The following is a 57,671-nucleotide window of genomic DNA, read 5'->3' on the forward strand; positions in this document are numbered from 1 at the left end:
AAGACAGAAAAGATCTATCTTACTCGCCCCAAAACAGCTGACTCGCTTTACACAGCGATTGAAGAATACATAGAGTTTTACAACCACAACAGATTTCAGAAAAAACTAAATAACCGTCCCCCGGTTGAGTACCGGGAAACGGCCGTTGCATAATCTGACTTTTTTTCACTGTCTACTTGACGGGGGTAAGACCACTTCTGGGCGGTATTTGTTTTGTTTCTGCATGTAAGGACGACTGCAGGAACAGGATCAAAATTCTCTGATTAATTTCTTTATTTTATATTAATGGCATCTGAATCTTATCTTTATTTCTATCTAGTAATCTATCTTTTGTGAGAGGAGATGGATTGCATTATGACACCACGAAGTAACTTTGATCTTCGACATGAAACAAGATCGATGAGGTCGAAAAGAAAGAGATTCATCATTCTGGTTTCAACTATTCTAATCGTTTTGGCTACAGCTTTTTTCTGGATATCTCAATCTAGAACGACATTTTCATCTGAAGAGATAATCGAACCACCGAATAAAGCCCCCGTGGATACGAGTAAAAAAGAAGATCGTGATGTGGAAACAAAAGGGAAAGTCGTTTATTTAACGTTTGACGACGGTCCAAGTAAATTAACAACTGAATTTCTAGACTTATTGAAAGAGCATGACATCAAGGCAACTTTTTTTATGCAAGGAAGTCAATTGAAGCGTACGCAATTCCAAAGTGATGTGAGACGAGCGGTACAAGAAGGACATTATGTTGGGGCGCACAGCATGACGCATCAATATAAAAAACTATATCAAGAAAAACAATTTGTCCCTGAAATGCATGAAACACTGTCTCTTATCCATGACATTACAGGTGAAAAACCTCATTTGGTAAGACCACCGTATGGATCGGTACCAGGCTTAGCTGGTAAACAAATCCGAGATCAAATCGCAGAAGCTGGGATCAAATTATGGGATTGGACGATTGATTCAAATGATTGGAGGCTTAAGGATCAGCCTAATGAAATTGTCGAAAACATCAAGAGAGGCACAAAATCGAATCTAGAAGTCGTACTCATGCATGAGAAACCTCAAACATTAGAGGCGCTTCCGGACATAATCAACTTTTATAAGCAGGAAGGGTACAAATTCGCTGTATATGATGAGTCTGAGCATATCCAAATGAATTTTCTGAAGGATGATCGACTGTAGATGAAAGAGATAGAAGAGAGGAACTGTTGATGAGAAAGAAAAGGAATACCATATTGTTAGGAGTATTATTCTTTATAATCTATATAACTTATGTTATGGGGACTAACTATATTAGCAATGCTGATGATAGTTTAAGTAGCAAGAATGAAAATACGACCAAACCAGGTTTCAAAATCGTGATTGATCCTGGACATGGGGGACAAGATCCCGGGGCGAAAGGTACTAGCGGTCAATATGAAAAAGACTTTACGTTGCAGCTAGCACGAAAGGTGAAAGAACTTGCAGAGAAAGAAACACAGTTACAGATATATTTGACAAGAACCGATGATCGCACGATTTCTTCGATTGATAGAGAAAGACCTAAATTTGCTAATCATCTTGGCGCGGATTTATTTATATCGATTCATGGAAACACGTATACAGACCCGAGTATTTTCGGAACAGAAACATTCTATTATCGAGAGGAATCCCTTCCTTTTGCGACGATTATGCATAAAAATCTATTGCAAGCGACCGGATCAAAGGATCGGGGTGTGAAAAAGGAAGCCTTTTTCGTTGTGAAAGAAACAGAGATGCCTGCAGTTTTGTTGGAGGTAGGTTATTTAACAAATCCAAATGAAGAGCAAAAAATGTGGAAGGATGATTATCAATATCGCGTGGCCGCATCCATTATCGAAGGTATTAAAGAATATCTTAATATGAGTAAATAGTGCAAGTTAATGTATTATAAATGATCACTTTCCTGGGAATAGATAATGCGGATACCTAATTGGATTAGATTGGAGATATTAGCAGGATGAAATTCCTTCATTTAACGTACGAACTTGTGTTAGGTTTTTTTCTTCTTTTTATTATTGTTAAGATCGTCGGTCGAAAGATCATTACCCAAGTTACTCCTTTCACTTTTATCACGGCCATCGTAATTGGAGAAATACTGGGGAATGCATTATATGAACCTAGAGTTGGGGTTATGGAAATTATCTATTCCATGTTCTTGTGGGGATTTTTACTCCTCATTGTTGAATATATTGGGCAGAAATCTTTATGGTTTCGTGGTTTGGTTGAAAGTAAACCAGCTGTTCTCATTAAAGATGGGATATTGGATCGGCATGAGATGAAAAAAAATCGGATGAATTTAAATCAATTACAAAGCTTGCTTCGGCAGAGCGAAACCTTCTCGATTAGGGAGGTCGCATATTGCTATTTAGAACCGAATGTTTCGATCAGCATACTTAAGAAAGCGAAATATCAAAAAACAACATTGGAGGATTTCAATCTTACCGGTAAATCGGTTAATGTCCCTGTAACTCTTATTCGTGATGGTGAAGTATTGTGGGATGAGGTCAAAGACTTAGGTTTTAATGAATTATGGTTAAAGGAGCAGCTTTTATCACAACGTGTTTCAAAATACGAAGATGTTCTAATAGCCGAGTGGTTGGCGGGGGATGGGCTTTTCATTCAGACCTAATCTCCATCTCTTCAACCTCATGCTTATCACTCAACTTAAAAAATCTCGATTCGTTTGCGAATCGAGATTCATTTATCTACAATTAAAACCCTTTAAATTGCGGTTCTTCATTCTCCACCGAATTATCCACCTAAAACAGACAAATACTAGTTGTCGTAACTGATACGGAGTGGAGGATATTATGAAAATTAAGAAAAAGCTTTTATTACTAATGATGATTGTCACGATTGTTCTCGCATGCTTACCCATTGCTGTGCAAGCATCGATAGCTAAAATCAAGCCAGAACCTAAACCAAGGACTGAATTATTAACCCAAATTAGAGAGGAAGCCCCAAAACGATTTATTCCTCCTATAAACGCACGATTGGATCATGTATGGTACGCGATTCCCGGTTATAACGGACTTGAAGTCGATGTAGAGAAGACCTATGACTTAGCCCAACATCATTCCAATGCACCTATACGGTACGTATACAGAGAAGTCGTCCCGGCGATCAATCTTCATGATTTGGGGCCAAATCCGATTTATCGCGGGAATCCTAAGAAACGGATGGCTTCATTAATGATAAATGTAGCATGGGGAGATGAGTTCATTCCCAACATATTAGACATATTAGAAAAAGAACAAGTTCGTGCTACCTTTTTCTTTGATGGCTCATGGTTGAGTAAGCATATTGATACGGCAAAAATAATCGCTGGAAAGGGACACGAGTTGTCTAATCATGCTTATTCACATAAGAATATGAGTCAACTCAGTAAGGCGCAAGCATTAAAAGAAATTGAGAAGACAGAGGACTTGTTAAGAAATCAACTTGGTATAAACAACAAGTTATTTGCACCCCCATCAGGAGACTATTCGAAGGAAACAGTTAAAATTGCAGATGGTTTACATTTAAAAACGATATTATGGACGGTCGATACAGTGGATTGGAGACACCCTAGTCCTGATGCAATTATTAGTAAAATAGCTAAACACGTTGAATCAGGTTCTTTAATTTTAATGCACCCGACGAATTCATCAAGCAGAGCATTAAAAGGAATGATTCAAGAAATTAAACGAAAAGGGCTAATCCTTAATACAGTCAGTGAGGTAATATCGACCCAAAGAACTCCGGATGCCAGTCCTTTAATTTTGGGTGAGCCTGTCATAAGAAATCCAGTCTAAAATGTACAAAAAGTAGTCAAATTCCTAGAAGGGAACTTGGCTACTTTTTTTTGTTTTGCTACTCTAATAATCCAAGTTCTTCGTAAACCTTCATCGAAATAACCCCGTCTTGGAATAATTTATGATCCCGCTGAAATTGTTTTATGGCTATGGTTGTATCCGAGCGAAACTTTCCATTACAAACACCTCGAAAATATCCAGCACTTTTTAGACGAGATTGGACCAGTTGTACGTCACCACCTACGTCTCCTTCTGCCAATACCCTCGGATCATGATTACTGTCACCCAGAACATGCCCATAAATCGTTACTTTGGTTCCAACGGGGACCATCTCAAATAATTCAATGACATCGTTGTTGCGCATACGAATACAACCGTGACTCAGATGCTGTCCGATGGAGGAGGGCCTGTTGGTTCCATGAATGCCGTAAATACCCCAAGGTACGTTTATTCCGAGCCAGCGGGGTCCAAAAGAAGGGCCCCAGTCCTTTCCTTTATAAATAACCTGGTATTCTCCAACAGGCGAAGGCGTTAATGGATTTCCGACAGCTACGGTATATGTTTTGATGATTTGCCCTTGCGCCCGTACGATCAGCTTGTGCCGTTGAGGATATACTTCAATGGAAAAGAATCCTTGGTCAGCGACAATCGGCAACGAAGGATCTGCATATGCCTGATGGTGATTCATTCCGCCTGCGATCAGAATCATCACAACCATGAAAACGAAAATGGGTCTAGCCATTAATGATCACCAAAAAAACATAAGCCGGCGCGATTTCCTGGGGTTGTCCAGCCCCTGTTTGATTTCGTTCCTCTTCGTTCAATGCAGTTAGTGTAGGATCATTTAGCATGCAAGTAACTCCTTTGATTTCTGATGGAATGGTAAATTTGTGATATCCAGGAAATAAATAATATCAAATGAAGTTTGCTCAGAAAGAGGTCATGTTATGTATTGAAATGGCTGGTCTATAGAACGGGTTCAAGCAAAGCTAATGGAGTTATAAAAAAAGACGGGAACCAAGTAAAGGGTATCCCGTCTTTCACGTGCAAGAATTAGCGCGCATTCAGCGTTCTTTTTCCTTTCATTTTACGATTTGCATTCCTGTAGTCACTTGGTTGATGTTTAATTCTATTTTTTTTGTGTTTCACGTTTTTTACCATGGCTTTAGGTCCCATGAAAGAGCTAAACAATTGAAATGTAGGAACCATTTGCTTGTACAATCCATACGCTTGTTGGAGCTGTCCCACAATTGTCATAAATCCATCCATTCCACCTATTCGTTCAAAGGTTGAGAGTGGTTGACTAGAAATTGGTTGAGATGGGGATTCATCATCCGGATTTAGGGGAAAATCACTATCAGAAGCTGGATATCTTTTGGAGATATCATTTTTTCCCATCAATGATCACCTTTCTTACCTAGAATAATATTCAAAATGTAATATGCTAGTATATTCCGGCAATTTCTCAACGGTATAGTTACATAACTAATGTATATTTGACAAATCGTAGTATTTTATTAGTTCCCATAAGAAACCAAACGACCGTTCCCCGGAAGATTACCGAGGTTGTTCGTTGGAATAATGTCGGTTTCAATGGTTAAAATAACTAAAATTGGAATTCGGCAGGGTGGAATAACATGAAGGACGTGTTAAGTAAATTCTTTTCGAACAATCGGACAGAAGAAAAACCACAAATGAAAATAAGTGTGTATACTTCTTTAGATCAAAATATGGAATATATTAAAAATCAGCTTTTTCATGCAAGTGACTTGAAGTGGCGAAGCATTAGCTTTAATCAATCTAAGGGTCTCATTGTTTTCCTAGAATCCTTGTCGGATCTACAGAAAATTCAACAAGAGATCATCAAGCCTTTAGAGGGAAAAAGTCAAGGAAACGTGGATGAAGTCGTGACTTCTGTGGGGATCACGAAACACTCGGATCTGAGCGAGGTGCCACAAGCCTTAATTCAAGGGAATTGTGTATTGTTATTTGAAGGTTCTACAGAAGTTTTTATTATCGATGTAGCTGCAGTGAATATACGAAATATTTCGGAGCCAGCGAACGAAGGGATTATTCGCGGCGCGCATGATGGTTTTATAGAGCACCTCATGACGAATCTTTATCTGGTTCGAAAGCGCGTCGAGAATCCGAATCTGGTCGTTCGTTATTATCAGAGCGGAAAGGCAACCAAAACAAAATTAGCTCTGCTCTATATGCAGAATCTGGCGAATCCGGATCTGATCAAAGAAGTAGATCAAAGAATCAATTCCATTTCGTTGGATATGACACTCTCTCCAGGATTCATTGCCGAAATGATGGAAGATAACCCTTCTTCCATATTTCCGCAAATCTTACTTACAGAAAGACCGGATCGGACGGCAGCTCATCTCATGGAAGGGCGTGTCGTTATTTTAGCAGATGGAGACCCGTCTGCGCTGATTTTACCGGTGACTTTCTTTGCCTTTTATCAAAGCCCTGACGATTATCATAGCAGGTGGATTGCCGGATCGTTTGTTCGTCTGATTCGTTTGGTGTCCTTTATCATCGCATCACTTATACCTGCTTTATATATAGCGATTATTGGCTTCCACCCTGAAATTCTTCCCGAAAATTTGATTTTTTCCGTGAAGAGCAGTATAGACAGGGTTCCGTTTCCGCCTATCGTGGAGGCTCTTATTATGCAGATTACCTTAGAAGTACTGCGAGAAGCAGGGGTTCGTCTGCCGAGCCGGGTAGGTCAAACCATCGGTATTGTTGGCGGTTTGGTCATTGGCGAATCAGTCGTACGTGCAGGATTGATATCCTATCCCATGGTTATCGTCGTCGCCTTAACGGCTATTTCCTCTTTTGTCGCACCATCTAATGAGATAAGTATAGCAACACGCCTTCTGGGCTTTCCGCTCATGATCCTGGCTGCTTTGTTTGGTTTGATCGGGATTACATTCGGCATGTTATTCATCTTGATTCACTTATGTAAATTAGAGTGCTGTGGTACAGCCTATTTTGCACCTGTCATGCCTCTTCGAATGAAAGATATGAAGGATACATTTGTGCGTTTTCCGATCTGGAGTCTGAATCAACGCCCTCATGATCCGCATCCCCAAAAGTATGTTCAAGAAAGAAATTCAAGAGGGTGGAAACAGGATGATCCCGGAAAAGAGTAGAATTACGCAAGGACAGCTCATGTTTTTTATCGTACAGTCTCAAGTCGGGGTCGGTATTTTAACGCTTCCTCATAAAATGCAAGAAAGCGCTAAGGGAGGAGGGTGGATTTCTGTCCTCATCGCAGGATTGGCCGTACAAGTTATTATTTTGATTCTATGGGCTCTTTGCAGACGATTTCCTTCCGATACGATATACGGTTTCTTGCCGAAGATTACCGGGAAGCTTCTTGGGAATATACTTTGCTTTCTTTATATTGGCTATTTTCTGTTTTCCGCAGGAACGGTTCTAGCCAAGTTTGCCGATGTCGTGGGAAGGTGGGTGCTGCTATCAACGCCTAGATGGGCATTATTGATTCTCGCCCTTCTCACTTGTATGTACTTGGCTAAAGAAAACCTTCGGGTGATTGCCAGGCTGTTCGTTATCTCTTCATTAACGATCATTGTAATGGTGGCATTATCCTTATGCGGTTATGCCAATGCGAACTTCAGTTATATTTTTCCTATATCCGAAGCGGGATGGGGGAATATCATCAAATCTGCGAATGAGGCATTATTTCCTTTAGTCGGGTATGAAGCTATATTGGTGCTTTATCCTTTCGTTGAAGGGAAGAGCGGCGGCAAATTAAAGGCAGCTTCTTTAGGTAATATGATGATTACACTTTTTTACACCTTTGAGGTGTTTACCAGTTTAGTCATTTTCAGCCCGGCGGTCATGCCGGCGGTTTCAGAACCTCTCCTCTACATGCTGAAAGGTTTTTCTTTTCAGATCATCCAACGGATCGACTTGATCTTTTTGTCGGTATGGATCTTTGTCGTTAGCACCGCCATGGTATCTTGGATATATATGGCAACCGTTGGGTTGGGTCACTTCTTCCACCGTGGCGAACATAAAAAGGCCGTTCCTTATGCCATATGCATACTCTTTATTCTGGCTATGATTGCGCAAGAACCATCCGTCACTGACTTCTACGATCAAGCAATTAAGATTTCTCATTATACATTTGTGGTTGGACTTCCTTTAATCCTACTTTGTTTTGCGTATTTTATGAGAAAAAGGGGGACGTAAGTCAGATGAAAAGGATCTGCTTTTTATGTTTGGTTATGTCTCTCCTCCTATTTATAGCTGGTTGCTGGGATCAAGATCTATTAAAAGATGCTCGTCTGCTCTATGGAGGGGGGTTTGATTTCGCACCGAAAGGTAAGCTTCGAGTCACCTTTGTCATTCAGGATGTGCCAGCAGGCGAACAACAGAGTCCTAAAAACGATATTATATCTGCAGAGGGCGATACACCAATGGATGCCCGCGAACATGCAGATGATCAGATATCACGGCATCTTCGTTCTTATAAAAACCGATTTGTTCTCATTGGAGAAGAACTGGCCAAACAAGATATTTATCCAGTCCTCGAAGTGTTCTACCGTGATCCGAAGAGTGCCTTAAACGCTAGAATCGGAGTGGCCCAAGGGACAGCGGAAGATATACTTTCCCTTAAGAAAGTAGGGAATGTCTTGATCGCAGAAGAAATTGATGAATTAATCAAGAGCAAAGAAGAGACGACAACCGTTCCCAAGGTGACACTTGAAAAGATCTACCCTGTGATGTTGGACCCCGGGGAAGATTTTGTTCTTCCTTACCTGATGGAACAAGGGGCTCGTGTAGATGTTTCTCGTATTGCCATGTTTCATAACAATAAGTTAACAGGCACACTGAGTCCTGAAGAATCATCAATGTACTTATTATTGAAAAACAGCAAGGGGAAAGAGGCGAGATTCACCCAAAATATGAGCAGTATTGGGGAAATGAGCACTACAGAGGACAACCCTCAAAGAAGGTATGACTTTCTGACCTTTAATGTAGACAAGTTAAAGCGAAAAATGAAATTAAAGGTTCAATCGGGCAATCAAATTACGGTTCATCTGAATTTAAAATTAAAGGTGAGTGTAATTGAGTATCCGAAAGATCGCTTAGAAAAGAAACAAGTGGTCGCAGAATTAAACAAGCGTCTTTCGAAAAAGATGACTGATCTGGCTCAAAAAACACTTGAGCACATGCAAAAAGCCCGCTGCGACGGGTTAGGTATCGGCAGACAACTGATGGCTTTCCATCCACGCGTCTGGAAACAACAGAAAGAAGAATGGGGCAGCAACTATCAAAAAGTGAAATTTGCCCCAGTGATACAAGTGGAAATTACGAAGCAAGGGATTATTAATTGACATAACCAGAAAATATAAGATGAGGTGATTAAAGTCCGAGACCTTAACCACCTCATCTTTGTTACTTTTTCCACGCGCTTGAAATGGCATGCACTTTTGCGCTTTCACCCAAGGCTGATACATGATAGATGTCCTCGATTGTTCGAAGCACATGATAATGATTAATGGATTCCGAATACTTACCAGATTTAACCATAGGTCCAACAAATATCGTCGGAATCCGGTTAGCTTTGGAGAAATCATCCTCATCCCACGTCACGATGAGGAGGCTCCGATGCGTCTTAGCCCATGCGACATAGGAGCTCAGGTTTTCTTTTAACCACTGATCCGCTTGTTGAATGGTTCCGTCGTGCATATCATTCTGATGGTTCGGGATGACGAAAGAAACCGTTGGCAGCTTGCTAAAATCTGTCGGAAATGCGGTGAAAGGCTGATTCAAACTCGCAGGAACATTCTTAAATTGGACCCACGGATTATGCTTACGCGCATAGCCACCTGAAGAACAACCGGTGTATCCAGCTCTTGGCATATCTTCCGAGTACCCTTTGAAGGTAAGTTTCTTCTGAATCAGCTTACTTGCTAAATTTCCGGTTGAAAAAGACTTTCCGCACCGATCATCCTTGATCCCTTGGGTTGAGCCCGAGAAAAGTGCCAAATAATTTGGTTGACTCGGATGCGTATTTCCATGCGAATTGGTGAATAATGCCCCATTATTGATCAGTTGGTTAAAATAAGGTGCTTTCTTACTCCCCACAATTTGGTTATAAGAGTGATTCTCTTCGACGACCACCACGATATGATCGATCGTTGGCATATGGGTATTCGCCGGAATTACTGCTGCTGCTTGTGCACTTGATTCGTTAACCAAGAGAACAATTAACGTACATGCGAATGATAGAGATAGCATTTTTTTTAATATTTTTACGTCGAATTTCAAGCGTTCCACCTCACGATGTTGTATGTTGACTATGTATCCCCAAGCTATATACTCGGATACCTTCAGTATAGAGGGGTAATATTAATATTAGATGAGAAAATACGGTAACATGATCAATACATATAAATCGCCACCAATTTGAATGAATCAAGCCTTGATTAAAGACGAGAAACAAGATGAAGCGGTAACCCCACTTTAGGGTTCCGCTTCTTTTGTTAGACTAGGTTCTACGTTCAAAAACCAGAACATTTCGTCCGGATATTACAAGACGGAATCCGTGCGTCAAAAGACAACGTTCTGCAAAAAACACACGACGACCGATCACTAAGAATCGTTTACACGGTCTAGCACTACCGATTATACGGATGACTGTAATAATTCTGCGTCCAGTTACTAAGTTTCGTCTAAATTGAATCGTTACCACATCTGTTCTTCTCAAGCGAGCCATATCAATCACCTCGCTTTCCTATAAGTTACTATAGTAAATGCGATATCCATTAAAATGGTAACTGATAGAATGCATTTCACAGCAAATTTTCATTTTGGCTTACTATACTCAGATCAGTGCCGAGTACAAGTCTTATGCTTATAGAAGGTTGTCGGCTTATCACGGTGCGCATCGTACAAATTTGAGAGGGAGGATTAATCATGGATCAATCGATATCCCAAATCAACAAGATTCCTCAATTAACACTGTTGTTCTGGATTATGAAAATCGCTGCAACAACGTTAGGGGAAACTGGAAGTGATTTAGTTACAATCCCTGGGTCAGATGATAATTATTTGATACCGTTTTTATTTTTTATCGGTGTATTTGTTGTCTTTTTAACCATTCAATTATTCGTAAAGAAATATGTACCTGTAGTTTATTGGGTTGTCATTACAGCAACAAGTCTAGCGGGTACAGCTTTTTCTGACTATATGGACCGTTCATTAGGTTTAGGGTATATGAAAGGCTCTGCTATATTACTCAGCTTACTGATTATCATTTTTGTATTTTGGTATTTCACGGAGCCATCCTTAAACGTCAAACATATAGCTACAAAACGAGTTGAGGTACTTTATTGGATTGCTATTTTAGTGTCTAATACACTAGGTACAGCGGCAGGAGATTTCTTATCGCATAAGGCTGAAGGCGTTGGAAAATTAGCCGGTGGAGGAAGTTTCCTAGAAGAAGGATTAGGACTTACGATTGCACAAGGAGCCATGATAACAGGTGGTCTAATTTTATTAGTTCTTTTAGCGTATTGGTTTAGTAATATTAATCGTGTCGTTCTATTCTGGTTAGCATTCATATTGACGCGTCCTTTTGGAGCGACATTTGGTGATTACTTGATTAAGCCGCATGAAAAAGGTGGACTAGGTTTAGAGAATGGCACTGTGATCGCCTCTGCCATTTTACTAGGTATCCTTGTAGTCTGTATTATTATTCAGTACGCAGCACAGAAAAAAACGGGTAACGCATCTGACCTCATGGATAAAGATTTAGCTTCTTAATGACAAGTCCAACAAGAAAGTAAAAAGCGAAATACGTATATTAAAGGTCAACTTCACAAAAAACCGGTTTCCCCGTTCACTATGGGAATCCGGCTTTTTTTATCAGTATAGAGTAGGAATTGGATAACAGGATACTGCGTCAACAAATCTTGGGTCAATGCCATAAAACATCCAGAATGCCCCATTCCATCGATAACCTGAAACTTCACCATACTCAACGCGAGTTGGGTAAAACCAAAAGCGCTCTCCATTATTTAGCCAGACATAAGTGTATTGATATAAGCAGTCGACCATATAAGATACAGCAGGTTTTTCTGGGATGAACGTAGGGGGAGGAGACTGTGGCAGTGCGGTTGATCCTTGAGATCCCGGCGGTGGCATAAATGCCATTTGACTTCACTCCTTATCAATGGGGTATTCGTCTATCCTGCATATATATGTGGGTAAAGAACTAATTGACTGTACAGATGCCTAATCCGTGGAGGTACTGTGCACACTACAATATAGGAGAGGGTATACCATCAAGAGGAGTCACAATATGAAGAAGATTGGTTGCTTATGGTTATTTTTGTTCTTGTATACGATCCAGACACAAATGGTAGAGGTGTCAGCAAGTACAGTAAACACCGATCCAATAGATCCTTCGATACTGAACTCACTTCGCCATGGTGGATATGTCCTTTATGTTAGACATGGAGAAGCTACAATAGGAGTGGACCAACCGCATATCATATACGGAGATTGCGTAACTCAACGAAATCTTTCGGAGGAAGGCAGGAAACAATCTGTGTCGTTCGGGGCTGCTCTTCGAAGATTACATATTCCCGTTCACTATCCAGTTACAGCAAGTCCTTTTTGTCGAACAAGAGAAACAGCAGAACTGGCTTTTGGGAAACAGAATATTCAAATTGGCCCGTACTGGATTAAAATTTATCAACTAGGTGCTCACGTATCGCCTGCTGACCAGGCTAATACTTTAACAGAACTGACAGCTGAGTTAGAGAAGGTACCGGTATCTGGGACGAATACCGTAATTGTGGCACACGGATTTCCTCAAGGAATAGGGTTGGGTGAAATTCCGTATTTAGGCACCGTTGTCGTGAAACCAAAGGGGCGAGGGAACGGATACGATATTGTAGATCGAATTTCATTAGAAGAGTTTACGGGTTCACCTTAGAAGAAACACCTGTTGCTAAACTGTCTCTTTATTTCTTCACTATTTTTCATTTTTGTCTCATCCCAGTGCTTTCGATTGAAACCTTCACGTCAACGTTCCCAAGTTTAATTGAATCGCTTGGTTTGATGTTTTGTCGATAACAACCATGTTTTATATTGTAAATGTCGACACCTTGCTTGTTTGCTGCATCGAACGTCACGAGAACACTACACCTACCTTTATAGAATATGGATAGTATAGGTATTTATTTGAAATTTTACTTAAAACACCCAGAAGGCAGTTTCGACAAGTCAGAATTCTTATCAGGATCAAAAGAAAACAGTCGGCTGAAATCAGCCGACTGTTGTTCTCGCTTATTTATTTGCTTCGTTTAAGGTGCTAAGCGAATCGTTAAGTGCAGATTTGCACTTGCTGGCATCAGGGTTTCCTGAACGAGCTGTCGCTAATACCACATCAATCGTTCCATCAATTTGTACCCATGTTTTGCTATCTATTTTCCGAAGCTTAGGCTCTGCTGTGTCCCATTGATGTTCCAAATTGTCTGCGCCTTTTTTGGCCGAAGCAAAGTCATTTGAGTTTACATCGTTTAGCATATCACTTTCGATTTTAACGAAGTCTGTTAATTGTCCAGCTAATTTATTTTGTGAAGAATCGGGTTGCGATTTTCCAACCGATGTATTAGTTTGTGAAGAATCGGTTTGCGCTGCTGATTTATTTGCTCCGTTAAAGGTACTAAGTGAATCGTTAAGTGCAGATTTACATTGGCTAGCATCAGGGTTTCCTGAACGAACAGCTGCTAATACCACGTCAATCGTTCCATCAATTTGGACCCATGTGTTGCTATCAATTTTCCGAAGCTTAGGCTCAGCTGTATCCCATTGATGTTCCAAATTGTCAGCGCCTTTTTTGGCCGAAGCAAAGTCATTTGCGTTTACATTGTTTAGCATATCACTTTCAATTTTAATGAAATCAGTTAATTGTCCTGCTAATGTAGCTTGTGTAGAATCGGTTTGCGATGCAATATTATTGCTTAACCCAACATAACCGCCTATACCAGCAACTAAGAAAATACACAGTACCACAATGGTTTGCACCAAAACATTTTTCTTGCTTCCAGTTGCTTGGTTTGTTTCTGCTGGTTCATTTTTTGCCCTTGTATCAAATTCTGTAGCAGCAAGAAAAACGATGATCGCTAAAATAGCTGTAAGAAAAATGACACTCGTAACGGTTGTCCCCAAACCTAACCCACCATTATTTGTTGGTTGAGATAGGTAATCTCCTAATGATGCTCCGAGTGGACGAGTAAGAATATAAGCAATCCAAAACGCTAATATCCCATCAAGTTTCAGGAATTTCCATGCCAAGTATACACAAGCAATTATAATAATGACTGTAGTTCCTGTGAGAAGATAACCAAGACCGAGTTGTTCGGAGAATAAATCGCCGACTGCTGTTCCAAGTGCAAATGTGAAAAGAATGGTAAGCCAATAGAAAACTTCTCTTTTTCTTGTATAAATCGAGTGGATCGAGAGTGTTTTTTCACTAAGATACCAAAAAAGAAAAGTTAATCCTAGCAGCACGGAGAAAACGATTGTACTCGTCTCAAGAGGTATCCCGATATTGTCTGTCAGATTATCCGTTACCAACGTCCCAAATACGCTAATAAGCACCACCGTTAGCCAATAAATGCTTGGAACATATTTCGTTGCTCTGAATTGAAAGAACAATACAATGAAAAACGCTACTCCCATGATGATTGTCGTGAGCGATAAACCAAATCCGAGACTGAAATTTATGAAGTCAGCAAATGTTTCACCGACCGTTGTGCATAAAATCTTAATAATCCAAAAGAAAATAGTAACTTCAGGTACCTTGCTAAGAATAATTTTTAATTTATTTTCGTTCACTTCCATACATAACTTCCTTCCTTTGTAGTGGTTTCCCACAACTTTTTTTAATTATTCCCAAATCAATAAAAAATATCTGTTTTTAAAACACGTTAAGTGAGAGTAAATCAACATTAATATAGTAAGATTAAAATATAATGAGAAGGATACTGCATAAATTAGAATGTAAGGGCAACTGTCTTAGGCAGTTGTCTATTTCTAATGAAAATTCACGTTTGATGCTTTTTGTTGATTTAATAAGATTTTAATAATTGGTTCACAAGATTTTCAGTTTTAGTGCCTATGATTGATCTTGTAAGTCAAAAATCTTATTTTGCAGGAGGTAGAACATGAAGAAGAAATGGTTAATGCTAGGCGGCACTCTAGGTATTAGTAGCGTCATGATGATTACAACAGGAGTAAGTGCATTTGCGAGTACATCGGGGTATGACGCGTATAAATCTGCACTGAAGAACACAAGAACGATTCAGAATGTAGCAGTGCAAGCATCCGCTTCTTTGCAGGATAATGGCAATGTTCTTGCAAGCGCGGCAGGTAACTTCAAGATCAGCCTAGACAAACAAGCAGCGAGCGGTAGTGCAAATGTAAAGGCGAATGGTGCAACACAATCTGTTAACTTCTTTAAGCAGAAAGATCAGACCGTACTTAAAACGAGTAGCAATGACACGTATTATGTCCAACAAGAACGTGACAAAGGAAAAAACAAGAACGAAGCAAAAGAAACGCTAGATCCGCAAATTTCGCAACAAGTTGAGACGGTTATTGATGCGCTAGTAGGGAACTTGAAGGATTATGTCGCTGTAGATGCGAAGACAGATGGTTCCAAGGAGATTACGGCTCAACTTGATAATTCACAGCTTCCAACGGTTGTGAACGCGATCGCACCGATTGTGATTAAACAGGCATCCAATCATGAGCGAGATGGGGAGAAGAAAGACAACAACGATGCGAAACAACTTCCATTTAATCGCGATGTACTTCAAGGTTCAACACCTCAATTGACGCAAGATATTAAGATTGAGAATGTTTCCTTCAAAGCGAATATTAACGCTGCTAACTATATTGAGCATCAAGAAGCTGACATCACGGTGTCCGGTAAAGATGCTAGCGGCACAGCGCATAAAGTGACTGTACACCTGCAGGCGAACCTTTCGGGTTATAACACAACAACACCAGATACGATTGATCTATCTGGTAAAAAGGTTCAACAAATGGATAACCGTCATCATGGTAAATTTCACGATGACAATGAATAAATGAAGTAACGAGATTGGATCAGCAGCAGGTAGGCTTCTACTCAGCGCCTATCTGCTGCATCACCATATGAAGGAGGAATCATCCAAATGGAACCGATATTAGAGACGCATCAACTTACGAAAGTGTATCGTAACAGTAGAGGGATTCGAGATATCAGTCTGCAGCTACATGCCGGTGATGTGTATGGATTACTTGGGCCGAATGGGGCAGGCAAGACAACATTCTTGAAGCTCATTACAGGTTTGATCCGTGCGGATCAAGGGAAGATTACACTCTTTAATGGAGACCTAATCGATCAATTTGAAGAGGGTATGCAGCATGTTGGCTGTATGATTGAATCAGCAGATTTTCATGATTTTATAACGGCATCGCAATATTTGAAGTTGGTTGGTCGATTCTATCCTAATATTACGGATCAACGAATTACGGAGGTGTTAGAGGTTGTAGGCTTGATCCAAGTTCGCAAAGATAAAACCAAAAATTATTCGACCGGCATGAAGCAGAAATTAGCGCTTGCTGCGGCTATATTGCCGAATCCGAAGTTTGTTATTTTGGATGAACCTACGAATGGTCTGGACATTGAAGGCACGGTCATGTTTCGTCGGCTTATTAAACGGTTGTCTGAAGAGCATGGAACGACATTCCTTATCTCTAGTCATATGATCCACGAACTGGAGCAACTATGTAATCGAGTGGGGATCATCGTGGAGGGGCAATTGATTCAGGAAGGGTATGTATCTCACTTGCTTGCGAGTGGGCAATCGCTGGAACAATTCTATATTCATGAATTAGAATGCAGGAAAGGGGGGAAGGAAAGTGCATAAATGGAGAGCAGGATTTATCAATGAGCTCTGGTTGCTCTTATACCGTAAGAAAATGATAGCATTCTTCGCATTCTCAGTCATTCTTCCGATTCTGCTAGCCGTGTCGCTTCACGCATTACAGCCTATATTGGGACTTGTAGCGGTTAGCCAATCCTTTCCGATTCAGATGTTAAGTATTTATACGGTGGTATGGATTCCCCTCTTCATCTTAACCATGACGGCAGATCTATTCCCAAGTGAAGTGGCTACACGAACCTTGAAGCTTGCTTTCTTACGGCCTAATACGAGATTTCAAGTGTTCTGTGCGAAGGTTGCAGCACTCGCTGTGGGGATTGGTGCGTTACTTGTATTACTAGGCGTGGTTACGTTGATTTGTAATGTATTTGCAGGTACTGCCCTTAGTTTCGCAGAGGGAATGGGCGTATTTAAGGCCTATGTTGCTGCTTTCGTTGCGATGGTCGCGCTATCTGCAGTCTTTGTTTTTGTATCTCAATTTTTCAAAAGTGCGAGTGGGTTTATGGTGTCAGCTATTGTACTCTATGTGGCACTTAAAATTTCACCATTTCTATGGAGTGCCATGTCTACATTCTCACCTGCTTCCTATACCGACTGGCATATGCTATGGATCAGCCATACCGTCGCTGTAAGTAAGTTATGGTCTACTTCACTTTATTTGTTATCCAGCTGTGTGTTGTTTTTTACACTAGGTTACTATATATTTGATCGAAAAGAAGTGTAAACGGGGAATCTACCGATGTCGATTCGTATTAAGTTATTGCTCTCGTATGCAGCCATGCTAATTATTCCATTGGTTATCACATTCTTCACAGCTATACTCTTGACTGTCGTATTTCGTGGTGATCTTCAGACCATCCGTGAGCAATATGGAGCAGGTGCCCATCGCATGTTCGAAGATCAACATGTGGAAGGCATATTGAAGGAGATGAAACGATCTGTTGAGAAGAATCCTTCCATTCTGTTCGACTCGAGTTACTTGTCTGATCTGGATCAAGAGCTGCTACGGAATAAATCCAATTTGATTGTACGTAAAGATCAACGCATTATCTATTCATCACCTTCATTACAACAGACGGATATCCTGAATCATTTGCCAGCATTTGAAGATTCAGGACATTTGGAGAGAGGTGAGGCAGAACACGTTGGGAAGCAGTTAATTTCGTTCGGCCACTTTGATTTTAGATTCGCTGACAAAACACCCGGCAGTGTCATTGTAATGACAACCTTGAATCCTTTGGTGAATTTCGCTCAGAAATTTTTCCCGATTCTCTTTATCACCAGTATCATTATTCTGATTCTGACGAATACCTTACTGACGTATTTCGTATCTAGAAGTATCGTACGACCTCTTAAGAAGTTGAAGAATGCCATGAAACGTATTGAAGCAGGCGATTTGGAATTTCAAGTTGAACCGACGAGCAGGGATGAGATCGGAGAGCTCAGTGTTGCTTTCGAACAAATGCGAAATCAGCTGCAGCTTTCAATTCATACGCAAATCCAATATGAAGAGAATCGGAAAGAGCTCATCTCGAACATTTCCCATGATCTTCGAACCCCTTTAACTGCAATCAGAGGGTATATTGATGGTCTGGGAGACGGAATTGCAGATACACCGATGAAAAGACAGAAATATATCGATATCATATCTTCCAAAGCAGAAGAGATGGACCACTTGATCGATGAGCTATTCTTATATTCCAAACTGGATTTGAACCGATTACCATTTCAATTTGAAATCGTTGATTTTCACGCATTTTTATTAGATTTATCGGAAGAACTCGAATTTGATCTCGGCAAACAAGGTGTCCATTATTCATCGAATATTACATTAGCACCGGAGACGTATGTGTTGATCGATCGAGACAAATTGAAGCGGGTATTCGCGAATATTATTGATAATGGATTAAAATATATGGACAAACCGGAGAAGACGATTCATTTACAGGCTTATCTGACAAAAGACGACGTTGTTATTCAGATGACGGATAATGGGCAGGGAATAGAACCGGACGCACTGCCGCATGTATTCGAACGGTTTTACCGTGCGGATCTGTCTCGGAATAGTAACTCGGGGGGAAGCGGGCTTGGCCTCGCGATTACCAAACAAATTATGGATGGTCATGATGGCACGATTCAAGCAAATAGTACGGTTGGTGAGAGTACGTGTATTACATTGACCTTACCACGCCGAAATCATAAAGTTGGTGACCAACAATGAAACAAATTCTAATTGTAGAAGACGAGAAAATCATTGCGGAGCTGGAAAGAGATTATTTAGAGGCGAATGGTTTTACCGTAGATATCGCGACGGATGGCGAGTCGGGGTTAAAGCTAGGGATGAGCGGGGAGTACGATTTAATTATTTTGGATTTGATGCTTCCACGAATCAATGGTTTTGATGTCTGTAGACAAATACGCGAGAAGCATAATGTACCTATTCTCATGGTTACTGCGAAGAAAGAAGATATCGACGTGATTCGGGGTTTAGGTCTTGGAGCAGATGACTATATTACCAAGCCATTTAAACCCGGTGAATTGGTTGCACGTGTGAAAGCTCATTTAGCTAGGTACGAGCGACTGATTGGCAGCAAGGAAAAAAAAGAAGAGATCAGGATTCACGGCCTTTTGATTGATTATGGGTCACGAAGAGTTTTCGTTCATGATCAAGAGGTGATCCTTACGACGAAGGAGTTCGATTTACTATATTTTCTAGCCGTAAATCCCAACCGTGTATTCAGCAAGGATCAATTGTTCGAGAAATTATGGGGAATGGATGCGCTAGGTGATTCACAGACAGTAACTGTCCATATCCGGAAACTAAGAGAGAAGATTGAGATAGATGCATCCAAATCCCAATACATCGAGACGTTATGGGGCGCAGGGTATCGATTTCGATTATAAGGAGAATAGGCGAGAAGAGTTAGGCACGGCTGCACTAAGCAGCGTAAGCAAGTGCTTAACTTTTCTCGCCATTTACATGTTGGATACTTGTTTATTTCCCTCTAAAGGCTCCTGGCGTCATGCCTTCTCGGGATCGGAACCTATTTGTAAAATGACTGACATCCGAGAAACCGCAGTATTCAGCTATTTTGGCGATCGAATAAGTAGTAGAGGATAATAGCTCCTTCGCGTGATCCAGTCTGAGATGAATTAAAAACTGATGCGGGGGAACGCCGTAACGCTCACGAAAAACGGTTCTAAATCGAGATGGGGAAAGGTTTGTGCGCTTAGCCAAGTCTTGTATACACAGGGTTTCGGCAAGATGAACCGAAAAATAAGACGGAATCCAATCCAGATCATGAGGATGGCTCGAACCAAGGTTGGCAGGATTAGAGTGGTCTTGAATGATGAGATGGAGCAGCTGGGTGGCAATTGCTTGTGTCTTTAGCTTGGATAAAGGATTCGGTTCAAGCCAGCTTCCTATCATTTCCATGAACAAATTGCGATAAAGATACGGCTTGCGGGGCTCTAGCAGAACAGGGATGGATAAACCTTCGAAGTCATTAAGTCTAGGCTGCATGAGATGCTGAAAGGCATGTACATCGATCTGTCCAGGTTTTGTTGGAAAGCTTTTGTCTCTGTCAGCATGGAAGAATAAGTCCATATGAGCAAATGGTGTTTCATTATCAGAAATGGCTTTCAAATCATGCACGGTGCCGGGTTGTAGCAGACAGAATTGTCCTTCTTGAAGCTGATATGTTGTTCCATCGGCGACGATCGTTAGTTCTCCTTTTTGTATATAGATAAACAAATAATCGAGAAGTTTCCGGAAAGGAGAATAATAGGCGTTACGTACCGCGAAATCGCTCTCTCTTATGTAAGGGACAATGGGATGGGTATAAGAAAATGAAAACAGATTCATAATATTCACCTTTAAGAGGTTGTTCAAAAAGTCATCATTTGATCACGAAGTCATTCAAGAAGCATAATCGACATCGAATCTTGCGTTCACCTTCGAAGTCCGGTACTCATTTAGGTTTCGCCTAAACTCCGTTCCTCCTTCTTCAGGTTCTCGCAACCTTCTCGGTGCTGAAATGCCAACTTTTTGAACACGCACTATAAATTTAGTCGTTTTATACAAGTAACGCGATTATGGCATACAAAGACCAAACTGTCAAAATCTCATACAATTAGCTATGTAAAGCATGATGAATTGATAAAGGAGAGAGCGGAATGAGCATAACAAACAACCTGCCTAATTTGGACGAGGCATATCATCTACCAGAAGAGCAAATCCTTCATTATCAGCGCGATGGGCATACAATTGTAAGAGGACTGGCGAAACACGATGAAGTTTCCATCTATCGCGAGATCATCAGTGAGATGGTACAAGAACATAACTACCATACAAAACCGGTGCATGAAAGGGACACGTATGGCAAAGCCTTTATACAGATCGAAAACCTATGGACAATGAGCGATTCCGTTAAAAAATTTGTTATGGCGCGTCGTTTTGCAAAAGTAGCCGCTGATCTGATGGGAGTACCGTCAGTAAGAATTTATCATGATCAAGCATTATTCAAAGAGCCTGGGGGCGGACATACGCCATGGCATCAGGATCAAGTTTATTGGCCATTGGATACCGACAAAACAATAACCTTATGGATGCCTCTTGTCCCCGTTTCGGAGGAAGTCGGATCTATGACCTTTGCTTCCGCTTCCCATCTCAATGGCTATATCACGAAGCAGGGGATTTCTGATGAGTCACATCGCACCTTGAAGGACTACATTGAGGGTAAAGGGTTAGAACAAGTAAGATACGGCGCTATGGCAGCTGGAGACGCTACTTTTCACGCTGGTTGGACCCTCCACAGCGCTCCCGGTAACCCAACGGATCGCATGCGCGAAGTGATGACGATCATCTATATTGCGGATGGAACGCCTATTGCTGAACCGGATAGCAATTCACGAAGAAGTGACTTAGCAAGGTGGTTTCCAGGACTTAAACCGGGGGACGTCGCCGCAAGCCCGCTTAATCCTATTGTCTATCCGTAGTACGCTATATTTGTGTTTTACGGCTCCCAGAATGGGCATGTATGCAAGAGGTGTCTATAGGGAGCCGGAAGAACACGTGTTTTCTCAAAAGTTTACATATGAGGATCAAGAAAACTTATTAATAAAGCGGGTATTTCTGCCGAAGGTCTTCCCGATGGAGAACATTGGAATCCTCACGGATATAATGACATACATAAGATCGGCGCCAGCGTTCTTTGCTCCTGTTCTTGTTCGAAGAGTGTATCAGCAATTCACTGAAAAAGAGAATATCACCTTTCTCCATGATCACTGGAATTTGTTGGCTCGTATCTATACCCTCAGTCTCCTCCGTCCACGATTCATGCTCCTCCAAGTTTTTGACGGCGCCGTGCGGCAGTAAGCCAAGCTTGTGGGTGCCCGGAATGACCCATAAACATCCGTTCTCTTCATCAACCAAATCCTCCATCGCGGTCCATGCGGCAATCATCGTCATCGGATCGTTCTTAATGTAGTAATAATCCTGATGCGATGCCTGTCCGGGAGCTCCTGGCTCTTTATAGAAATACATGCTTTGAACACATACGGCCTCTTTGCCCATCAATTGAGCCAGACCGCCGCGGATTACTGGAAGCTTCATCAATTGACGAGAGAAACTATCATGCTTGTGGGGATTGAACAGCCGCACAGCATATTTCTTGCTTTCTTCGCATGCCGCCCATTCCGGCATTGGTGACTGGTTACGGATATCATAGATGTGTCCATTAAAGGCATCTGCTAAATCACTGGAACATCCTCGCTTGAGTAATATATATCCATTTTCTCTGAAAAAATCGATTTGTTCCTCATTGAACGGCTGTAATAGCGGAGGCTTTATTATACTCATTTCGAATTCTCCTTTTCTTCGTGAGCGTTGTTTTGCTATTCAGCTTACCTTGTATTCGTACGTGCAACAATGCCTCAAATTTGCAATATTGTATCTGAAATTGATATGTTTATCTAATGAGACAATAGTGGAGATGAATGGAGGTTTGTAAGTATGATGCCGGAATCTTTGTCACTTCCGTTCGAATCTTTACGAAATGCGTATGCAGGATCCATTGTATATCCGCCCGGCGGTCGCTATGGGCCCCGAATTCAGCAGGATCTTCAGCTCGTTCTGTTATACACAGGAGAGATGACTGTTACCATTGACGGGCGCCCCCTACATGTACAACCTGGTCATGTCGTGCTCCTGAAGCCGGGTCACGAGGAATTGTTTGCGTTCTCGAAAACCGAAGAAACCTGGCACCGTTGGATCTCTGTGCATGTCTCATCGCTATCGGAAGAGATGAGGAATAAGCTGTATCAGCTCCCGGAACTGCTTCCGCTCACGGAAGAGATGAACAAGCTGACCGATCTTATGCTCAGTATGCTGCGGCATGTGCCTCCTAATGATACAACGATCCTCAGTCTAGGACTCGCAGCGATATACCTTTATCCGACTGAAACGAGACGACTCCTTCTGCAGCGGGAGAAACATCCAGCCCTTTATACCGCGCTGACATGGATCAATGAGCATTATTCAGACGAAATTACGCTACATGATTTGGCCAGTCAAGCAGGTGTTTCGTCGGAGCATTTGATTCGGTTGTTTAAACAGCATGAACATACGACTCCGATGCAATTCGTATGGGCCTATCGAGCGAACCGGGCAGTGGAGCTGCTCACGAATACTGGATTAACCGTCTCCGAGATTGCCGAGCGTTGCGGTTTTAAAACTTCGAATCATTTTGCCCGATTGATCAAGCAATACAAAGGACGAACCGCTTCGGAAATCCGGCAAGTTTCTTGGAGCGGGCTGCCTCAATTAACAAAGCGTGAACCTAACGGTTAAGGATTCCATGAGACGAATATGACAGTGGGAAAATTACAAGATGGAGCGATTGAGCGCGTCGAATCTGCATTGACTATGACATTAATGTCAGGGTGTACAATGTAGATATTGAATGAAAAGGATGGTGAACCAAATGGAACATCAAGGTCATATCGTACTTGGTATATCCGGAAGTCTGCGCAAGCAGTCCTCCAATACTTTGTTGCTCTCGTCCATCGGGGGAATGATGCCAGCCGGTATAGAGTTTCGTACGTATCATGGGCTTGCGGCTTTACCGCATTTCAGTCCAGACTTAGATGGTGACGAAGCCGAATCGCATGAAGCTGTGCGCGAATGGCGGGAGGAATTGCGAGCAGCAGATGCAGTTGTGATCTGTACACCGGAATATGCTCGAGGTGTCCCAGGTTCGCTCAAGAATGCGCTGGACTGGGTCGTATCTTCGGGAGAATTCATAGACATGCCGACGGCGATCATAAGCGCGTCTCCTCATCCGGATGGCGGTGCAACGGCACAACAATCGCTGATTATGACTCTAAAGATGATGAGCGCCTCTATCCCGGACGAAGCAACGCTAGCCGTTCCTTTCGTCAGTAAGATGTTCGGGCCGAATGGTAGTGTGACGGACAATAAGAACAAGTCATCAATTCTCACCTTGGTTCAGGCGCTGACGCAGGCCATTTCGGATAAATAATGACAGGACACATGAAACGAAATTATCCTCTAAAGAAGGAAAAAATAGGGAATTGGCGAATTCAATTCAATCAAGACTATTTTTAGGGGGATTATTATGGAGAAAGGAAGAATTATGGGGATTGCATATAACATAATTCCTGTTAAGGATGTCAAAAAATCAGGGGAATGGTTTGTAAGACATTTTGGTTTTAATATTAGAAATGATAGAGGTAATAATTTAAGTTTATTCAGGGAAAACCGTCCGATAATGGTTTTAATTGAATCCGATAATGACTCAAGAGCGGTATTTGAAGTAAATGGGCGAACGAGATGGGTTATAACATTCTTTACGGATGACATTGAATTATTACATAAGAAATTAGCTTCCGAAGGTGTTGCTGTTAGAGATATCAGCGATGAAGGTATTTACGGTAAGTTTTTTGTCTTTGAGGACTTAGATGGAAACTTGTTTGATGTATGGGAAAATAAAGATTGCGAGTTAATCTTTTAAAAGGTAATTTTAAGCTAACGGGATAACGATAGTTCAATAAATAAGGGCTGCTCCTTGGCAGCCCTTTGTTCCGCTAACGGTAGATTAGTATATCTCAGTCAGTGGAGTCGGGAGAAATCACTTCCCATTTTCCAAAAATATCAATAGCAAAGGAGCAAATAATGAATAAACATGTATCGGGATTTCAACAAAATGTAGCATCTGCTGGTAAGAAGGTTACCTGGCTAGAACTATTTTATGATCTACTTTTTGTAGCGGCAGTTTCTAAAGCAAGTCATGTCTTGTTACATGTCGAAAATGGCTCAATTCCAATAGAGTTCTTAATGAAATTCGTCCTAATATTTGTTCCGATCTGGTGGGCTTGGGTAGGGCAATCGCTGTTTGTAAATCGGTATGGACAAGATATCTTATCGCACCGAATATTTCTGATTCTACAATTATTTTTTGTATTAATAATGACGGCGAGCCTATCGGTTGATTTTGATCAATACTATGTTTCATTCTTAATAGGCTATGTGGGTCTAAGAGCTATGACGGCCATTCAATATCTTGCGGTACATAAAAAAGAAGAAGCACATAGAAAGAGCACTGCCCGTTATTTAGGGAGTCGCTTTTGGATTGGTTTGGTGATATCTTCTTTATCACTATTCTTTGACTCGTGGATTCGTTATGCAGTGTTGTACGCGGGAATTGCTGTAGACATATTTCTCCCAATAATTGGTCGGCAATACTTGGTGAAAAGCCCAATAAATACTCACCATCTATTAGAACGCTTCTCATTGTTTACACTCATTCTTCTTGGCGAATCAGTAATCAGTATACTAGCCGTATTGCAGTCTAGCCATTGGATGTGGCAATCTATTTTATTTGCGTCATTAACTTTTATATTAATTATTGCGATGTGGTGGCAATATTTTGACAACGTCGAGAAGAAAGTCAACAAAACAATTGAGACTGCAGGGCAAACTATTATTTATGGTCATTTATTCATTTTTTTATCGATGTGTATGATCGCGGCTTCGATTCAATTGTTATTTCTGAACCAATTGAATTATTCATTTATGTTATTTTTTATTTTTGGATCTGTATTGCTCTACTTTTTTTCAACCTCGTTGGTTTTTCATAAATTTCGACATATCCATCAAAGATTAGGGATATCACACTTAGCGTTCTTATTAGGGCTACTAGGAGTCTTTTTTACAGTGGATTTGATATTCCTTCTTCCCAATTACATAATCATTGGAGAAGTGATGGTGTTCTTTGTTGTATATGCTAAATTAACGACGTGACCTTAATGCTCTGGGAGAAAGAACCTTCCGAGATCATTCGCCAGCACTATGCATTTGAAACATCTATTGAGAATATGAAGTGCATTGTTCCTTGGCTTAAAGACAGAGGACTTAAAGTCCGCAACTTTTTGGACGATGGTACTGAAAATCCGTTTGTATTCGGTTGGATGCCCGCCGTTTCCATATATTTTTCTGATCCAGACGGACATTCATTAGAGTTTATATCCATGTTGCCTGATGAACCTCAGCCTGAATTGGGCGTAGTCGCATGGCAAGAATGGGAAAAGAGCCACGGAAGAAGCATAAAGATACAGAAGTGATTGAAATGAAGTAATGAGGTGTTGAGAACTTTGAAAGGCCAAGAACATATCCGATTTTTGAAGTCGCCAAATTGGCGGCTTTTATGTTTTAAGGAATAGTTTATGAATCTTTCTAACTATTTTGTAATGATAATCAAACCGTTTACAGTCTTCTTTCGTTTCCTTTTATAGTAGCGGTAAAAATCATGTATCAAATGGAGGAAGAATTATGAAGAAGGTCGTGTTCCTATCAGCTCTACTGCTCTCTATCATTACTACTGCCGGAGTGTCAGCCTATGCAAAAGTGGACAATAAGCCGGCGTCCCAGACGACACCAATTTCTAGCAAAAGTGATCATGTCATCCGGGTGTACGGACCTGGCGGGCCACTTGAACCGATCAAGGAAGCTGCTGAACATTTTTCAGCTAAAACAGGGATCAAGGTGGAAGTAACAGCCGGACCAGAGGGCAAATGGATCGGCCAGGCAAAGAAAGATGCAGATATTATTTTCGGTGGCTCTGAGTATATGCTGCAGGACTTCATCTTTAACCACCCTGAAATGATCGACACGAAATCACGAACGGAGCTTTACACACGTGCTGCAGGAATCTTGGTGAGGAAAGGAAATCCAAAGAAGATTGAAAGCCTGGAGGATTTAACGAAGAATGGAGTAAAAATACTCGATGTGAATGGGGCTGGCCAGCTTGGCCTGTGGGAAGACCTGGCAGGCAGAAAAGGACTGATCGGAGGCATTTCCCAAAATATTAACCTTTCTGTAAAATCAAGTAGCGAAGCCATAGAACAATGGAAATCGAATTCCAGCTTGGACGCCTGGATTACTTATGAATCGTGGCATTACCGGCTCCAAGATGTGACCGACCTGGTCGAACTGCCCGAAGTAGAAAAGCTCTATCGTGGAACACCGATCTCCCTGACGAAAATCACCGATCAGAAAAAAGAGGCACAGCAATTTATTGATTATTTAAGAACGGAAGAATCTCACCAAATCTTTCAAAAATGGGGCTGGAAGTAAGGACGAGCCTTAAATTATATTAACGCGGTGACTTATTAACCTAAATAGATTTAAAGAAGGCTGTCGACTTTAGCAACAGCCTATGGCGCAGCTTATGGCTGCGCTTTTTCGTTTTTAACCTATTAATTACGAAAAACATTCCGATTTTTCACTAAGGTTTAAATAGTTCACTTTACTGAAATTCATCAGCCATGATATGAATCATATTGCATACGGATTATGACATCAAAATTTAAAATTCAAGAATGGAGGGTGAATGACATTAGAAAGCAGTTGATTAACCGAAGATTTACTGTCCTGGTAGTTGTTTCTGCACTGATTTTTTCGCTTTGTGCACCTTTTCTCCAAAGAACTGCAAACGCTTCTTCTTACACGGCCATCGTAAACCCGGACAAGCAGTATCAGACCTGGGAAGGCTGGGGCACGTCATTAGCTTGGTTTGCGAACCGGATCGGAGGCGCATCGGATGCAACACGCAACTGGTATGCAGATCAATTATTTGATGTGAACCAAGGTTTAGGCTTTAATATTGTTCGTTACAATATCGGTGGCGGCGAAAATCCACAGCATCATTTTTTGGAACTTCGTGCAGCCGTGCCAGGATTTAAGGCAAGCTCTACGGCGGACTATGACTGGAGCAGCGATGCCAATCAACGTTGGATGCTGCAAGCCGCCAAAGCAAGAAATACTCCTCAGCATTTTATCGCCGAAGCCTTTGCAAACTCGCCTCCTTGGTGGATGACGAATAGCGGCAGTGTTACAGGTCCAGTATTACCTTTGACGGATAACCTGAAAGGTGATATGTTCGATGATTTCGCGGATTATTTGACTACTGTCGTTCAACATTTTAAGGACAATGAAGGGATTACATTCAGAACACTTTCTCCGATCAACGAACCGGACGGGCTCTGGGTGTACAGCAACCGTCAAGAGGGAGCCTTCTACTCGCAGTACAGCAGAGGAACGATTATCCAACACGTACATGATGCATTAGTACAAAAAGGTCTGCCAACAACCCAAAGCTCCGCGGATTCGAACGCCGTTTTTCTAGCGAGAGACACGATCAATGCCTATACAGATATAACGAAGTCTATGATAAGTCAGTATAATGTCCATACGTATTACGGGAATGATACAGAACGAAAACAAGTTTTCTATGCCGCGGGTAACAAACCGATTTGGATGTCTGAGCACGGCGATGGCGAAGCGAACGGGATCGAAATGTCGAGATCCATCGTATCGGACATCAAGTACATGAAAAACTCCGCTTGGGTTTATTGGCAAGCCGTAGAGGAAAATGCCGCTCCTGGGTGGGGGATGATTGAAACCGATCTAAACGACGCAAATAACAATGCTTTTACACCAAATGTTAAACAAAAGTTTTGGTCCATGGCTCAATGGAGCAAGTTCATTCGTCCAGGGTATAGAATCATCGATATCGAAGATGGCGATTCCGTTGCGGCATATGATGCAGCTTCACAAAAACTAGTCATCATTACGGTTAACGATCGCAGCTCGTCCAACAATGTTACTTATGATCTGACTAAATTCGGTGATATTACCGGGGGAGTAACAGCGTATCGCACCGTAGCTCCATCCAACGGTGTAACGCCAGAAAATTTTGCAAATATCAATGTGGTAATGAACAACAGGTCGTTCCAGAATACAGTGCCTGCTTATTCCGTAACTACTTATGTAGTTGATGGTGTAACCCTTAAGAATCACATGTCCAGTGCGGCAATTGATACATCTGCGTACTACAAAATTGTGAATAAAAATTCTGGAAAAGTACTGGATGTCAAAGGTGCCTATCTTGACGATAGTACGAGTGTCATTCAATACGCAGATAACGGCGGAGCCAATCAGCAATGGCAATTTGTAGATATGGGCAGAGGCATTTATAAAATCAAAAACCGGAATAGCGTTAAAATGCTAGAAATTCAAGGTGAATCGACGTCAGACGGAGCACAGGCTGTCCAGTACCACGATACGGAATGGCGGGGTGTCAATCAAGAATGGAAGCTCATTGACGCAGGTGGAGGTTACTACTCCATTGTGAATATCAATAGCGATAAAGTACTTGATGTTAAAGGTGAATCTACTTCCGATTCAGCCTCAATTATCCAATACACCGGGCGTGGTTCATCTAATCAGCTCTGGAAATTGGTGAAAGTGAATTAAAAAAGCAAAGGCTTATTCCAACTTGAACCATGAGGAGGAATGAGCTTTTTTGCATGCTCAAATTCAGCTAGATATGTTTATGATTATCATGGGTAACCAGACAATGAATGTCGTCCCTTCATTCTCCTTGGATGACACTTCAATTGAGCCGCCATGTTCTACGATGATCCATTTGGCAATGGAGAGCCCAAGTCCGTATCCCGGAGTCTTCCCTCGGGAAATATCCGCTCTGTAGAAGCGCTCATAAATCCTGGAGAGCTCATCCGAATTCATGCCTATTCCCGTATCCGAAATGCGGATTCCAACATTGCCATCCTTTTGAAGGCTACTTATTTCGACGCATCCAGACGACGTGTATTTGAAGGCATTATCGATCAGAATAAGCAATAGTTGTTGCAAATAATCTGAATCTCCATGGATTTGAACAGGTATGAGATCATCTATATTCTCAACTCGCCAATCAACCGTCCGGGGGAGCAAATTCGCCTTCCGAACGATTTCGGTAACAACGGAATAGATAGATAGAGTTTTTTTGTCCATGACAATACCAGAGTCGCCTCTAGCCAGGGTCAATAAATCGTTAATAAGTCGGGTCATACGTTCGGCTTCTGAGTTCATATCGTAAATTGCCTCCAGAGACAAGTCCATATGATGCGGCTCTAAATGATGATTCGGATTTGAGGCAATGGTGCTCCAAAGCTTCTGTAATAAGTCACCGTTACCCCGGATCGTAGTAAGCGGCGTACGAAGCTCATGTGATGCATCGGCTACGAACCGACGCTGTACGTCGTAGGCTTCGTTTAAATCCTGATAAGCCTTCTGCAGTCGGACAAGCATGCTATTAAGCGTATCGGTTAGAAGTCCAATTTCATCGTTAGGCACATCTCTTGGGATCCTCTTTTTCAGATCGTCCCCGCTCTCAATCCGCTTGGAGGCATGGATGACATTGTGTAAAGGTATCAGCGCTCGTTTGGTTACTAATAAGCCCAATAGAAAGGCGATGGCCAGCACCGTGATCGATGATAACACCAAAATACACTGCAGATTCTGGAGAATTTTAGCTTCTTTTCCTGTATAGATTCCAACCTGTAGAAGTCCAACTAAGCTGTGGTCATCGAGTAATATTGGAATGTTGAGGAGAGTGAATGGATCTCCATTTATACGGATTTTGCTGTAATTTTCTTTAAGGTCTAATCTTGGTTCTGGATACTGAAGCCTAATGCCTGCTTCTACGAGGTTTCTGGAGTAGCGGACTTGCTGATTGATATAATCTACGACTTGGATGATGACTTGATTGTTAGCAATGCTCGGGGAGATACTGATGTGAAGGTTATTCCAGAAATCTAACGATGGGGCGATATGAATACCCATCGCGGTATTATTTATGGTAGATTCAATGTCCTGATTTGTTTTATATCTGACGTAGCTGTAAAGTGCTGTGCTAAAAATAATTAGAATCAATGTGATGAGACACATATACCAAAGCGTAATTCGCAACCGGATCGTCAAAAAATCTCCTCCTAAATTACGGTAAACAGAATATCCTGATTTTGGTATATATTCCTTAAAGTAATATGAAATTATATTAAAAAGAAACTAAATTTGGGGCAGGATAACGTAAAAAATGGAAAATGAAATTGGCTGAATAGCAAAGTCGAAGTCTTAAAATCAATGGTGTCTTCATCGAAGAGTTAGTTGAAATGAAATAGCGAGTATGATAAGATTACGCTAATTCTGATGATTGGAGTTGATGAGGATAATGTAGAATTTCTTGCTGAAGTTTAAAGAATAAAACAAGTTCTTTTTGCGTTGTTTTTATTCTTTATTGGCAAGAAAGTTACCTTATTCTTTTCACTCTAAAAATATATCCTTATCTGACTCTGCGTAGGGTTGGATTTGCCTTATTTTTTGAGCTGCAAGAAAGGTTAACTTTCTTGCAGCTCTTTTTTTATTTGAGAACAAAGGAGGCTTCTGAAATGGCATTGATCAAGGTAACGAATATGACGTTTGCCTATGACGGCAGCTACGACAACATTTTTGAGGATGTAAGCTTACAGATCGATACCAACTGGAAATTGGGCTTTACGGGGAGGAACGGCCGGGGTAAAACGACGTTTCTGAATCTGCTGCTCGGCAAGTACGAATATAGCGGAACGATTTCCTCTAACGTTCGTTTCGAGTACTTCCCGTACCATGTCGAACACAAGGAGAAACTTACATTCGAGGTAATCGACGACATCTTTCCGGACTATGAGCACTGGCAACTCATGCGCGAGTTTTCGTTGCTGAAGTTGTCAGAAGATGTGTTGTACCGACCGTTCGACTCGTTGTCCAACGGCGAACAGACGAAGGTGATGCTGGCAGTCCTGTTCTTGAAGGAAAACAGCTTTTTGCTTATCGACGAGCCGACCAATCATCTGGATCTGCATGCTCGAAAGCTGGTAAGTGATTATTTGAATGGCAAGAGCGGTTTTATATTGGTGTCACACGATCGGGCGTTTCTCGACAATTGTGTGGACCACATTATTTCGATCAATAAGACCAATATCGAAATCCAGAAAGGAAATTTTTCAGACTGGTGGGAGATGAAACAACGACAGGACAATTTCGAACTAGCTGAGAACGATAAGCTGAGGAATGATATTAAGCGGCTGTCCGAAGCGGCTAAGCGAACGAGCAACTGGTCGCATGAAGTAGAAAAAACGAAAAACGGCACCCGTAACTCCGGCTCCAAGGTCGACAAAGGGTACATCGGTCATAAGGCCGCCAAAATGATGAAGCGGTCCAAGTCGATCGAGCAAAGACAGCAATCCGCGATCGAGGATAGATCCCAGCTTCTGAAAAACGTCGATAGCTCGGAAAGTCTGAAAATCTCGCAAATGACTTATCATAAACACCAATTGGTCGAGCTTGACCGCGTTTCAATTCATTATGGCGACAAGAACGTTTGCCGCGACATCAGCTTTACGGTTGAGCAAGGGGACCGCATCGTGCTCTCCGGTCCGAACGGCTCAGGTAAATCCAGTTTGCTCAAACTGATCTGCGGCGAGGAGATACCTAATTCCGGCGTGTTTCGAAAAGGGAGCCAGTTGAAAATTTCCTACGTTTCACAAGACACCTCGCAGTTGCATGGCAATTTGACGGAATTCGCCAGATCCAGCGAGATTGACGAGAGCTTGTTCAAAGCAATTTTGAGAAAACTCGATTTTTCGCGCCTGCAATTCGAAAAAGACATCGCTTCTTATAGCGGCGGTCAGAAGAAGAAGGTTCTGATCGCGAAAAGCCTCTGCGAAAATGCTCATTTGCATGTTTGGGACGAACCGCTCAATTTTATCGACGTCATTTCAAGGATGCAAATCGAAGAGCTGCTGCTAGAGCATTCGCCGACTATTCTTTTCGTGGAGCACGATAGCGAGTTTTGCAACCATATCGCAACAAAAATGGTGGAACTGAACGTTTAACTCATTTCTAGGGGGATGAAACTGATGATCATTGAGCTTGAGATTGTAGATGATACTGTGAACCAGTTCCTTCCGGCTGACCCGGTTCACAAAATAATAGATCTGTTGCCGGAGGTTTACCAATCTATCGACAGATGCACGTAGCGATTCTATCCGCAAACGCATCGTGTTGTTCCTGCGTAATTGGTTAATGATGCATTAAAGCGATGGATGACGGTTGCTTTTTTTCACTTTCTCCGGCGGTAAGGAGAACACATGAAACCAACCTCGAAATATGAAACGATTAGGCAAATCTTGAACGACTTCAAACAGCCTGCGTACCGGTACGGGCAAATAATGGACGCTATTTTCAATCAAAAAATTGCTGAATACGAACGGATCACCATACTTCCTAAATTCTTGCGAGAAGCGTTAGTCCAGAAGCTTGGTCCGCACGTCTCCAGTGTTATGCCAGTGAAGGAAATCACTTCGCAACAAGTCAGCAAGGTGCTGTTTGCCATCGATGGTGGCGAACGCGTAGAGGCCGTACGACTTACCTATGAACGGGGGTGGAAATCGTATTGTATTTCCACGCAATGCGGCTGCGGCTTCGGGTGTCGCTTTTGCGCCACGGGTACTATCGGCTTGAAACGTAATTTGACCGCCGACGAAATTACCGACCAATTGCTTCACTTTCACTTGAACGGCCACGCCTTGGACAGTGTGTCCTTCATGGGCATGGGGGAGGCGCTCGCCAACCCGTACCTTTTCGAAGCGCTGGCGATTTTGACCAACCCGCATTTATTCGGTTTAGGACATCGAAGAATTACGATATCCACCATCGGCCTGTTGCCGGGAATTGATCGATTGACGCGGGAATTTCCACAGTTGAATATAACCTTCTCGCTGCATTCGCCGTTCGACGATCAACGCAGCGAACTGATGCCTATTAATAAGCAGTTTCCGCTTCGCGACGTGCTGAATGCATTGGATCGCCATATCCAGCATACAGGGAGAAAGGTGTATATCGCGTATATTCTTCTTCGAGGGTTCAACGACTCGACGGAGCATGCAAAAGCGGTTGCTGATCTGTTGAGGGGAAGGGGATCTTGGGAACATCTCTATCACGTGAACCTCATTCCCTACAATTCGACAGAAGTGACGCCTCATAGCTTCTTGCCAACTGACCCCGAAAGGATCAAAGCGTTCGTGCGGACGTTGAAGCTAAAAGGTGTGAACGTTACGGTCCGAACTCAATTCGGATCGGACATTCATGCGGCATGCGGTCAGTTATACCGAACCGAATAGTCGACGTTTGAAATTCAACATACAATGCCTGCCTCAATGTATTTGCGACAGTTAAGAGAAGTGGTTGCCGTGAAGAAGGCAACCGCTTTGCCTCTTCAATGGATACGACGAGCTTAACCATGGCAGCTCAATGAAATAGGCGACCCCAATTGCGTATTTTTTCGGATGGATGCCTTAGCCCTTTCTCAATAGCATTGGTACAGAAAAAATGTCACAGTTGGTGCGGCGTAATTTTAGAGCTAAACTGCTGAAAGATGCGATTGACTACCGTTTGATTAAGACTTTCGTTTTTCTTGCTGACAAACAAGAAATTGGATGCTTCTGCCTCGCTATACCGGCTGCGATCTTTTAAGTAATCGCGCAGGGCATTAATAATTTTCGTGTTCATAAGAACGATTCTTTGTTTTTCTCCTTTTCCGTTCCGGATGATACCTTCACCAGTCTGCAAGTTAAAATCTCCTAGCCAGATAGAAAGGGCTTCGGAAATTCGCATTCCCGTATAGGCCAAGAGGATGACAATCGCATAATTTCGCTTGTTTTTGCCTCTCAAACACTTTTTGCATGAACTGCTTTACTTCCAATTCCGTAACCTGTGTGGGGGAAGCATATTCTGTCTGAAATTTGATCATGTCCGTTTTTTGAATCACTACATCGTTCTGATTACCCGATGAGATCAGAAAGTCATTATAGCTTCGTAAGCTGCTAAGCTTATGATTAATGGTTTTGGCGTTATTAAGCTTGATGTTTTTCAAGAAACTCACGTAATCGAGTACGTTTTGCCCATACAGCGCCGCACATTCTTGACCGAACGATTCCTCAAACCATTTGAAATACTGATTTAGATCCAGAATATATTGTGTGGATTATATAACGGAGGTGGAGAAATGAGAGTTTTAGTTGTTGAGGATGAAATGTCCTTGCAAAAAGCTTTGTGCAATGGGTTGAAAAAATATGGTTATGCTGTTGATCCGGCAAACGATGGCAAGCAAGCTTTGGAGCTTATCGATATATATCCCTATGATCTGGTTGTGCTCGACCTGAATCTACCTAAAATGAACGGAATGGATGTTCTCAAAGAAGTTCGAAAAACGAATAAGGGGCTTCGGGTGTTGATTTTATCCGCAAGAGCGGAAGTCGAGGACAAAATTTCAGGGCTTGATGCCGGCGCAAATGATTATCTGTCAAAACCCTTTCATTTCAAAGAGCTTGAGGCCCGTATCCGCGCATTGCTCCGCCGGGAGTTTATTCAAAAGGATTCTGTCCATACGCATGAAAATGTTAAGCTCAATACCGCTCTGAAGTGTGTTACTGTGAATGAACAAAAGGTTGAGTTGACAAAGAAGGAATACTCCATACTTGAATACCTCTTTATGAATAAAGACCGAATCGTGAGCGCCGAAGAGCTGATTGAGCATGTTTGGGACAGCGAGGCGGATTTGTTCTCCAACTCTTTCAAGGTACATATCAATTCCTTGAAAAAGAAACTGGCAAAATATATCGGGGATAAGGAACTGATTAACAACACGAGAGGGCTTGGATATTTCATCACAAAGGAGTTTGCTGATGATACTACTACATAAGTTCCCCCTGCGGTTAAGGCTTACCATTTTGACTACGGTTGTTCTGACAACCATCTGTGTACTGCTGACCGCTTCATCTGTTTTTACGGCGCAAAAAATGTACTCGGTACCTGCTGAAGACTATAATTTCAATACTTCACCGTCGAATCTATCTAAGGAGCCACCCGCAACTGATAGAATAAACAATAATTTCACTTACGCCAGCGTCGTTTATATGTTCATTATGATCGTTTTAGGTACGGCCGCCTCTTATTTCGTCACCGGAAAGACGTTAAAACCGGTCGCCGAACTAACCAAGCGTATTGAAACTATTGACGAAAACAAGTTGTTCCAGCGCCTTGAAGGTTTTGACACGAATGACGAAGTCGCAAGGCTCGCAGCGTCCTTTAACCATATGATTTTGAAATTGGAGAAATCATTTAATCATCAAAAACAATTTGCGGCAAATGCCGCCCATGAGCTAAAAACGCCACTTGCCGGTATTATTGCGAATATTGAGGTGTTACAACTGGATAAAAATCCTTCTGTTCAGGAATATAAAGAGGTTTTGGACGATACCCTTACAAACGCCCAGCGGCTGAGTACCCTGGTATATGATTTGCTGAAGATGAATAACGCCATTAATGCTGATATCTGTGAAAGTTTTGATGCGAAAGATATGTTTGAAGATATTATTCTGGCATTATCGGAAAACAGCAAAGTTAAAAATGTCCGCATAAAAACCAATATCTCAGATATTATGCTATTCGGTGAAAAAATGCTTTTGCAAAGGGCTTTCTTGAATCTTGTTCAGAACGCCGTGAAATACAATAAATTGAATGAAGAAGTTGTGGTTACGGCCGCCCAGAATGATGATTTTGTGACTGTCAATATCAAGGATAACGGCATAGGCATTCCTGAGGAGGAATTGGAAAATATCTTCGAGCCATTCTATAGAATTGACGCCTCACGTTCTAGGGAATTGGGAGGCAGTGGGCTTGGGCTTTCCATCGCAAAAACCATCATAGAAAAGCACAACGGAGAAATCTTATTTGAGAGTGAAATGGATGTTTTTACAAAAGTAACAGTTATACTGCCAAAATTAACCGTCATTTAACCTTGCCTAAGTTATCGTGAGTATCAAGGTTATCGGTACAGGATAGCCGGTTAAGGAGGCAAAGCGATGACTTTTAAACAGACAATAAACACAGAGGCCGATGGCTTCGCGAAATTGCTGCGCGCAGAGTGGATTAATTTCCTAAAAAACCGCGGCTTGATGATCGGAATTGTAAGCGCGGTTCTACTCATCATGCTACCCGGTCTGTTCATCTCTGTCACCAGTTCGAACGGAGGTGGCTCTCCCCCTATTCTGGTGGGGCCGGATGGCGAAGCGGTGACCGATAAGTTCTACTTTGTGCATAAGCCGCTGACGGGAGACGGCAGTATCACGGTCCGGCTGACCTCGATGACGGGCCGGATCAAGGAACCTCCACCTAGTGGCACGATCGGGCCTGGCCCCAATCCCGTACCAGGGATGGTACCATGGGCGAAGGCCGGTATCATGATCAAGGACGGTGTTCGCCAGGGTGCGCCGTATGTGGCGGTAATGGTCACCGCCGAGCATGGTGTGCACATGCAGCACAACTTCACCCACGACACGGCTAGTCGGCCGGGTGGCGTTTCGGAGAACTCTCCCCGCTGGCTGCGGCTCACCCGCGAGGGGGATATGCTGATCGGCTACGAGTCCTTTGATGGCAAGCAGTGGATCAAGATCGACACGGTTCAGATGGATCTGCCGGACATAGTGCAGATCGGAATGTTTGCTGCTTCCCCCGGTGACCTCAGGTTCGACGGTGTCGGGTATGCGGCCCGCTTTAGTGAGGTCACTGCCGTCTTCGACCAGGTCAACCTACAAGGCCCATGGAGCCGTGACGATGTGGGTGTCGACATGGAACCCGATGGGAAGACGCCGCATCACCCAGGCGGGGTGGAGGAGTCTGGTAGTCGGTTCACAGTAACGGGAGTTGGTGACATCGCGCCGCAAACTGGAACTAATGGTAACTGGCGTATTGAGCAATTCCTTATTGGTGTGTTATTCGGGCTGATAGCAGTGATTATTGTGGCGGTGCTGTTTGTCATCACCGAAAATCGACGAGGCTTGACTCGCAACACTCAACCTGCGAGTACACGGCAAGACCGGGTGCTGGCAGCGAAGGCTATTGTGCTGGGTACCATCACGTTTGTTGTCGGGCTGGCTGCCGTTATAGTTACAGTTCCACTATGCAGGCAAATCCTGCTCTCAAACGGAATTCAAATACTTCCTGTAACTCTGTTTACCGAGTTGCGTGTAATACTTGGTACCGCTGCACTCCTCGCCGTAGTTGCTATTTTTTCACTCGCCCTCGCTGCCTTATTCCGGCGTAGGATCGTGGCGGTGATTGCCAGTATTGCGGTAGTCGTCCTCCCCTACATCCTTGCAAACGTTCTGCTCCCGGGCGCATCACAGTGGCTGTTAAAACTCACCCCAGCTGCTGGTTTCGCGATCCAGCAGAGCTTAACGGAGTACCCACAGGTAATCGGCGCCTATGTACCGCAGATGGGATATTACCCGTTGACACCATGGGCTGGCTTTGCTGTGCTTTGCGGTTACACTGCGCTGGCTTTCGGTCTGGCCGTCTTCATGCTACAACGTGAACAGATGAGGCAGGTTTTCTCAAGGATATAAAGAATATGTCAGGGTCTAAATGAGGATATCTTGTACAGTCAACCTTTGGACTGGATAGCTAGCAGAAACAATACAGAAGCCGGAACTCCTTAGCGTACGGAAATTCCGGCTTTTTCCTTATAATTGCTTAGCGTACGTTTTCCGCGTTTTGTTAGCGGGACCCCTCAAAGAGAAAACTGTTAGGACAATGCCTTAACATGGTGGCAGGATCCTATTAAAAAATTTTAGTTTCAATTCCGAGTATTCTGATGTACAATGACTGATATAAAAATTATTGGAGATTTCGTACATAGAAGTTTTAGGAAGGGTTGGGCATCATGATCTCTTTATCGAATATTAACGTGACATTTGAATCTAGTTCTCAGACAGTGCCAGCCGTTCAGGATGTCGATCTGCAGGTTGATGCCGGCGACGTATATGGCATAGTAGGCTACAGCGGGGCAGGGAAGAGTACACTGGTTCGCGTCATTAACCTGTTGCAACGACCTACATCAGGAAACGTTGAAGTGAACGGCCAGGATTTACTGGCCTTGCTCCCTAAAGAGCTGCGCGCCGCCAGGAAGAAGATCGGTATGATCTTCCAACATTTTAACCTCATGAATTCCAGAACGATCTATGATAATGTGGATTACCCTCTAAAAAGCTCCAAGCTATCCAAGCGTGAAAGAGCCCAGAAGGTCAATGACTTGCTCGAGCTGGTAGGTTTATCGGAGAAACGGAATGCATACCCCTCTCAATTGTCAGGTGGGCAGAAGCAGCGGGTAGCCATTGCAAGAGCGCTGGCGAATGATCCAGAAATTCTATTATGTGACGAAGCGACCAGTGCGCTGGATCCCAAAACAACGTTATCCATCCTGAAATTATTGAAGAAGTTGAATCAAGACCTCGGCCTGACGATTGTGATTATTACGCATGAAATGCAGGTGGTGAAAGAAATATGCAATAAGGTTGCCGTGATGGAAGCCGGTCGTATCATTGAACAGGGCGATATCGTCTCCATCTTCAGCAGTCCGCAAAATGCGCTAACCCGTGATTTCATCAATACGGCGACACATGTAGAGCAGACGCTGGAGAAGCTCGCGCTCCATCCGTCATTGGTTCATCTGAAGGACAACGATATCTTGTGCAAGATTTCTTATGTTGGCGATAGTACAAGCGAGCCGGTCATTTCGGCGCTTACCGCCCGATATCGCGTGACCACCAATCTGATATTCGCGAATGTGGAAATCTTGCAACAGACGCCGATCGGCAATCTGATCGTTGTCATGTCGGGCGCCGCCAGCGATCTGGAAGCAGCGCTGCAGTATTTGCAATCCATTCAGGTGGCGGTTGAAATGATCGACTCCCGTTATTTGCAGAACAGTAAAGTAGGTGATCCGGTATGAGCGAATTTTTCATGACATATTTCCCGAATATATGGAGTTCAAGAGAGGATATCCTCTTGAGCACCTATGAGACGATTTATATGGTGGCTGTGACCTCGTTATTTTCCGTGCTATTCGGCATTTTGTTTGGAGTTACCTTGGTTGTGGTAGATAAGGGAGGTATTCTGGAGAATAGGCCGATCTATAGTGTCGTGGAAAAAATCATTAACTTGTTCCGATCCATTCCGTTTATTATTCTCATCGCCGTTGTCGTTCCTCTTACCCGTCTTATCGTTGGGACATCGATCGGCATGCATGCCGCTATCGTGCCTTTGGTCATCGGAATCGTACCTTTCTATGCTAGACAGATACAAAATGCGCTGGTAGAAGTGGATCCAGGGATTATTGAAGCGGCGCAATCCATGGGGTCGGGGCCGATTGAGATTATTTTCCGAGTCTATCTCAAGGAGGGCTTGGCAGGGATTATCCGCGCATCTTCGGTTACGATCATTAACCTGATCGGACTGACGACAATGGCGGGTGCCATTGGCTCCGGAGGATTAGGCAGTCTGGCGATAAATAAGGGGTATAACCGATTCCAGACGGATGTCACACTTGTAGCAACGATTTTGATCCTGATTCTGGTGTTTGTGTGCCAATTCATCGGTGATTATTTCACCAAGAAGACAATGCGTTAACATCAGACTTGTAACGGTTAATACAGTATGCTGCCTTCGAGTACGTGCTGAATTAAATATACAATACTATACAAAAAGGACTGAAGAACAATGGCAAAAGTAGAAAGTTTTCAATTGGACCATACGATCGTAAAGGCACCTTATGTCAGAGCGGCAGGGGTCGAGCATGACGAGAAAGGCAGCACCGTGCAAAAATACGACCTGCGCTTCCTGCAACCGAATCAAGATGCGATACCGACAGCTGCGCTTCATACGCTTGAACATCTGTTGGCTACATATATGAGGGATGAGATTCCAGGCATCATCGATATTTCGCCTATGGGATGCAGAACGGGATATTATCTAATTCTCTGGAATGAACGTGATCCGGAAGAGATCGCATCCGCACTAGAGAGAACGTTGAAGCGCATACTCGAAACGACAGTGGTTCCAGCGGTATCCGCGCTAGAATGCGGCAATTACAAGGATCATTCGCTATTTTCGGCTCAAGAATACGCGAAGATTGTACTCGATGCCGGCATTAGCAGAGACCCATTTGAGAGAGTCATGTAATAGACGATGATTACGCTGGATTTATCGCATCTAACGGCGGTTGTCACTGGCGGTAATTCAGGCATCGGACAAGGTATCGTGCAAATATTGCTGCAGAGTGGGGCCAAGGTGATCTCTGCCGATCTCGTCTATACAGATGATTATAAGGATATCGACGGGCGCTTGTCCGAGAGCAGACTGGATTTGTCCCGATCAGAAGATATCTATCGCTGGTCAGATCTCATCCTTGAGGGGTCAGGTGTTCCGGATATCGTCGTGAATTGCGCCGGCATTTCTACGATGGATTATGTGATAGACAGCAAGCTGGAAGATTGGGAAAAGGTATTTTCTATCAATTCAACCGGGCTCTATCTGGTATCTAAAATATTTGCGAAAGCAATGGTCGAGGCCGGGAAGCCTGGGAGAATCATACAGATGGCTTCACAAGCCGGAAAGAACGGTTATCGGGCTATGGGCGGATATTGCGCGTCCAAGCATGCCGTTCTTGGATTAACGAAAGTCATGGCGATTGAATTGGCGCGGCATAACATTCTGGTCAATGCGGTATGTCCAGGTATTGTGGAGACGCCGATGAAGCATCGAGAGCGTATTGAAGGTGGACTCATCCGCGGAATGACCGCAGAAGAGATATACGCAGAGGATTGTTCTCAGGTTCCGCTAGGAAGGACCGCCGAGGTTCAGGACATTGCGAATGTCGTGTTGTTCCTGGCTAGTCCATTATCTTCCTATATGACAGGACAGTCCATTAATGTAACCGGTGGCATGACGATGCATTAGGGCAATGATTTTTTATTGAATCGAGGGGGGCGAAAGCATATGAATATAAAAAAATTATGGGGCGGATTAGCGCTTGGATTAACATTGACACTGGTGATTGCAGGCTGTGGAAGCAAATCATCGGGCGACGGCGAGAAAATCGTCATTGGTTCCATGGGCTCTGATGCCCAGATTTGGAAGCATATCGCGCAGTCTCAGGCGGCCAAGGATGCCAAGCTCAATATTGAAGTCAAGGAGATCGATGGGGGCGTCGTGACGAATAACGCTACCAAAGAGGGAGAGGTTGACGTGAACGCCTTCCAATCCTGGGGTTACTTGGTCAGCTACAATAAAGAAAGCAATGCCAATCTTGTAGCGGTAGCGACCACGTATCTTGAGCCGATGGGGATTTATTCTCAGAAGATCAAGAATATCAATGATGTGCCGGACGGTGCACTCGTCGCTTTGGCAGATAATCCGGCAAATACAGCCAGAGGATTAAAACTGTTGCAAGCATCCGGACTCATCAAGTTAAAGGACGGTTTCAATGAGGGAACAGGTTCGGTGAACGATATCGCTGAGAATCCCAAAAATCTAAAATTCAAGTTGATCGACGATACGACCGGGCCTCGAGTGATTCAAGATGTGGATCTAGTATTGATCGGTAATACGATCGCGATGGAAGGCGGACTGAACGTATTGAAGAACTCCTTATTCCATGAGGAAGTTTCTGTCGATACCAAAAGCAGCATCAACGTGCTTGTGACCAGCTCTGATAAAAAGGACAATCCTGGCATCTTGAAATTAGGCGAATTATATCATAACGAAGATACGCAAAAATATATCGAACAAGAATTCGGCGGCACGAAAGTACCAGTCAGTAAGCCGGTTTCATTCCTGGAAGAATAGCGAGGCATATTATGAGAATTGCAATTATCACTGCCATGGAAGAGGAAATGGCTCCATTTCGTAGTGAATCACGAATTACGTCAAGATCGCAGGTGGGCAAGGTCATCGTTGAAGAAGCGATCTACCGGGATAGACCTCTGATTCTGGTAGAGAGCGGCATCGGCAAAGTCAATGCAGCCGTTGCGGTTACGCTGCTCATTGAACGGTATCAACCGGATTTGATCATCAATGCTGGATCATCGGGTGCCTTTGCCGAAGGATTAAAGGTGGGTGACGTCGTTGTCGCTACACAGTACAGATATGGCGATGTCGATGCGACCTGCTTTGGATATGAGCATGGTCAGGTTCCACAAATGCCGGCGAAATACGATCTGAACAGTGACTGGGTGGATGTAGCGAGACAAGCTGCTGCCGAAGCAGAGCTGCCGTATGCCCTAGATTTCGGATTAGTACTGACGCTGGATTCCTTCATGAGTGAATCCGAGCGAGTGGAATGGATTAAATCGACTTTTCCTACCGTCAAGGTATCAGACATGGAAGGGCTCGCGATTGTACAAGCTGCTGCCCAATATGGCATTCCAGTGATAGCTGTCAAAGCAGTATCAGATATTACCGGCCATGGCGCAGATTCGGCCGACAGCTTCGATAATAATCTAGATGACGTTGCGAAGCATGCCGCGCATTTTACAGAGTTGCTAGTTCAGCAGATCCAGTCGATCGCCGTGTAGCTATATAAAATAATTCTGAACCGTAAGCGGTATGTCTTGATAAGACGTGCTGCTTGCGGTTTTTTGGCGAATAATCAATTTGTAACTTAGCTACTTAAGTATTTACAATCGCTTTACTCTCTGATGATATTCTCCTAATAATGGTATTCTATTATCATTTTAAAGCGTTAACTACTAAGGAGGGTATTTATGTTTAAGAAAATCTCTAAAAAAGTAATTCCTTTCGCTGTCGTGTCATCACTGGCGATTACAGCTTTGGTATCGGGTGCTGCACCGAGTTCAGCAGATTCTAAAAAAGTAGAAGATAAAAAGGTTAAAAACGTTATTTTCCTTATCGGTGATGGCATGGGGCTATCCTATACGTCTGCTTATCGTTATATGAAAGATGACCCTAAGACACCGATCAAAGAAAAAACAGAATTCGATAAATATTTCGTGGGAACACAAATGACTTATCCTGAGGACGAGCATCAGAATATTACCGATTCCGCATCTGCTGCAACGGCTATGTCCGCAGGTGTAAAAACGTACAATGCTGCAATCGCTGTTGATAATGATTTCACAGAAGTTAAAACGGTTCTAGAAGCAGCAAAAGAAAACGGCAAGTCTACCGGATTGGTAGCTACATCTGAAATCACACATGCGACACCTGCCGCTTACGGAGCACATGATGTTAATCGCAAGAATATGGATGCCATTGCAGATGATTACTTCGATGAACTCGTTAATAAGAAACATAAAATTGATGTCATGCTGGGTGGCGGTTTGAACAATTTTGTACGTAAGGACAGAAATCTAACAGAAGAATTCAAAAAAGCCGGATACAGCTATGTGACAGATCGTGAAAGCTTGCTCAAGGATACGAATAACCAAATCCTTGGATTATTCGCACCTGGTGGATTGGATAAAATGATTGACCGCAACGAAAAGACCCCTTCACTACAAGAGATGACGAAAGCAGCCATTCAACGTCTTAGCACAAATAAAAACGGATTTTTCTTGATGGTAGAAGGCAGCCAAATCGATTGGGCAGGACATGATAATGATGTAGTCGCATCCATGAGCGAGATGGCCGATTTCGAGAAGGCATTTAAAGAAGCGATTGATTTTGCCAAGAAAGATGGGAATACGTTAGTTGTTGCGACGGCTGACCATTCAACCGGCGGATTCTCGATTGGCGCCAATGGCATCTACAATTTTGATGTAGCTCCGATTAAAGCTGCTAAACGCACGCCAGATTTCATGGCAGCAGAAATTCTTGCCGGTGCAACAGTTGAAGAAACATTGAAAAAATATATTGATTTACAACTGACAGATGAAGAAATCAAATCCGTTAAAGATGCAGCGGCTACCAAAGATCAAACGAAGACTGACAATGCGATCGAAGCTATCTTTAATACACGTTCCAATACAGGCTGGACGACTGGCGGCCATACCGGAGAAGATGTGCCGGTCTATGCTTTTGGGCCTGGTAAAGAGAAATTCGCTGGACTTATTGATAACACGGATAATGCAAAAATCATTTTCAATATCATTGAAGGAAAAAACAAGTGACCTGTTCATTTAAGTGATAATTATACTTAGACTTATATTACGAAGCGGATCTTTCCAACTTAGTTGGTAGACCGCTTCGTTTTTCATTCTTCACAATCTTATCGACCACTCAAAATTGTCGTACTTCAATCAGCAAAAAAGAGGCTATCCCAAATGACAGCCTCTTGAAATCCTGATGCATAGTTTAATCGTCATTCTCTTCTTCGTTCATCGACCGCATCCGTACCTTCTCAACATCTGAGGCTTTCACAAAGGCGAAGCGGTGGTTGAAGAATATTCGGTAGAACTCTTCTTTGCCCTTGACCAGTTTACTGGTCGCATATGGGTCATTTGTGAATACCGGAGCATCGTAATAATCGCTTTTGTCTTTTTCCACGGCAATATAAGATTGTCCCTGAGAAATGGTGTACTGAAGCGGGATCAACACATTCGGCGTGATATCCGAAGGATAAGCCGCTTCTTCTGGATAAGCTGCTCCATAGACCGCAATGGATACGGTACCGGCTTTCGGCGTGACTAACATTCCCTTGCCTGAAACCGCATTCATTCCTTGCGGGTTATAGAACCAGGCTTTCTGTCCTCCGAACCAGATTGCAGTCCAATCTCCCTGCTTGTCGGCAAGTGCGAAGGTCTGCCCTACGGTAGCTTTGGCGCCTACGCTGAAACCGTCTTTCTTATTTTGTGCGACAAGGGCAGGATCATCAATCAGTTCAGCGTTAAAGTCAGGCTCTTTATATAAATAAACGAAGTTAGACGGCTGAGCAGGAGCATCATTGATATCTGGTTGATTGGTCTTAAAGTCAGGTTTGATTGTCACAATATCTTTGGACCCATGCTTCGAGCGGATCGGTGCTCCAACCAACTCCATGTAGTGCTCCCAATCCCAGAATGGACCGGGATCCTGATGCATAACCTTTTGACGCGCCGGAGTTAGACCCGGTATTTCATTATGACCGATAATGTGGGCCCGATCGAGCGGAATATCGTATTTCTCTGCCAGATAACGAACCAATGCAGCTGAAGAACGGTAAAGTCTTTCTGTGAACCAGGTTGCTCCTTCCATAGCAAAGCCTTCATGTTCCAAGCCGATGGAATGCATATTGAAATACCAGTTGCCTGCATGCCATGCTACATTCTTGTTCTTGACCATTTGCGTAATCTGTCCGTCGGAGGAACGGATAACATAGTGGGCGCTGACGTAAGAGTCCGGATTGGTAAATATATTGAGCGTATCCTGATAGGTTTCTTCGGTATCATGAATAACAATATAACGGATATCAGGACCAAATTTAGGACGGTCGGCAAGATCGTAATTGGAATAGTCCGAAGGATCATCCCCGTTCTGCTGATAGGCTGCAGGAATAAAATTGCAATGGAGATTACGAGGGCACTCGGCGGCTTCGGGCTTCGTTGGGCGAAGATGCATTTTTTTCACGGAATCAGGGTTAGGCTTTATTTCTTTGGATGGCAGACTGAGCTGTTGTCCTTCCGAGGTTTGCCGCGATATTCCCTGCTGAATCGTATCAAATACATTATTGGCAAACTCCAAGGCGGACTCTGACTCTTGAGAACCACTGTATTCGGCAACAGCACCATACCAGTCGGCTTCCGACGCAGGAAGTTCACCGAGTGTTTCTTGCGCGTACTTCGCTAGTAATGCTGCGCCTCCCCGAATGTTGCTCACAGGATCCCGCTTCAATAATTCCGGATCGACGTTCAATAGCTGGGCCGCCTCCGACAAGGTATGAAGGCTCGGATCGTTCAACAAAGCCGTTGTTGTATCCCCATCGCCGGTTCCCTTATAGTCTTCGTTATTCTGTTGCGTATAGTCGGTCAAATGCATAACACCGTATCCCCCTGCAGTACTGGGCTCACCATGATGATGCTCCCACCTGGAAAGGTTGTAGGAGACGGACATTAAAATGCTCACTGGCACGCCAAACTCATTTGCCGCGGATTCGAAGGCTTCCTGCAATGAATTCGTCTGGTCTTGCTCCGCATAGACAGAAGGCACGGACTTGAAAGAAACAGGATCTCCAGGTGTGAATCCGGCAGCCACCAGTAAGGCGACTGCAAGAGCGAACGACAGCTTGTTCCATTGGATTGTTCGAAGCAGTTTCAATATTTTCCCTCCCGAATAATAATGATGATGATGATGACTCCGATTGATTTCGCACCTCCATTTTTAATATATTTTTATGAAATTAAAACATGAACAAAATTTAAAAATCGAAATATTATTTCATCGGACATTTGAATCGGAGTTAGATGTACTCTAGCAGGTGTTAAGGAGTAGTCCTTTGATTGTTGCAGTTTCATAGATGTTTATATAGACTGGTATCAGTTGGATGAACATTTTCTATCAAAAATGCTTGTAAGGTAAAATGGGAGGAACTAGTTTTGAATCATTTCACGATATTTGCATCGAGGAACGACATTGACGATATTGAAACGAAGATACTAGACGTTTTTGTTAAGGGCTTTGACGTTAAGGTTAACGAGAATGAATATTTTATCAAGTCCAAGACGTTGTTCAACAAACACAAAATCACGATCAGAGTCGCAACTGAAGAAACAAGTCCCGAGTATTTCTCGCGAAATATTCCAGGAATGATGGGGTTTTATGATCGGATTCCTTTTGAAGACGAGCATCTTAAAGGGTTAGTGATGACACAAATATCGATCTTAAACACGATGGTTGCCATCGAATCGGAGAAGGAAATGAATGACGGGCTGATGCAACTCTTTACGAAGCTGCTATTAGAGATTGGCGGGATCGGCTTTTTGCCTAACGGAATTTTACTTGATCAAGAAGGACAAGTTATTGTTTATCCTGACGGCAGTTCAGGTTCGGCTGACTTCAGACCTCATGCCGCTACAAGCAAAGTGCTGGGGCCAGAGATCACATCTGAGGAAGGCGAACAACGGAAAGACAGGAGTATAGCTTATTTACATGAAAGGGGTATTCCGTATATTACCTGGATGCCTCAGCTGCCACCATTAGCAGAATGTCAATTTAAAACTCAGGAAGTGATAGCAAAAAGAGCTGTCGCCTTATTAATCGTGATCCAATACGCTTGTGATGTGGCTCAATCCCTGGATATCCATGAGTCCAAAAACTTCTTTATAGGCATGCTGCAAAAATATGGCGTTGAAGATGATTTGACTGAGAATGAAAGAAGATTTTTGCACGATGATGAACCGGATGTGCAGGACGCAGTCAATCTTGCCTGGCAATATGAAGCATATTGGACGCTTATTTGGGCATTGGGTCTTATAGATACACTTGAATTCCCTGACCAGGTATGCGACTGTGATCATGCGATTCAAATCGTCTCCAACTGCGAATCGTTCGAACAGTTCTATCAGACAACGACGATGCGCGGCAGACAAGAAATTTTGGATGAGGCAGATAAAATGTATAGACTTCATTGGGCATGTGTAAATAGCAGGATTAAAGGAGAAGAAGCTCCTGTAGGCATGCAAGAAAGTATCGTGATAGAGCGACGTAGGGGACTGTTCTGGATGATCGGCCATCGGGATGAACAATGGGACGAAATTTCGATGGACACCTAGAATCAAGATCACAACATATCTATTAGGCGGACAATCAAAAGCTAACGCGCTAGGATAGCCCTGAAAGACATTTCATTCCACGTAAAATGCGGCTTATTTATTTTATGTCCTCAAGTTCTTGTCATTTTTATTCGACAGGATCTTGGGGACATTACCGTTTTTACCGGAATTTTATTCCCCTCCGCGTATAAAGTTTTTGTCGTACAAATTGAACTTTTATAACCTCTAGGGTCTCTTATCTATGAAAAGGGGAGAGAACATGAACGTAAGCCATCTTGTCAGACAAGCCCAAAAGGGCAACAAAGAAGCATTACTACAACTCATCATGGCCGATCAGGACGCTTATTATCGTCTTGCGTATACGTACATGGGAAACGAGCATGATGCGATGGATGCCATGGAAGACATGATTGTTACACTGTATGAAAAGATCGATCAATTGCAAAAGGGCGAAGCATTCTACAGCTGGAGCAAAACCATTCTCGTCAATCGGTGCAGAACATTACTCCGCAAAAAAGGTCGATTTTTTCCACTGGAAGACGAGCAAGATCTATCCCTTGCAGCATTCACTGACGATAATCCATATCGCCATACAGAGTCAGAGCTGAATATGCAGGTGTTGCTATCCCATCTGAATGCACAGCAGCGGGAAGCGATCGAACTTCGATATGTTCATGATCTTCCGTACCAGACGATTGCGGACATGACCGGCGCGCCGCTCGGAACCATCAAATCAAGAATCTCACAAGGCATACTTAAATTGAAAGCCATGATCGGAGGTGATCGTTATGGAGACGATCGAGGAGAAATTACAGGAGTATAAGCAGCAGACGGTGAATCAGATGCATGCGCCGTCAGAACTTGAGGGAAGACTTCGGGATGCACTGCAGCGTGTTCCTGCGAAAAAAAGAAGCATGAATAAAACCGTGGCATGGATTGCATCCGCTGTCGCAGCCCTCATTCTCATGGTTGGTGCTTACGAGTATCCTGCCTTAGCTTATTACTTTAACATCAACTTGAACACACTTAGTTTTGCTGAAGTGGTGGAGCAGGGCTACGGCCAATCTGTTGACAAAAGCATAACGCTTCAAGACGGCACGGTCGTTACAATTCAAGGTGTCATTGCTGACGATAATGTATTTCGCATGTATTACACCATTGATCGACCTGCAGGCATTGCGTTTACGGACGATGATTTTCGTCGATATGGATTCGAGAACTTGCGAGGATTCTTAACCAATTCAGATTCGCTAAGAGGCGGCGGCGGACCAGGCAAGACCAAGAGCCAGTTCGTCGGAGATCATGATTTCAAGCCTGTTAGTCCATTCGCTCGCACCCTAACAGTTACATTTACGGAGTGGTTGGATAATGGGAAAAAGCTATCTTATCCGATCACCTTCAACTTTGAAGCAAATAAAGCAATGAAGAGTATCATTAAGGAAGATCTTTCTGAATCCATCGCTGTTGATAAAGGGACGATTCATTATGATTATATTACAGCTTCCCCAACGTCAACCATCGTGAAGGGACACTATGAATTAGAAGAGTATCCGAGATTTTCAGGTGAAACCAAGCTGTATGTGAATGGAACAGAAGTAGGCAGGAGTGGAGCAGGGGGACATAATCCTGACTTTCAACTTCAATTCGCCGCATTCCCTACGGATAATATTCATTCCATTGATCTTGTCCTCGAAAATTTCGAAGGATATCACAAAATCAATGAACCCATCTCGCTTGCGTCACCTTCCGATCGATCCATTAAAATCGGAGATGAAAAGTTGTGGATTCGCAGCGTGACGAAAACCGAAACAGGCTATGATATCGTCATTGCCAGAAATCAGTTTACGTTCTTGGAAAAGGACAATTTATCCATCCAAGCTGGTGGACACGTCATTCCGGTATCTTCGATCTCCGAAGAACGTCCTTGGGATTTGAAGAATGGCAATATTATGTGGGAGCAGACGTATTCTTTCAACACCACGGACAAGCCGGAATTCCTGCTAGTGAACGGCTACCAATATATTAAAAAATACAATAAGAAAATATCGATACCAGTAGATAACAAAAAATAAACCATGCTCTAGTACCCGGAAAATAGACACTTTTGAAAAAAGAGTGGCTGTTCTCCGGGTTTTTGTTTTGGTACATTAAAAAATGAATAACTTACCAGAAAGGTGTAGATTACTCGGTAAAAAGGCTTTATTCTAGTATGAGCATTAAATAATCTGAGAAGGGGCTGATCATGTTGTACGGGAAAGCTGCTAGGAAGTTACATCAGGACCACTTGATGAGAATAAATAATGCATAAAAAGGGAGAGGAAGCAATGTCACAATCACTCATCTTTGATATGGACGGAACACTATTTCAAACAGACAAAATTTTAGAAATATCGCTCGAGGATGCTTTTAATCATTTAAGGGATCTAAATGAATGGGATTCAGTAACGCCTATTGATAAATACCTTGAAATTATGGGTGTACCTTTACCAAAAGTATGGGAAACTCTGTTGCCCAATCATTCCAATGAAGTAAGAGAACAAACTGATGCATATTTTCTAGAAAGATTAATTGAAAATATAAGAAGTGGGAAAGGGGCTTTATATCCTAATGTATTGGAAATTTTCAATCATTTAAAAGAGAATGATTGTTCAATTTACATAGCAAGTAATGGTTTAACGGAATATTTAAAGGCTATTGTGAGTTATTATCATTTGGACAACTGGGTTACTGAAACCTTTAGTATCCAACAAATTGAATCGTTAAATAAATCAGACTTAGTTCAAATTATTATTGAAAAATATGGTATTACCAATGCGGCAGTAGTAGGAGACCGCCTATCGGATATCAATGCAGCTAAAGATAATGGTTTAGTTGCCATAGGATGTAATTTTGATTTTGCACGAGACGACGAACTTTCTCAGGCTGATCTAGTTATAGATGATTTAATTGAGTTAAAAACAATAATACAGTTAAATAAATAGGTGTTCAACTAAACGGGACACGAGCGTTGAGGAGCTTGCTTGGAGGCAGCTCCTTTGTTTGTTGAGGTAGCGGGTAGGATAGTAAAAGAATTTGGGGGAAGAAATGTAGTGTTTTTAATAGGCACTTTAATCATTACGCTAACAGCAGATTAATGCAACAATAAAGAGGAGAAAATCGTGGATGACGGCCAACTCATCACGACCGGATCGGCAGGCGGACTGCATTTGGCACGTTAGGTCATGGAGCTTTTAGACGTTATGCCCAAGGAGGCGTTGAGCGCATGGTACGAATACTACCATACAGGCGATGCCAATCACTTTTGCGTGTTAATGGATGCTTTTTCGCCTCAACATTAAAAAAAGTTGTCATTCGAAAACTATTTTTTCGATACGTAACCTTGACTCGGTACTAATTTGAAGAACAGTAACATATAAATACGAACCAATTGAGTGCATTTCTTTGTAGTGAGGAATGCTTTTTTTGGTTGAAAAAAGATATTGATATAACAATAATAACACATTTAATATCAATATTTATTTATTGTATAACGATAAATATTGTGTTAAAGTCAAATTAAATTTATTAGTAAGTGAGGGGCTTTTTATGAAACGAGGAACAACACTCTTTTTAAAGGCAGCTGTTATTCTTATTGGAATACCAGTTCTTGCTTTGTGCATATTCTTGGTGCCAGAGTTAGCGGATTTTGCAGCAGAATTGTATCCAGATCATACTTATTTGAAATATCTCGTTTTTATCGATTTGTATGCAACGGCGATACCTTTTTACTTTGCTCTGTATCAAGCTTTTAAACTTTTGAGCTATATTGACAAGAACAAAGCTTTCTCGGAATTATCTGTAAAGGCTTTAAAGAATATAAAATACTGTGCCATCACAATCAGTACTTTGTACCTGCTAGGTATGCCACTCTACTATCTCATGGGGAAGAGAGTTGACCCTCCAAGTTTCATACCAATCGGATTGGTCATTATTTTCGCCTCTATGGTGATCGCCGTTTTTGCTGCTGTTCTCCAAAGACTTTTAAATGAGGCTATTGATATAAAATCAGAAAATGATTTGACGGTCTGAGGTGAGGAACATGGCGATTATAATCAATATTGATGTGATGTTGGCTAAAAGAAAAATGAGCGTAACAGAACTTTCGGAGAGGGTTGGAATAACAATGGCTAACCTTTCTATATTGAAAAATGGAAAGGCAAAAGCGATTCGATTATCAACATTAGAGGCGATTTGTAAGGCTTTAGAATGTCAGCCTGGAGATATATTAGAATACAAAAGTGACGAAGACACCAACATTATCGGTTAATGTGAATTTATTAGTTCGATTGGGAAACCATTTGCTGGCTGATGGAGGACCAATTCATTGAAGTAACGGGACACTATATCTTAAGGCCCCCATTAATTGATAATGGGGGCCTTAAATATATCCTTTAGTTTTGGGTTTGATTTTCTCTGTCAAAACATTGATGATTCTAATAAGTTCCGAATCTTGGAGGATCCGATTTTCGGAAGTGAGGAATCTGTGAGTTCTCTTGATAAGTACATTGCAATCTGCCTCGGGAAGGCTACTTAAAGACTTCAGTTCGCAAACCGAAAAACTCTGCCACGAATTGCTGGATCTTGTGGAAAATGCTACAAAGTTGGAAATAAGGATGCTGATTTCGATCGAAATAATATCATCGATATCGTGGATCTGTTGGCCATGGCAAGGAAAATCCTAGAGTAAGGTCTATTCACTGAGGAACAGATCCTTTGGACGACAAACAGGACAATTATCCAAAAGCAATCATTATAGCACCACTACATTGTACATAGTTTAAGATAATGGATTGGTAGGATATATCAATAAAAAAAGGGGATTATTGCTAAATAAAGAATATAGAATGAAACACCAAAAAAGGAGATGGATTCATGAAAACGGAACTAGTAGTGCAGATCGACGAACCGTGGCAAAAAGAAGCAGTGGAAGAAGTTGCGCGCCGCTTCGAAGTATTGAACCCTGGAGTGAAAATAATTGTTAAAGTTGTTCCTAACGGCGATATCCGTACAACCCTTTACACGGGGGAATCCAAAGCCGATCTTGTACAGTTGTTTAACGGAGACATCGTCGATTGCAGTAAGGATGGACTATTGCTTGATCTTCGAGCATGGCTGAGGCAGAATCATGAATTAGAAAGTTTGTTTCACCCTTCGATCTTCCGCCTGATACAGCCTGACGGACGAGTTGCAGTGCTTCCATTAAGCGCCAGTATGAAAGGCATTTTCTATAACAAGCAATGGTTTGACAAGGCGGGTATTCCTTACCCAGAAGAAGGTTGGACTTGGAATGATTTTATGGAGATAGCGATTAGGCTGCAGCGTGCGAATGTGCACAAAGAAGAATGTTTTGCGGCCCGAATCTCGTTTCACCGCGAGTATATTGGTCTTCTACTGCTCACGGCAGGAACAGATTGGTTGTCCCCCGATAAAAGAAGAGCCTCCGGGTACGCAAACAATGCGCAAGCTGTGCAAGCTGTGCAATGGGCAGTTGATCTTGTCCGCGAACACCAAGTTGCACGGGCGACCCAAGAGTATTTTGCGAACAGCGATTTGATTCGTAACGAAGTCGGGATGATTCTTGATTACTACGTTATGTTGCATGAAATTCAACCACATTTGAAGGAAGATCTCGGTGTCGCGGGATTGCCGCAATTTATCGATGGACATAGGGTGAACGAGCCATGGGTTTGCGGGTTCGGCATTTCTTCCAAAACAGCTAACCCTGAATTAGCCTGGTCTTTCCTTTGTGAATTGACCTGTACCAACAATGAATTGACCCGACTTGTGTCGGAAGGCTCAATTGCTCCGCTTCGCTCCGTATATTCGGAGGTAAGTCATGACAGTGATCCTTTGCGTAATGCCATACTGGCGGAACTCGAGAATAGTGCTCAACTTCCGGTTTCGTCAGGGAACACAGCCCTGTATCAATTGTTGGACGACTATGTGAATCCTGCTTTGGCCCGTATTGTGTTCGAAGGTGCCGACGTTAAGGGGACGCTGGATGATTTAGCCATCGTGCTGGACGGTAAACTTCAAGACCACTTTTCGGCACCTTTGTTAAGCTAACAGGTAACACTGGTACAACAAAGACACGAAGGCAGCCGGCCCGAATACGAATCGAGATTCTATATTGATAGTTTTAATATTGTTGAACTCTGACAAGAACATACTTACTCGACAATCGTATCTAGAGCTTCTGCGGCTATCCTGGATGCCCCGTTACCTGTGCGGTCAGGATAGATAAACAATTCCTAGAATAATACATGTATGGAATTATTTATTAAGTTCGTGAATAAGACGTTATCTGAAATACGACAAGTGCTTAATTTAATTATAGGAGGCAAGGGCGATGAAGCAACTAAATATAAGTGCAATAATTAGTTCTTTCATATTAGGCCTTTCTATTGTTATTAGTGGCGTGATTATTAGTAATTCTGGAGACAGAGAACTGAACAAAGACGGAACAAGTCAAAAAGAATATAAACCACTAATGACAATCAAAGAAACAGCTGAATACTTAAATATAACTGAACTCCAGGTAAGAACAATCATATCTAGTGAAGAAACCATGTTAAAGACCACTGGTACATATTCTAGCAAGATGTTTCCCATCTTTAGAATTGGGACCGATATTTATATAAGTACAGATGAATTAAAAGAATGGTTAAAGGAGTCTACAACGCTGAGAATACAATATTAATGAAAGTATTTCGAAGAAGGTCGTACTTCAGATAACAACGTATCTACGCTGTCGCTGTCGCTCCTTGGTCTGCCGAAGATTTTTCGGGGAAGCGGAATCAGCAGACAACCCTGTAAGGCTAAGTGGCGAAGCCACCCAGTCGCTACGCTCCTTTAAGCCTCTCGGATTCGTAGATACAAAACGTTAGATGAAATTGCTGTAATGAATTAAATAAGAAAACAAAGGGATAAAACCATGAAAAACTCAATAAATAAATATTTATATTATTTGGGATCAGGAATATTAGTATGTTTTGTTATATATATGATCGCAACTAATTCTTTTCAAAAGACTCAATATACGCTCTTTGTCTATGAGAATCAAGCAAGTAATATCAAGAAAGTTGATGGATTGGAAGATCCCAATAATAAAATAAGTGGCTACAGTTTTGGATTTCCAGGTATTGGATTTCCAGATAAGAGAATAGATGTATTAAGCACACCATTTTATGTATTAATAAAACAAAAGAATCAAGAAATTGAATATGTAACTGACAATGTTAAGAAATTAAACGAGTATCTAAAGAAACAAATAAAATAATTTGTAAGTGGATTTCGAAGAACTCAGCAACTTCACCTAACACTGTATCTACGCTGAGGGCTCTGCCCTGGGTTCGCAAGAAGTAGTGAGCAGAGATGTGATTTCAGCGCACAACCCTGCGAGGCTAAGTCCGTCGGACCCGGCGCATACGCACCTTAAGCCTGGTTCGCAGATATACCAACGTTATAGGAAATCAGCGCAAACCAGTAAATCACAAAACAAAATTACTCTCTGATCTGTTAAATAGGGGGATTATTGAATGATTATTCTAATTAGTGGAAATAGCAGTACTGGTAAGACACTTATGTCTCAAAAATTACTTGAGAAATATCAAATTCCCTATTTATCTATTGATCATTTAAAGATGGGGTTGTATAGAGGAGACTCTGCATGTGGGTTTACACCGCTTGATAGTACGGAACTTATTGGTGAGAAATTGTGGCCGATTATTAAAGGAATTATTATGACTAATATCGAGAATAATCAGAACATTATTATTGAAGGATGCTATATATTGCCTCATTTTATAAAGGATTTTGAAGTAGAATACTCTGAGAAAATCATATCAGTTTTCATTGGCTTCTCACAAAGATATATTGAAGAAAACTTCGCATCTAACATTGTGAAACATAGGAATGCTATAGAAGATCGGAGCTATTCAGAAGACGGGATAATAACTGATTACATTAATGACCATGATGCTTTTAGAAGGAAATGTCTAGACAGTGGTGTCAAATACTTTGAAATTGACAAAAACTATGAAGAAGAGATTATCAAGGTATATGATTTTATAGAGATTCAAAAACACGTGATTGATAGAAAATTCAAAGAAGGCGCTGACATCCTATAACAATGTGTTCACGCATCGGGGGACAAGCCCCCTCGGTCTCGGAAGATAATTCGGGGAAGCGATTGCTGGGACACATCCGCACCGACATACCATATCGCTGCCGCTCACTACGTTCTCTTAAGTCGGTGGGACGTCGTGAACACGGATACATTATTGGAAATCAGTCAAGAAATAGTATTTAGAAACCAAACAGGAAGGGGAAAGAAAAATTTTATAAATTTATCTAAGTTTAAAGCACTGGTTTTACGGGATGTTTCCTTCCGCTAAGGATCGAATTAGAATTACTAGTTCATTAATGTCTTTACTCCCAGTCATCATCGTGTTAAGTCTAGGTGGGCCATTGGAATATAGAGACTACATATTAATAACAATATGCATGATATTTATAATGGCGTCAGTGTTAAGTGCTTTATTCGATAGAATAATAGATTATGTATTAAAGAAATTAAAAACTAGAAAGACAAATAAAAAGGTTACGAACGAGTTAAATGATTGGAAAAATGATGAAATTAATTAAAGATAGCAAGTGATTTTATAGTGATTCGTTAGTATTTCAATAGGAGTGACTGACTTCATATAACAACGTATCTACGCTGTGTCGCTGACGCTCCTTGGTCTGCTGAGGATTGTTCGTGGAAGAGTAGTCTGTAGACAACCCTGCACTAACTAACCGCATCGCGGCC

General features: G+C 42.4%; 55 protein-coding genes and 1 pseudogene. 45 read left to right on the top strand and 11 right to left on the bottom strand.

Going from position 1 to position 57,671, the window contains the following annotated elements; genetic code table 11:
* The 5 genes from C558_RS33340 to C558_RS31800 form a co-directional block, all read left to right on the top strand.
* Nucleotides 1–153 (top strand): IS3 family transposase (locus tag C558_RS33340; protein WP_018755727.1); only part of this gene is annotated, 153 nt, incomplete at its 5' end.
* A gap of 201 nt (nt 154–354) precedes the next feature.
* On the top strand, nt 355–1,191 hold the full coding sequence (locus C558_RS0124560) for a polysaccharide deacetylase family protein (RefSeq protein ID WP_018758955.1): 837 nt from the start codon (nt 355–357) through the stop codon (nt 1,189–1,191).
* Between the two features lie 29 nt (nt 1,192–1,220).
* Entirely contained in the window at nt 1,221–1,901 is a 681-nt protein-coding gene (locus tag C558_RS0124565) for an N-acetylmuramoyl-L-alanine amidase family protein (protein WP_026264116.1), read from the top strand.
* Between the two features lie 86 nt (nt 1,902–1,987).
* Entirely contained in the window at nt 1,988–2,659 is a 672-nt protein-coding gene (locus C558_RS0124570; protein WP_018758957.1) for a DUF421 domain-containing protein, read from the top strand.
* Between the two features lie 181 nt (nt 2,660–2,840).
* A complete protein-coding gene (locus C558_RS31800) occupies nt 2,841–3,824 on the top strand; it encodes a polysaccharide deacetylase family protein (protein WP_018758958.1) in 984 nt (327 codons plus the stop codon).
* 58 nt (nt 3,825–3,882) lie between these two features.
* Here the strand turns inward: C558_RS31800 and C558_RS0124580 are convergent, their stop codons facing one another.
* Nucleotides 3,883–4,542, bottom strand: a complete 660-nt coding sequence (locus C558_RS0124580; protein WP_051106923.1) for a L,D-transpeptidase family protein — start codon at nt 4,540–4,542, stop codon at nt 3,883–3,885.
* Nucleotides 4,543–4,877: 335 nt separating this feature from the next.
* Nucleotides 4,878–5,222, bottom strand: a complete 345-nt coding sequence (locus C558_RS0124590) for a hypothetical protein (protein ID WP_018758961.1) — start codon at nt 5,220–5,222, stop codon at nt 4,878–4,880.
* A gap of 239 nt (nt 5,223–5,461) precedes the next feature.
* On the opposite strand from C558_RS0124590, the gene C558_RS0124595 reads away from it, so the two are divergent.
* From C558_RS0124595 to C558_RS0124605, 3 genes are read left to right on the top strand one after another with little or no spacing between them, the layout of a single operon-like run.
* Nucleotides 5,462–6,988 (top strand): spore germination protein, encoded by a 1,527-nt coding sequence (locus tag C558_RS0124595; RefSeq protein ID WP_018758962.1) that lies wholly within the window; start codon nt 5,462–5,464, stop codon nt 6,986–6,988.
* Complete coding sequence (locus tag C558_RS0124600) at nt 6,969–8,054, top strand: GerAB/ArcD/ProY family transporter (RefSeq protein WP_018758963.1); 1,086 nt, start codon at nt 6,969–6,971, stop codon at nt 8,052–8,054. Before C558_RS0124595 ends, C558_RS0124600 begins: the two co-directional genes overlap by 20 nt.
* Before the next feature lie 5 nt (nt 8,055–8,059).
* Nucleotides 8,060–9,202, top strand: coding sequence for a Ger(x)C family spore germination protein (locus tag C558_RS0124605; protein ID WP_018758964.1), 1,143 nt, complete (start codon nt 8,060–8,062; stop codon nt 9,200–9,202).
* Nucleotides 9,203–9,263: 61 nt separating this feature from the next.
* Here C558_RS0124605 and C558_RS0124610 read toward each other — a convergent pair whose 3' ends face one another.
* Nucleotides 9,264–10,139 (bottom strand): alkaline phosphatase family protein, encoded by an 876-nt coding sequence (locus C558_RS0124610; protein WP_018758965.1) that lies wholly within the window; start codon nt 10,137–10,139, stop codon nt 9,264–9,266.
* Between the two features lie 648 nt (nt 10,140–10,787).
* On the opposite strand from C558_RS0124610, the gene C558_RS0124615 reads away from it, so the two are divergent.
* Together C558_RS0124615 and C558_RS0124625 are read left to right on the top strand one after the other, a co-directional pair.
* Nucleotides 10,788–11,636 (top strand): COG4705 family protein, encoded by an 849-nt coding sequence (locus tag C558_RS0124615; protein ID WP_018758966.1) that lies wholly within the window; start codon nt 10,788–10,790, stop codon nt 11,634–11,636.
* A gap of 538 nt (nt 11,637–12,174) precedes the next feature.
* On the top strand, nt 12,175–12,813 hold the full coding sequence (locus tag C558_RS0124625) for a histidine phosphatase family protein (protein ID WP_018758968.1): 639 nt from the start codon (nt 12,175–12,177) through the stop codon (nt 12,811–12,813).
* A gap of 353 nt (nt 12,814–13,166) precedes the next feature.
* Here C558_RS0124625 and C558_RS0124630 read toward each other — a convergent pair whose 3' ends face one another.
* Nucleotides 13,167–14,726: a COG4705 family protein gene (locus tag C558_RS0124630; protein ID WP_018758969.1), complete on the bottom strand. Its 1,560-nt coding sequence runs from the start codon at nt 14,724–14,726 to the stop codon at nt 13,167–13,169.
* 323 nt (nt 14,727–15,049) lie between these two features.
* Here C558_RS0124630 and C558_RS0124635 point away from each other — a divergent pair, with 323 nt between their 5' ends.
* The 5 genes from C558_RS0124635 to C558_RS0124655 all read left to right on the top strand — a co-directional run bounded on the left by C558_RS0124635 (nt 15,050) and on the right by C558_RS0124655 (nt 19,720).
* A complete protein-coding gene (locus tag C558_RS0124635; protein WP_018758970.1) occupies nt 15,050–15,976 on the top strand; it encodes a hypothetical protein in 927 nt (308 codons plus the stop codon).
* An 87-nt stretch (nt 15,977–16,063) separates the two neighbouring features.
* Complete coding sequence (locus C558_RS0124640) at nt 16,064–16,801, top strand: ABC transporter ATP-binding protein (RefSeq protein ID WP_018758971.1); 738 nt, start codon at nt 16,064–16,066, stop codon at nt 16,799–16,801.
* Nucleotides 16,794–17,540: an ABC transporter permease subunit gene (locus C558_RS0124645; protein ID WP_018758972.1), complete on the top strand. Its 747-nt coding sequence runs from the start codon at nt 16,794–16,796 to the stop codon at nt 17,538–17,540. Before C558_RS0124640 ends, C558_RS0124645 begins: the two co-directional genes overlap by 8 nt.
* Before the next feature lie 15 nt (nt 17,541–17,555).
* Complete coding sequence (locus C558_RS0124650) at nt 17,556–19,037, top strand: sensor histidine kinase (protein WP_018758973.1); 1,482 nt, start codon at nt 17,556–17,558, stop codon at nt 19,035–19,037.
* The gene (locus C558_RS0124655) at nt 19,034–19,720 is read left to right on the top strand and encodes a response regulator transcription factor (RefSeq protein WP_018758974.1); all 687 of its coding nucleotides are present in this window, start codon (nt 19,034–19,036) and stop codon (nt 19,718–19,720) included. Before C558_RS0124650 ends, C558_RS0124655 begins: the two co-directional genes overlap by 4 nt.
* Nucleotides 19,721–19,811: 91 nt before the next feature.
* On the opposite strand, the gene C558_RS0124660 is transcribed toward C558_RS0124655, so the two are convergent.
* Nucleotides 19,812–20,681: an AraC family transcriptional regulator gene (locus C558_RS0124660; protein WP_018758975.1), complete on the bottom strand. Its 870-nt coding sequence runs from the start codon at nt 20,679–20,681 to the stop codon at nt 19,812–19,814.
* A gap of 311 nt (nt 20,682–20,992) precedes the next feature.
* On the opposite strand from C558_RS0124660, the gene C558_RS0124665 reads away from it, so the two are divergent.
* On the top strand, nt 20,993–21,814 hold the full coding sequence (locus C558_RS0124665; RefSeq protein ID WP_018758976.1) for a phytanoyl-CoA dioxygenase family protein: 822 nt from the start codon (nt 20,993–20,995) through the stop codon (nt 21,812–21,814).
* Between the two features lie 118 nt (nt 21,815–21,932).
* Here the strand turns inward: C558_RS0124665 and C558_RS0124670 are convergent, their stop codons facing one another.
* Nucleotides 21,933–22,676 (bottom strand): phytanoyl-CoA dioxygenase family protein, encoded by a 744-nt coding sequence (locus tag C558_RS0124670; protein WP_018758977.1) that lies wholly within the window; start codon nt 22,674–22,676, stop codon nt 21,933–21,935.
* 153 nt (nt 22,677–22,829) lie between these two features.
* On the opposite strand from C558_RS0124670, the gene C558_RS0124675 reads away from it, so the two are divergent.
* The 7 genes from C558_RS0124675 to C558_RS32825 all read left to right on the top strand — a co-directional run bounded on the left by C558_RS0124675 (nt 22,830) and on the right by C558_RS32825 (nt 29,651).
* Complete coding sequence (locus tag C558_RS0124675; RefSeq protein ID WP_018758978.1) at nt 22,830–23,666, top strand: AraC family transcriptional regulator; 837 nt, start codon at nt 22,830–22,832, stop codon at nt 23,664–23,666.
* Nucleotides 23,667–23,799: 133 nt separating this feature from the next.
* A complete protein-coding gene (locus C558_RS0124680; protein WP_018758979.1) occupies nt 23,800–24,357 on the top strand; it encodes an NADPH-dependent FMN reductase in 558 nt (185 codons plus the stop codon).
* A 96-nt stretch (nt 24,358–24,453) separates the two neighbouring features.
* Nucleotides 24,454–24,849, top strand: coding sequence for a VOC family protein (locus tag C558_RS0124685; protein ID WP_018758980.1), 396 nt, complete (start codon nt 24,454–24,456; stop codon nt 24,847–24,849).
* Nucleotides 24,850–25,010: 161 nt separating this feature from the next.
* Nucleotides 25,011–26,138, top strand: a complete 1,128-nt coding sequence (locus C558_RS0124690) for a low temperature requirement protein A (RefSeq protein WP_018758981.1) — start codon at nt 25,011–25,013, stop codon at nt 26,136–26,138.
* Nucleotides 26,135–26,458, top strand: a complete 324-nt coding sequence (locus tag C558_RS31805) for a VOC family protein (RefSeq protein ID WP_245583870.1) — start codon at nt 26,135–26,137, stop codon at nt 26,456–26,458. The genes C558_RS0124690 and C558_RS31805 overlap by 4 nt, the downstream gene beginning before the upstream one ends.
* 208 nt (nt 26,459–26,666) lie before the next feature.
* Nucleotides 26,667–27,470 carry an extracellular solute-binding protein gene (locus tag C558_RS0124700; protein ID WP_018758983.1) on the top strand — a complete coding sequence of 268 codons (804 nt, stop codon included), beginning with the start codon at nt 26,667–26,669 and terminating at the stop codon, nt 27,468–27,470.
* A 252-nt stretch (nt 27,471–27,722) separates the two neighbouring features.
* The gene (locus C558_RS32825) at nt 27,723–29,651 is read left to right on the top strand and encodes an RICIN domain-containing protein (protein ID WP_018758984.1); all 1,929 of its coding nucleotides are present in this window, start codon (nt 27,723–27,725) and stop codon (nt 29,649–29,651) included.
* Between the two features lie 63 nt (nt 29,652–29,714).
* On the opposite strand, the gene C558_RS0124710 is transcribed toward C558_RS32825, so the two are convergent.
* Nucleotides 29,715–31,160, bottom strand: coding sequence for a sensor histidine kinase (locus C558_RS0124710; RefSeq protein ID WP_018758985.1), 1,446 nt, complete (start codon nt 31,158–31,160; stop codon nt 29,715–29,717).
* A 467-nt stretch (nt 31,161–31,627) separates the two neighbouring features.
* Here C558_RS0124710 and C558_RS0124715 point away from each other — a divergent pair, with 467 nt between their 5' ends.
* Both C558_RS0124715 and C558_RS0124725 read left to right on the top strand, forming a co-directional pair.
* Nucleotides 31,628–33,112: an Lsa family ABC-F type ribosomal protection protein gene (locus C558_RS0124715; protein ID WP_018758986.1), complete on the top strand. Its 1,485-nt coding sequence runs from the start codon at nt 31,628–31,630 to the stop codon at nt 33,110–33,112.
* A gap of 255 nt (nt 33,113–33,367) precedes the next feature.
* Nucleotides 33,368–34,399, top strand: coding sequence for a Cfr family 23S rRNA (adenine(2503)-C(8))-methyltransferase (locus C558_RS0124725; protein WP_018758988.1), 1,032 nt, complete (start codon nt 33,368–33,370; stop codon nt 34,397–34,399).
* 211 nt (nt 34,400–34,610) lie between these two features.
* Here the strand turns inward: C558_RS0124725 and C558_RS35025 are convergent, their stop codons facing one another.
* Nucleotides 34,611–34,949: a tyrosine-type recombinase/integrase gene (locus C558_RS35025; protein ID WP_281167142.1), complete on the bottom strand. Its 339-nt coding sequence runs from the start codon at nt 34,947–34,949 to the stop codon at nt 34,611–34,613.
* Nucleotides 34,849–35,250, bottom strand: a complete 402-nt coding sequence (locus C558_RS35030; protein WP_342662355.1) for a site-specific integrase — start codon at nt 35,248–35,250, stop codon at nt 34,849–34,851. Before C558_RS35030 ends, C558_RS35025 begins: the two co-directional genes overlap by 101 nt.
* Nucleotides 35,251–35,283: 33 nt before the next feature.
* On the opposite strand from C558_RS35030, the gene C558_RS0124740 reads away from it, so the two are divergent.
* The 10 genes from C558_RS0124740 to C558_RS0124785 all read left to right on the top strand — a co-directional run bounded on the left by C558_RS0124740 (nt 35,284) and on the right by C558_RS0124785 (nt 45,244).
* Nucleotides 35,284–35,979, top strand: a complete 696-nt coding sequence (locus C558_RS0124740) for a response regulator transcription factor (protein ID WP_018758989.1) — start codon at nt 35,284–35,286, stop codon at nt 35,977–35,979.
* Nucleotides 35,963–37,075 (top strand): sensor histidine kinase, encoded by a 1,113-nt coding sequence (locus C558_RS0124745; RefSeq protein WP_018758990.1) that lies wholly within the window; start codon nt 35,963–35,965, stop codon nt 37,073–37,075. Before C558_RS0124740 ends, C558_RS0124745 begins: the two co-directional genes overlap by 17 nt.
* A 66-nt stretch (nt 37,076–37,141) precedes the next feature.
* Complete coding sequence (locus C558_RS0124750) at nt 37,142–38,683, top strand: DUF1349 domain-containing protein (protein ID WP_018758991.1); 1,542 nt, start codon at nt 37,142–37,144, stop codon at nt 38,681–38,683.
* Between the two features lie 317 nt (nt 38,684–39,000).
* On the top strand, nt 39,001–40,068 hold the full coding sequence (locus C558_RS0124755; RefSeq protein ID WP_018758992.1) for a methionine ABC transporter ATP-binding protein: 1,068 nt from the start codon (nt 39,001–39,003) through the stop codon (nt 40,066–40,068).
* 56 nt (nt 40,069–40,124) lie between these two features.
* Nucleotides 40,125–40,745, top strand: coding sequence for a methionine ABC transporter permease (locus tag C558_RS0124760; RefSeq protein WP_245583871.1), 621 nt, complete (start codon nt 40,125–40,127; stop codon nt 40,743–40,745).
* 90 nt (nt 40,746–40,835) lie between these two features.
* Complete coding sequence (locus C558_RS0124765) at nt 40,836–41,297, top strand: S-ribosylhomocysteine lyase (protein WP_018758994.1); 462 nt, start codon at nt 40,836–40,838, stop codon at nt 41,295–41,297.
* 6 nt (nt 41,298–41,303) lie between these two features.
* Nucleotides 41,304–42,074, top strand: coding sequence for an SDR family NAD(P)-dependent oxidoreductase (locus C558_RS0124770; RefSeq protein ID WP_018758995.1), 771 nt, complete (start codon nt 41,304–41,306; stop codon nt 42,072–42,074).
* Between the two features lie 39 nt (nt 42,075–42,113).
* Nucleotides 42,114–42,962, top strand: a complete 849-nt coding sequence (locus tag C558_RS0124775; RefSeq protein WP_018758996.1) for a MetQ/NlpA family ABC transporter substrate-binding protein — start codon at nt 42,114–42,116, stop codon at nt 42,960–42,962.
* 11 nt (nt 42,963–42,973) lie between these two features.
* Nucleotides 42,974–43,690: a 5'-methylthioadenosine/adenosylhomocysteine nucleosidase gene (locus tag C558_RS0124780; protein WP_018758997.1), complete on the top strand. Its 717-nt coding sequence runs from the start codon at nt 42,974–42,976 to the stop codon at nt 43,688–43,690.
* A 189-nt stretch (nt 43,691–43,879) separates the two neighbouring features.
* A complete protein-coding gene (locus C558_RS0124785; RefSeq protein WP_018758998.1) occupies nt 43,880–45,244 on the top strand; it encodes an alkaline phosphatase in 1,365 nt (454 codons plus the stop codon).
* Between the two features lie 184 nt (nt 45,245–45,428).
* Here the strand turns inward: C558_RS0124785 and C558_RS0124790 are convergent, their stop codons facing one another.
* Nucleotides 45,429–47,366, bottom strand: coding sequence for an N-acetylmuramoyl-L-alanine amidase (locus tag C558_RS0124790; RefSeq protein ID WP_018758999.1), 1,938 nt, complete (start codon nt 47,364–47,366; stop codon nt 45,429–45,431).
* Nucleotides 47,367–47,644: 278 nt separating this feature from the next.
* On the opposite strand from C558_RS0124790, the gene C558_RS0124795 reads away from it, so the two are divergent.
* The 6 genes from C558_RS0124795 (at nt 47,645) to C558_RS0124825 (ending at nt 53,126) form a co-directional block, all read left to right on the top strand.
* Complete coding sequence (locus tag C558_RS0124795; protein ID WP_018759000.1) at nt 47,645–48,820, top strand: DUF4272 domain-containing protein; 1,176 nt, start codon at nt 47,645–47,647, stop codon at nt 48,818–48,820.
* Nucleotides 48,821–49,079: 259 nt separating this feature from the next.
* Nucleotides 49,080–49,643 (top strand): sigma-70 family RNA polymerase sigma factor, encoded by a 564-nt coding sequence (locus C558_RS0124800; RefSeq protein WP_018759001.1) that lies wholly within the window; start codon nt 49,080–49,082, stop codon nt 49,641–49,643.
* Nucleotides 49,609–50,892 (top strand): DUF4179 domain-containing protein, encoded by a 1,284-nt coding sequence (locus C558_RS0124805; protein ID WP_018759002.1) that lies wholly within the window; start codon nt 49,609–49,611, stop codon nt 50,890–50,892. The genes C558_RS0124800 and C558_RS0124805 overlap by 35 nt, the downstream gene beginning before the upstream one ends.
* Nucleotides 50,893–51,144: 252 nt before the next feature.
* The gene (locus C558_RS0124810) at nt 51,145–51,801 is read left to right on the top strand and encodes an HAD family hydrolase (protein ID WP_026264126.1); all 657 of its coding nucleotides are present in this window, start codon (nt 51,145–51,147) and stop codon (nt 51,799–51,801) included.
* 604 nt (nt 51,802–52,405) lie between these two features.
* On the top strand, nt 52,406–52,888 hold the full coding sequence (locus tag C558_RS0124820) for a DUF2975 domain-containing protein (protein ID WP_018759005.1): 483 nt from the start codon (nt 52,406–52,408) through the stop codon (nt 52,886–52,888).
* Between the two features lie 10 nt (nt 52,889–52,898).
* Nucleotides 52,899–53,126 carry a helix-turn-helix domain-containing protein gene (locus C558_RS0124825; RefSeq protein ID WP_018759006.1) on the top strand — a complete coding sequence of 76 codons (228 nt, stop codon included), beginning with the start codon at nt 52,899–52,901 and terminating at the stop codon, nt 53,124–53,126.
* Nucleotides 53,127–53,275: 149 nt separating this feature from the next.
* Here C558_RS0124825 and C558_RS35240 read toward each other — a convergent pair.
* Nucleotides 53,276–53,389: pseudogene (locus C558_RS35240) on the bottom strand (helix-turn-helix domain-containing protein); the annotation flags it as partial.
* A 342-nt stretch (nt 53,390–53,731) separates the two neighbouring features.
* Here C558_RS35240 and C558_RS0124830 point away from each other — a divergent pair.
* From C558_RS0124830 to C558_RS0124845, 4 genes are all read left to right on the top strand, one after another.
* Nucleotides 53,732–54,925 (top strand): ABC transporter substrate-binding protein, encoded by a 1,194-nt coding sequence (locus tag C558_RS0124830; protein WP_018759007.1) that lies wholly within the window; start codon nt 53,732–53,734, stop codon nt 54,923–54,925.
* Between the two features lie 283 nt (nt 54,926–55,208).
* Nucleotides 55,209–55,559 carry a helix-turn-helix domain-containing protein gene (locus C558_RS0124835; protein WP_018759008.1) on the top strand — a complete coding sequence of 117 codons (351 nt, stop codon included), beginning with the start codon at nt 55,209–55,211 and terminating at the stop codon, nt 55,557–55,559.
* 234 nt (nt 55,560–55,793) lie between these two features.
* Nucleotides 55,794–56,138, top strand: coding sequence for a hypothetical protein (locus tag C558_RS0124840; RefSeq protein WP_018759009.1), 345 nt, complete (start codon nt 55,794–55,796; stop codon nt 56,136–56,138).
* Nucleotides 56,139–56,397: 259 nt separating this feature from the next.
* On the top strand, nt 56,398–56,988 hold the full coding sequence (locus C558_RS0124845; RefSeq protein ID WP_018759010.1) for a P-loop nucleotide/nucleoside kinase family protein: 591 nt from the start codon (nt 56,398–56,400) through the stop codon (nt 56,986–56,988).
* The last annotated feature ends 683 nt before the right edge of the window (nt 56,989–57,671 follow it).

Origin of the sequence: Paenibacillus terrigena DSM 21567, assembly GCF_000374845.1 — a bacterium.
Taxonomy (GTDB): Bacteria; Bacillota; Bacilli; order Paenibacillales; family Paenibacillaceae; genus Paenibacillus_K; species Paenibacillus_K terrigena.

Coding starts and splice junctions, on each gene's coding strand:
- C558_RS0124560 (WP_018758955.1), top strand. CDS start 355: ATGACACCACGAAGTAACTTTGATCTTCGACATGAAACAAGATCGATG.
- C558_RS0124565 (WP_026264116.1), top strand. CDS start 1,221: ATGAGAAAGAAAAGGAATACCATATTGTTAGGAGTATTATTCTTTATA.
- C558_RS0124570 (WP_018758957.1), top strand. CDS start 1,988: ATGAAATTCCTTCATTTAACGTACGAACTTGTGTTAGGTTTTTTTCTT.
- C558_RS31800 (WP_018758958.1), top strand. CDS start 2,841: ATGAAAATTAAGAAAAAGCTTTTATTACTAATGATGATTGTCACGATT.
- C558_RS0124580 (WP_051106923.1), bottom strand. CDS start 4,542: ATGGTTGTGATGATTCTGATCGCAGGCGGAATGAATCACCATCAGGCA.
- C558_RS0124590 (WP_018758961.1), bottom strand. CDS start 5,222: ATGGGAAAAAATGATATCTCCAAAAGATATCCAGCTTCTGATAGTGAT.
- C558_RS0124595 (WP_018758962.1), top strand. CDS start 5,462: ATGAAGGACGTGTTAAGTAAATTCTTTTCGAACAATCGGACAGAAGAA.
- C558_RS0124600 (WP_018758963.1), top strand. CDS start 6,969: ATGATCCCGGAAAAGAGTAGAATTACGCAAGGACAGCTCATGTTTTTT.
- C558_RS0124605 (WP_018758964.1), top strand. CDS start 8,060: ATGAAAAGGATCTGCTTTTTATGTTTGGTTATGTCTCTCCTCCTATTT.
- C558_RS0124615 (WP_018758966.1), top strand. CDS start 10,788: ATGGATCAATCGATATCCCAAATCAACAAGATTCCTCAATTAACACTG.
- C558_RS0124625 (WP_018758968.1), top strand. CDS start 12,175: ATGAAGAAGATTGGTTGCTTATGGTTATTTTTGTTCTTGTATACGATC.
- C558_RS0124630 (WP_018758969.1), bottom strand. CDS start 14,726: ATGGAAGTGAACGAAAATAAATTAAAAATTATTCTTAGCAAGGTACCT.
- C558_RS0124635 (WP_018758970.1), top strand. CDS start 15,050: ATGAAGAAGAAATGGTTAATGCTAGGCGGCACTCTAGGTATTAGTAGC.
- C558_RS0124640 (WP_018758971.1), top strand. CDS start 16,064: ATGGAACCGATATTAGAGACGCATCAACTTACGAAAGTGTATCGTAAC.
- C558_RS0124650 (WP_018758973.1), top strand. CDS start 17,556: ATGTCGATTCGTATTAAGTTATTGCTCTCGTATGCAGCCATGCTAATT.
- C558_RS0124655 (WP_018758974.1), top strand. CDS start 19,034: ATGAAACAAATTCTAATTGTAGAAGACGAGAAAATCATTGCGGAGCTG.
- C558_RS0124660 (WP_018758975.1), bottom strand. CDS start 20,681: ATGAATCTGTTTTCATTTTCTTATACCCATCCCATTGTCCCTTACATA.
- C558_RS0124665 (WP_018758976.1), top strand. CDS start 20,993: ATGAGCATAACAAACAACCTGCCTAATTTGGACGAGGCATATCATCTA.
- C558_RS0124670 (WP_018758977.1), bottom strand. CDS start 22,676: ATGAGTATAATAAAGCCTCCGCTATTACAGCCGTTCAATGAGGAACAA.
- C558_RS0124675 (WP_018758978.1), top strand. CDS start 22,830: ATGATGCCGGAATCTTTGTCACTTCCGTTCGAATCTTTACGAAATGCG.
- C558_RS0124680 (WP_018758979.1), top strand. CDS start 23,800: ATGGAACATCAAGGTCATATCGTACTTGGTATATCCGGAAGTCTGCGC.
- C558_RS0124685 (WP_018758980.1), top strand. CDS start 24,454: ATGGAGAAAGGAAGAATTATGGGGATTGCATATAACATAATTCCTGTT.
- C558_RS0124690 (WP_018758981.1), top strand. CDS start 25,011: ATGAATAAACATGTATCGGGATTTCAACAAAATGTAGCATCTGCTGGT.
- C558_RS0124700 (WP_018758983.1), top strand. CDS start 26,667: ATGAAGAAGGTCGTGTTCCTATCAGCTCTACTGCTCTCTATCATTACT.
- C558_RS0124715 (WP_018758986.1), top strand. CDS start 31,628: ATGGCATTGATCAAGGTAACGAATATGACGTTTGCCTATGACGGCAGC.
- C558_RS0124725 (WP_018758988.1), top strand. CDS start 33,368: ATGAAACCAACCTCGAAATATGAAACGATTAGGCAAATCTTGAACGAC.
- C558_RS0124740 (WP_018758989.1), top strand. CDS start 35,284: ATGAGAGTTTTAGTTGTTGAGGATGAAATGTCCTTGCAAAAAGCTTTG.
- C558_RS0124745 (WP_018758990.1), top strand. CDS start 35,963: ATGATACTACTACATAAGTTCCCCCTGCGGTTAAGGCTTACCATTTTG.
- C558_RS0124750 (WP_018758991.1), top strand. CDS start 37,142: ATGACTTTTAAACAGACAATAAACACAGAGGCCGATGGCTTCGCGAAA.
- C558_RS0124755 (WP_018758992.1), top strand. CDS start 39,001: ATGATCTCTTTATCGAATATTAACGTGACATTTGAATCTAGTTCTCAG.
- C558_RS0124765 (WP_018758994.1), top strand. CDS start 40,836: ATGGCAAAAGTAGAAAGTTTTCAATTGGACCATACGATCGTAAAGGCA.
- C558_RS0124770 (WP_018758995.1), top strand. CDS start 41,304: ATGATTACGCTGGATTTATCGCATCTAACGGCGGTTGTCACTGGCGGT.
- C558_RS0124775 (WP_018758996.1), top strand. CDS start 42,114: ATGAATATAAAAAAATTATGGGGCGGATTAGCGCTTGGATTAACATTG.
- C558_RS0124780 (WP_018758997.1), top strand. CDS start 42,974: ATGAGAATTGCAATTATCACTGCCATGGAAGAGGAAATGGCTCCATTT.
- C558_RS0124785 (WP_018758998.1), top strand. CDS start 43,880: ATGTTTAAGAAAATCTCTAAAAAAGTAATTCCTTTCGCTGTCGTGTCA.
- C558_RS0124800 (WP_018759001.1), top strand. CDS start 49,080: ATGAACGTAAGCCATCTTGTCAGACAAGCCCAAAAGGGCAACAAAGAA.
- C558_RS0124805 (WP_018759002.1), top strand. CDS start 49,609: ATGGAGACGATCGAGGAGAAATTACAGGAGTATAAGCAGCAGACGGTG.
- C558_RS0124810 (WP_026264126.1), top strand. CDS start 51,145: ATGTCACAATCACTCATCTTTGATATGGACGGAACACTATTTCAAACA.
- C558_RS0124820 (WP_018759005.1), top strand. CDS start 52,406: ATGAAACGAGGAACAACACTCTTTTTAAAGGCAGCTGTTATTCTTATT.
- C558_RS0124825 (WP_018759006.1), top strand. CDS start 52,899: ATGGCGATTATAATCAATATTGATGTGATGTTGGCTAAAAGAAAAATG.
- C558_RS0124830 (WP_018759007.1), top strand. CDS start 53,732: ATGAAAACGGAACTAGTAGTGCAGATCGACGAACCGTGGCAAAAAGAA.
- C558_RS0124835 (WP_018759008.1), top strand. CDS start 55,209: ATGAAGCAACTAAATATAAGTGCAATAATTAGTTCTTTCATATTAGGC.
- C558_RS0124840 (WP_018759009.1), top strand. CDS start 55,794: ATGAAAAACTCAATAAATAAATATTTATATTATTTGGGATCAGGAATA.
- C558_RS0124845 (WP_018759010.1), top strand. CDS start 56,398: ATGATTATTCTAATTAGTGGAAATAGCAGTACTGGTAAGACACTTATG.